At 57.7% G+C, this 47,047-nt stretch carries 47 protein-coding genes, 3 tRNA genes and 2 pseudogenes; 27 read left to right on the top strand and 25 right to left on the bottom strand.

Features of this window, described 5'->3' with window-relative positions; all coding sequences use genetic code 11:
* The coding region (locus BN1128_RS25940; protein ID WP_042870848.1) for a hypothetical protein at window positions 1–346 on the top strand (346 nt) is incomplete at its 5' end.
* 79 nt (window positions 347–425) lie between these two features.
* Entirely contained in the window at window positions 426–1,496 is a 1,071-nt protein-coding gene (locus BN1128_RS16860; RefSeq protein WP_042870846.1) for a Wzz/FepE/Etk N-terminal domain-containing protein, read from the top strand.
* Window positions 1,497–1,590: 94 nt separating this feature from the next.
* Here the strand turns inward: BN1128_RS16860 and BN1128_RS25555 are convergent.
* A pseudogene (locus BN1128_RS25555) lies at window positions 1,591–1,736 on the bottom strand (IS481 family transposase); the annotation flags it as partial.
* A gap of 68 nt (window positions 1,737–1,804) precedes the next feature.
* Here BN1128_RS25555 and BN1128_RS16850 point away from each other — a divergent pair.
* From BN1128_RS16850 to BN1128_RS16755, 21 genes and pseudogenes are all read left to right on the top strand, one after another.
* Window positions 1,805–2,916, top strand: a protein-coding gene (locus BN1128_RS16850; RefSeq protein WP_156140442.1) for an IS3 family transposase whose coding sequence is annotated in 2 segments (ribosomal slippage) — window positions 1,805–2,054 and window positions 2,054–2,916 — 1,113 coding nt in all. Because the reading frame shifts where the segments join, the coding sequence is not laid out codon by codon here.
* Window positions 2,917–3,118: 202 nt separating this feature from the next.
* On the top strand, window positions 3,119–3,538 hold the full coding sequence (locus BN1128_RS16845) for a BRO-N domain-containing protein (protein ID WP_244464611.1): 420 nt from the start codon (window positions 3,119–3,121) through the stop codon (window positions 3,536–3,538).
* Window positions 3,516–3,674: pseudogene (lysC, locus tag BN1128_RS26305) on the top strand (Rz1-like lysis system protein LysC); the annotation flags it as partial. The gene BN1128_RS16845 and the pseudogene lysC, both read left to right, overlap by 23 nt.
* Window positions 3,649–4,119 (top strand): phage tail protein, encoded by a 471-nt coding sequence (locus BN1128_RS16840; RefSeq protein WP_042870840.1) that lies wholly within the window; start codon window positions 3,649–3,651, stop codon window positions 4,117–4,119. The pseudogene lysC and the gene BN1128_RS16840, both read left to right, overlap by 26 nt.
* A complete protein-coding gene (locus tag BN1128_RS16835) occupies window positions 4,101–4,553 on the top strand; it encodes a phage virion morphogenesis protein (RefSeq protein WP_042870838.1) in 453 nt (150 codons plus the stop codon). The genes BN1128_RS16840 and BN1128_RS16835 overlap by 19 nt, the downstream gene beginning before the upstream one ends.
* Window positions 4,554–4,625: 72 nt before the next feature.
* Entirely contained in the window at window positions 4,626–5,408 is a 783-nt protein-coding gene (locus BN1128_RS25550) for a hypothetical protein (RefSeq protein WP_156140440.1), read from the top strand.
* A gap of 407 nt (window positions 5,409–5,815) precedes the next feature.
* A complete protein-coding gene (locus BN1128_RS26300; protein WP_042870836.1) occupies window positions 5,816–6,463 on the top strand; it encodes a Rha family transcriptional regulator in 648 nt (215 codons plus the stop codon).
* 98 nt (window positions 6,464–6,561) lie between these two features.
* Complete coding sequence (locus BN1128_RS16825; RefSeq protein WP_156140438.1) at window positions 6,562–7,731, top strand: hypothetical protein; 1,170 nt, start codon at window positions 6,562–6,564, stop codon at window positions 7,729–7,731.
* An 86-nt stretch (window positions 7,732–7,817) separates the two neighbouring features.
* Window positions 7,818–8,369, top strand: a complete 552-nt coding sequence (locus tag BN1128_RS16820; RefSeq protein ID WP_042870832.1) for a phage baseplate assembly protein V — start codon at window positions 7,818–7,820, stop codon at window positions 8,367–8,369.
* Window positions 8,366–8,725, top strand: coding sequence for a GPW/gp25 family protein (locus BN1128_RS16815; RefSeq protein ID WP_042870830.1), 360 nt, complete (start codon window positions 8,366–8,368; stop codon window positions 8,723–8,725). Before BN1128_RS16820 ends, BN1128_RS16815 begins: the two co-directional genes overlap by 4 nt.
* Complete coding sequence (locus BN1128_RS16810) at window positions 8,722–9,621, top strand: baseplate J/gp47 family protein (RefSeq protein WP_042870828.1); 900 nt, start codon at window positions 8,722–8,724, stop codon at window positions 9,619–9,621. The genes BN1128_RS16815 and BN1128_RS16810 overlap by 4 nt, the downstream gene beginning before the upstream one ends.
* The gene (locus BN1128_RS16805; protein ID WP_042870827.1) at window positions 9,618–10,250 is read left to right on the top strand and encodes a phage tail protein I; all 633 of its coding nucleotides are present in this window, start codon (window positions 9,618–9,620) and stop codon (window positions 10,248–10,250) included. Before BN1128_RS16810 ends, BN1128_RS16805 begins: the two co-directional genes overlap by 4 nt.
* On the top strand, window positions 10,247–11,293 hold the full coding sequence (locus BN1128_RS16800) for a phage tail protein (protein ID WP_042870825.1): 1,047 nt from the start codon (window positions 10,247–10,249) through the stop codon (window positions 11,291–11,293). The genes BN1128_RS16805 and BN1128_RS16800 overlap by 4 nt, the downstream gene beginning before the upstream one ends.
* Window positions 11,290–11,916 (top strand): tail fiber assembly protein, encoded by a 627-nt coding sequence (locus tag BN1128_RS24845; protein ID WP_244464610.1) that lies wholly within the window; start codon window positions 11,290–11,292, stop codon window positions 11,914–11,916. The genes BN1128_RS16800 and BN1128_RS24845 overlap by 4 nt, the downstream gene beginning before the upstream one ends.
* Window positions 11,917–12,100: 184 nt before the next feature.
* Window positions 12,101–13,279 carry a phage tail sheath protein gene (locus BN1128_RS16785; RefSeq protein ID WP_042870823.1) on the top strand — a complete coding sequence of 393 codons (1,179 nt, stop codon included), beginning with the start codon at window positions 12,101–12,103 and terminating at the stop codon, window positions 13,277–13,279.
* A 9-nt stretch (window positions 13,280–13,288) separates the two neighbouring features.
* Complete coding sequence (locus tag BN1128_RS16780) at window positions 13,289–13,807, top strand: phage major tail tube protein (RefSeq protein ID WP_039214152.1); 519 nt, start codon at window positions 13,289–13,291, stop codon at window positions 13,805–13,807.
* Between the two features lie 80 nt (window positions 13,808–13,887).
* On the top strand, window positions 13,888–14,172 hold the full coding sequence (locus BN1128_RS16775; RefSeq protein ID WP_039214151.1) for a phage tail assembly protein: 285 nt from the start codon (window positions 13,888–13,890) through the stop codon (window positions 14,170–14,172).
* A gap of 8 nt (window positions 14,173–14,180) precedes the next feature.
* Window positions 14,181–14,312 carry a GpE family phage tail protein gene (locus tag BN1128_RS24840; RefSeq protein ID WP_042870821.1) on the top strand — a complete coding sequence of 44 codons (132 nt, stop codon included), beginning with the start codon at window positions 14,181–14,183 and terminating at the stop codon, window positions 14,310–14,312.
* Window positions 14,309–16,768: a phage tail tape measure protein gene (locus tag BN1128_RS16765; protein WP_042870818.1), complete on the top strand. Its 2,460-nt coding sequence runs from the start codon at window positions 14,309–14,311 to the stop codon at window positions 16,766–16,768. Before BN1128_RS24840 ends, BN1128_RS16765 begins: the two co-directional genes overlap by 4 nt.
* Window positions 16,769–16,780: 12 nt before the next feature.
* Window positions 16,781–17,272 (top strand): phage tail protein, encoded by a 492-nt coding sequence (locus tag BN1128_RS16760; RefSeq protein ID WP_042870817.1) that lies wholly within the window; start codon window positions 16,781–16,783, stop codon window positions 17,270–17,272.
* Window positions 17,272–18,432 carry a phage late control D family protein gene (locus BN1128_RS16755; protein WP_042870815.1) on the top strand — a complete coding sequence of 387 codons (1,161 nt, stop codon included), beginning with the start codon at window positions 17,272–17,274 and terminating at the stop codon, window positions 18,430–18,432. The genes BN1128_RS16760 and BN1128_RS16755 overlap by 1 nt, the downstream gene beginning before the upstream one ends.
* A 669-nt stretch (window positions 18,433–19,101) precedes the next feature.
* On the opposite strand, the gene BN1128_RS16750 is transcribed toward BN1128_RS16755, so the two are convergent.
* From BN1128_RS16750 to BN1128_RS16735, 4 genes are all read right to left on the bottom strand, one after another.
* On the bottom strand, window positions 19,102–19,929 hold the full coding sequence (locus BN1128_RS16750; RefSeq protein ID WP_042870813.1) for a hypothetical protein: 828 nt from the start codon (window positions 19,927–19,929) through the stop codon (window positions 19,102–19,104).
* 27 nt (window positions 19,930–19,956) lie between these two features.
* Window positions 19,957–20,271, bottom strand: a complete 315-nt coding sequence (locus BN1128_RS16745; protein ID WP_042870811.1) for a hypothetical protein — start codon at window positions 20,269–20,271, stop codon at window positions 19,957–19,959.
* A 48-nt stretch (window positions 20,272–20,319) separates the two neighbouring features.
* Window positions 20,320–20,547: a helix-turn-helix transcriptional regulator gene (locus BN1128_RS16740; protein WP_244464609.1), complete on the bottom strand. Its 228-nt coding sequence runs from the start codon at window positions 20,545–20,547 to the stop codon at window positions 20,320–20,322.
* Between the two features lie 245 nt (window positions 20,548–20,792).
* A complete protein-coding gene (locus BN1128_RS16735; RefSeq protein WP_244464608.1) occupies window positions 20,793–21,788 on the bottom strand; it encodes a hypothetical protein in 996 nt (331 codons plus the stop codon).
* 537 nt (window positions 21,789–22,325) lie between these two features.
* Between BN1128_RS16735 and BN1128_RS16730 the strand changes: the two genes are divergently transcribed.
* Window positions 22,326–23,030 (top strand): hypothetical protein, encoded by a 705-nt coding sequence (locus tag BN1128_RS16730; RefSeq protein ID WP_042467312.1) that lies wholly within the window; start codon window positions 22,326–22,328, stop codon window positions 23,028–23,030.
* A gap of 464 nt (window positions 23,031–23,494) precedes the next feature.
* Here BN1128_RS16730 and BN1128_RS16725 read toward each other — a convergent pair whose 3' ends face one another.
* From BN1128_RS16725 to BN1128_RS16645, 18 genes are all read right to left on the bottom strand, one after another.
* Entirely contained in the window at window positions 23,495–26,299 is a 2,805-nt protein-coding gene (locus BN1128_RS16725) for a DUF927 domain-containing protein (protein WP_042870806.1), read from the bottom strand.
* On the bottom strand, window positions 26,296–26,550 hold the full coding sequence (locus BN1128_RS16720; RefSeq protein WP_042870804.1) for a hypothetical protein: 255 nt from the start codon (window positions 26,548–26,550) through the stop codon (window positions 26,296–26,298). The genes BN1128_RS16725 and BN1128_RS16720 overlap by 4 nt, the downstream gene beginning before the upstream one ends.
* Window positions 26,547–26,906: a hypothetical protein gene (locus tag BN1128_RS16715; RefSeq protein ID WP_042870801.1), complete on the bottom strand. Its 360-nt coding sequence runs from the start codon at window positions 26,904–26,906 to the stop codon at window positions 26,547–26,549. Before BN1128_RS16715 ends, BN1128_RS16720 begins: the two co-directional genes overlap by 4 nt.
* 487 nt (window positions 26,907–27,393) lie before the next feature.
* Window positions 27,394–28,260, bottom strand: coding sequence for an antA/AntB antirepressor family protein (locus BN1128_RS16710; RefSeq protein WP_042870799.1), 867 nt, complete (start codon window positions 28,258–28,260; stop codon window positions 27,394–27,396).
* Window positions 28,261–28,400: 140 nt separating this feature from the next.
* A complete protein-coding gene (locus BN1128_RS24830; RefSeq protein ID WP_227534454.1) occupies window positions 28,401–28,610 on the bottom strand; it encodes a helix-turn-helix transcriptional regulator in 210 nt (69 codons plus the stop codon).
* Between the two features lie 109 nt (window positions 28,611–28,719).
* The gene (locus BN1128_RS25545; RefSeq protein WP_156140436.1) at window positions 28,720–29,691 is read right to left on the bottom strand and encodes a hypothetical protein; all 972 of its coding nucleotides are present in this window, start codon (window positions 29,689–29,691) and stop codon (window positions 28,720–28,722) included.
* Window positions 29,692–29,787: 96 nt separating this feature from the next.
* Complete coding sequence (locus BN1128_RS16700; protein WP_042870796.1) at window positions 29,788–30,996, bottom strand: tyrosine-type recombinase/integrase; 1,209 nt, start codon at window positions 30,994–30,996, stop codon at window positions 29,788–29,790.
* A gap of 262 nt (window positions 30,997–31,258) precedes the next feature.
* Window positions 31,259–31,345, bottom strand: a tRNA-Leu gene (locus BN1128_RS16695).
* A gap of 41 nt (window positions 31,346–31,386) precedes the next feature.
* Window positions 31,387–31,460 (bottom strand) — tRNA-Cys (locus tag BN1128_RS16690).
* Window positions 31,461–31,495: 35 nt separating this feature from the next.
* Window positions 31,496–31,571: transfer RNA gene (locus BN1128_RS16685), tRNA-Gly, on the bottom strand.
* Window positions 31,572–31,754: 183 nt separating this feature from the next.
* Window positions 31,755–32,309 carry a CDP-diacylglycerol--glycerol-3-phosphate 3-phosphatidyltransferase gene (gene pgsA / locus BN1128_RS16680; protein WP_042036538.1) on the bottom strand — a complete coding sequence of 185 codons (555 nt, stop codon included), beginning with the start codon at window positions 32,307–32,309 and terminating at the stop codon, window positions 31,755–31,757.
* 327 nt (window positions 32,310–32,636) lie between these two features.
* Window positions 32,637–34,490, bottom strand: coding sequence for an excinuclease ABC subunit UvrC (gene uvrC / locus BN1128_RS16675; RefSeq protein WP_042870793.1), 1,854 nt, complete (start codon window positions 34,488–34,490; stop codon window positions 32,637–32,639).
* 129 nt (window positions 34,491–34,619) lie between these two features.
* Window positions 34,620–35,264, bottom strand: coding sequence for a UvrY/SirA/GacA family response regulator transcription factor (uvrY, locus tag BN1128_RS16670; protein ID WP_011706579.1), 645 nt, complete (start codon window positions 35,262–35,264; stop codon window positions 34,620–34,622).
* A 212-nt stretch (window positions 35,265–35,476) separates the two neighbouring features.
* Window positions 35,477–36,256, bottom strand: coding sequence for a 3-deoxy-manno-octulosonate cytidylyltransferase (kdsB, locus tag BN1128_RS16665; protein ID WP_042870791.1), 780 nt, complete (start codon window positions 36,254–36,256; stop codon window positions 35,477–35,479).
* Window positions 36,253–36,441, bottom strand: coding sequence for a Trm112 family protein (locus BN1128_RS16660; protein WP_042036532.1), 189 nt, complete (start codon window positions 36,439–36,441; stop codon window positions 36,253–36,255). Before BN1128_RS16660 ends, kdsB begins: the two co-directional genes overlap by 4 nt.
* Before the next feature lie 167 nt (window positions 36,442–36,608).
* A complete protein-coding gene (gene lpxK, locus BN1128_RS16655; RefSeq protein WP_042870789.1) occupies window positions 36,609–37,604 on the bottom strand; it encodes a tetraacyldisaccharide 4'-kinase in 996 nt (331 codons plus the stop codon).
* Window positions 37,604–39,373 (bottom strand): lipid A ABC transporter ATP-binding protein/permease MsbA, encoded by a 1,770-nt coding sequence (gene msbA, locus BN1128_RS16650; RefSeq protein WP_042870787.1) that lies wholly within the window; start codon window positions 39,371–39,373, stop codon window positions 37,604–37,606. Before msbA ends, lpxK begins: the two co-directional genes overlap by 1 nt.
* Before the next feature lie 191 nt (window positions 39,374–39,564).
* Window positions 39,565–41,832, bottom strand: a complete 2,268-nt coding sequence (locus BN1128_RS16645) for a DNA internalization-related competence protein ComEC/Rec2 (protein ID WP_082030451.1) — start codon at window positions 41,830–41,832, stop codon at window positions 39,565–39,567.
* Between the two features lie 27 nt (window positions 41,833–41,859).
* Here BN1128_RS16645 and BN1128_RS16640 point away from each other — a divergent pair, with 27 nt between their 5' ends.
* The 3 genes from BN1128_RS16640 to BN1128_RS16630 all read left to right on the top strand — a co-directional run bounded on the left by BN1128_RS16640 (window position 41,860) and on the right by BN1128_RS16630 (window position 44,495).
* A complete protein-coding gene (locus BN1128_RS16640; RefSeq protein WP_042870785.1) occupies window positions 41,860–42,378 on the top strand; it encodes a DUF2062 domain-containing protein in 519 nt (172 codons plus the stop codon).
* Entirely contained in the window at window positions 42,372–42,866 is a 495-nt protein-coding gene (locus tag BN1128_RS16635) for a DUF2062 domain-containing protein (protein ID WP_042870784.1), read from the top strand. Before BN1128_RS16640 ends, BN1128_RS16635 begins: the two co-directional genes overlap by 7 nt.
* A gap of 129 nt (window positions 42,867–42,995) precedes the next feature.
* Entirely contained in the window at window positions 42,996–44,495 is a 1,500-nt protein-coding gene (locus BN1128_RS16630; protein WP_042870781.1) for a helicase HerA-like domain-containing protein, read from the top strand.
* Between the two features lie 109 nt (window positions 44,496–44,604).
* On the opposite strand, the gene BN1128_RS16625 is transcribed toward BN1128_RS16630, so the two are convergent.
* Both BN1128_RS16625 and BN1128_RS16620 read right to left on the bottom strand, forming a co-directional pair.
* Window positions 44,605–45,795, bottom strand: coding sequence for an amino acid aminotransferase (locus BN1128_RS16625; RefSeq protein WP_042870778.1), 1,191 nt, complete (start codon window positions 45,793–45,795; stop codon window positions 44,605–44,607).
* Between the two features lie 159 nt (window positions 45,796–45,954).
* Window positions 45,955–46,896, bottom strand: coding sequence for a hypothetical protein (locus BN1128_RS16620; protein ID WP_042870776.1), 942 nt, complete (start codon window positions 46,894–46,896; stop codon window positions 45,955–45,957).
* Between the last annotated feature and the right edge of the window lie 151 nt (window positions 46,897–47,047).

The raw sequence follows: 47,047 nt of genomic DNA, 5'->3' as shown, positions 1-47,047 counted from the left end.
CCCGCCGGGATCGGCGGGTCGTACTGCCATCACCCCCGAGCTAAGTGGCCTGCTGGCCGACGACCGCCACATCTGCGATCAGTTGCTCGATCGGATGGAACGGGTCATCCGGTTCGAGGATGCCTGGTTCCCCTTCTACCTGGACGAGGTCAACACCATCACTCCACCGAAGAAAGCAAAGCGAGCGATGCCAGTCGGCCAGACACCAAAGCAGGTATCGAAGGCCACCAGGGCAAGACAGGGTGAATTTGCCTATCGGCAGCGAACTCCATCCGACGCTTGTCTCCTCAACAGCACAGAGACTGAAAAGTATACATATCCGTCAAAAACAGCAAAAACGGAATGATTTTTTTTCGTTTCTACAGTATAACGCTCATGATACGACACAGCTTGTCGTGACTTGTTGTCAGCATGGACATTGATAAATGAGCGGTTACGGAATGCAATATAGCCAATCTGGTGAGATTGATCTACATGACTTACTAGTGATGCTATGGAAAAATAAATTAACAATTGTTTTTACAATGGCATTGTTTTTTATTTTAGGTATTAGTAATGCGTTGTTAACACCAGAAAAATGGACGGCTAAAAGCACCATCTCCAGCCCAAAAAACCAAGATACTTACATATTGGACCAGTTCAGAGAAAATATTAAGTTATATGGTTTGCACGGTGTTCCTAGTGCACAAGAATTGTATGCTAAGTTCATACTTGACTTTAATTCAAATGAAAACATCAAAAATTATCTCAGAAATACAGAACAGTTCAGGGAATACGTAAAGACCAATAACCTAGGCGGCATAGAACAACAAAAAACGTTGCGTAAGTGGTCTTCATGGATTTCAGCCACTCCAGGAGATGTTGGCGCAGTTTTATCAGTATCTTCACTAACTCCAGATATGGCAACGCAGCTGCTTGATGGTTACATAGAGTATGTCATTCAGCTACAGCATAAAGAGATAATTTCAGTATTAAAAAACAATAGAAACATGAACTTGGCTAACCTTAGAACTAGTATAAGGTTACGGACCGATGATGCAAAAAGAAACCTCAAAAATGAGATAGATAACCTTAGTAATAGCTTGGAAATTGCAAAAGCGGCGGCTATCAATAAACCTTTAGAAAATTATAATCAGAATGGACGATTCCCCATTGCGCTGGGAGTTGATGGCCTTTCTAAAACATTAGTAGTACTCAAGTCAATAGCAATTGAAAAATATATGCCTGAGTTAATAGAGTTAAAAGTTTCAGCTGATAGACTTAAAGATGTTGCACTAAAAGATATCACTTACCGTCCTTTTTCTTATTTGGATTCGGATAGCAAGCCGTTTAGCAGGGATGAGCCTAAGCGGGCGTTGATTGCAGTGTTATCGACATTGTTTGGTGGAGCTATAGGCATCGCAATAGTTTTTATTAGAAGTTATTTCATTGTACCTAAGAGACATCAACTGAAGAGCATTGAAAATAGTATTCACATTGCATCAGCTGCTGGTTAAAATCGATAGTTCGTGCTGTATAGCACCTACGATAATTTCTATGACTGTACAGATCTAGTTATCACCTGACACTGGCCTCAAACCGGTGTCTTGTTTACGCTACTTTAATGCGCACTTCCTTTGGTATCAATTTCAGACCCTTCTTGAACATTCTGTAGGGGGTCTGCCCCTCCATCATCCTGCCCTGATGTGGCCGCTTTCCAGATAGCGGTCCTGGTCTGTCTGCATCTGCTCCACGGTAATCCCCCCGAAAATCCGAGGTACTCATAAGTAGAATTTTCTCGTATCTTGAACGCAGGAGGTTCTACATGAAAACATCACGCTTTAGCGATGCCCAAATCATCGCCATCCTCAAACCGGCCGAGTCTAGCTCACCCGTCCCTGAACTTTGCCGCGAGCATGGCATCAGCTCCGCGACCTTTTACAAGTGGCGCGCCAAATTCGGTGGCATGGGTGCCTCTCTCATGGCTCGCCTCAAAGAGCTGGAGGAGGAAAACCGCCGTCTCAAGAAGATGTATGCCGAGGAGCGCCTCAAAGCCGAGATCATCGCCGAGGCCATAGCAAAAAAGTGGTGACGCCATCTGCCCGCAGGGAGATGGCTACCAAAGCCGTGTCACTCTTTGCCATTTCTATCCGGCTAGCCTGCAACATCTTCAAGGTCAGCGAAGGCTGTTATCGCTATCAACCCATGCTAGCCGATGAAAACCAGCTTATTGCGGATTGGTTGCTGCGTATCACCAACAGCCAGCGGAACTGGGGCTTTGGCCTCTGCTTCCTCTACCTGCGTAACATCAAAGGGTTTGCTTGGAACCACAAGCGGGTCTACCGGATCTATCAGGAGCTTGAACTGAACTTGCGCATCAAGCCCAAGAAGCGACTGGTACGTGAAAAGCCACAGGCTCTGGCCGTACCTGCGCAACCTAACCACTGCTGGTCGATGGATTTTATGCACGATCAACTGAGCGAGGGCCGGTCAGTGCGACTGTTTAATGTGATCGATGATTTTAACCGCGAGGCGCTGTGCATTGAGGTCGATTTTTCATTGCCCGCTTCACGGGTCAAGCGCGCACTGGAACAGGTGATTGAGTGGCGTGGCAAACCGGCGATGATCCTGTGCGATCATGGACCAGAATATATCAGCAAAGTGCTCAAGGCGTGGGCGGCGAAACAGGAGATCACCTTGGGGTATATCCAACCAGGCAATCCTCAGCAGAACGCGTACATAGAGCGGTTTAACAGAACGGTACGTTACGATTGGTTGGCTCATCATCTGTTTGGCACGCTGGAGGAGCTCCAAGAGTTTGCAACACAATGGCTGTGGGTTTATAACCATGAGCGGCCCAATATGGCGCTGGATGGTTATACCCCCAAAGCAGCATCTGGCAAAGGCTGTATGACCTCTACTTTTGAATGCCCCTAAAAATGGGGGGATTACCAAGCGACGCGTGTTTTTTTGTGTGCAGCCCAGTTATACCTGTCAGTTATGACGGGCTGGGCAGGGCAGCCTCACGGCTGGCCGGTTTCTTAGGTGCCCGGTAGTTCCAACCCTGTTCAGCTCGTCACCAGGCAGAGATTGGAACCTCTACGGTGGCGTTAACCAACTTCGATTGGTGTACGCACCTATGAACAGCATCAGCTTCCATGATACCCATTTCAGTGTTATCCCCCACCACGGCCAACCTTGGCTGACTGCCGCCCAGATCGCCCAAGCCCTTGGCTATGCCCGTGAAGATGCCGTGAGCCGCATCTACACCCTCAATGCGGGCGAATTTACCCCTTGCATGACCTTGACCGTCAATTTAACGGTCAAGGAGTTCGGCAACGGCAGCAGCGAGAAAGAGGTTCGGATTTTCTCCCTGCGCGGCGCACATCTGATCGCCATGTTCTCCCGCACCGCGCTCGCCAAAGAGTTCCGCCGCTGGGTGCTCGATGTGTTGGATCGGGAGACCGCAGCCCATCCGCAGCCCCTCACCGTGCTGACCGACGACGAGCTGTATTCGCTGGCGTGGCTCTGGCGCGCCGCCGGCCAACCCAGCCAATAACGGTGATCTGCTCGACCAACTGACCCAGACCGAGGCTGCCTGGGCCACCTGCGCCGCCCAGGTCGACAGCCTTATCGCCTGCCAGCAACGCCACCAGAACGGGAGGGAGCATGGAAAAACCAAAACAGATCCGTGAGGTACTGACCCGCTGCGTGCCCCACCTCAAGACCAACCCGGACAAGCTGCACATCTTTATCGCCCCGGGCAATATCGAAAGCACCGGCGCCCGCTCGCTCTCGTTCGAGTGGCAATACCCCCTCACCATCGGCATCGAGGACTTTGCCGGCCACCCGGACCAAATCATGGTGCCGCTGCTGGCCTGGCTGCGCCAACACCAGCCCGAGCTGATGACCAACGACGAGCAGCGCAAGGAAGGCATCACCTTCGAGGCGGAATACCTCGCGAGCGACCTGATGGACCTCATCATCACCGTCAAGCTGACCGAGCGGGTCAGGGTGTGGCAAAACGAACAGGGGATTGGCTGGGAGCACCTGCCAGAGCCGCCGGAAGACCCCTATGACGGCATCACCTGGGAACTCTTTATCAACGGGGAGCATCAGCCATGGCCGCCGATGACCTGAACCGCCTGACCCATTGGGCCGATGGCCTGCTTGCCAGCATGGAACCCGCCGCCCGCCGTCAGTTGGCGAGCGAGATGGCCCGTACCTTGCGCGCCAGCCAGGCCCAGCGCATCCGCACCAACCGCCAGCCCGATGGCAGCCCCATGGCACCGCGCAAGCCACAGCCCAAGCTGAAGCAAGGCCGGGGGCGCCTTCGCCGCAAGATGTTCTTCAAGATAAGCAACCCCACCTGGCTCAAGGCCCGCGCCAGTGAACAGCAGGCCGTGGTGGAGTTTGTCGGCACCGCCAACCGGCTCGCCACCATTCACCATAACGGGCTCAAAGACCGCATCAAGGGCCGCGAGATCCACTATCCGACGCGAGAGCTGCTGGGCATCACCAACCAGGAGGTGGAAAAGTTGGAGGAGTTGTTGTTGGCCCATTTAAGCACATGACATCACTTCAGCATGGCCTGTAGAATCAGGGACTTATACGACCCCACTAACAAATCAACTTAGGACGGTGGAATGAACAGGCAAGCTGCTTTGAGTCTACGGGAACAACGAAACCAACAACGCCTTAATCGTATGGAGCCAAAATTAATAGATAGTGACAATCCAAATCCAGCCATTCCGTTTTGGCAAAAAACACTGTTGTTTTTACCTGTTATTTACGCAGCCATTTATTTTATTGGTTTAACGTATCACATCGGTTACCTAAGTGAATTCAATCTGAACCCGTATGAGTTTCAACAGCCTGCAGACCTTCTCTTAGTTAGGGGTGGATATTCATTATTTAGTTCTTCAGCGGTTAGCAACCCTATTATCCCTGCATTTTTCTTGGTATTTTCACTGCTAACGATCATTTTCTATTCTACTCTCTCGCCCAGAAGTGTGAAGACGACCAGCATAGATCTACCCCCCAAATACCGTCGAAACAAAAACATTCGGATGTTACTCGAGTTAACAGAGGAAAAGATAAATAAAACCAGATCGCGACTTAGTAAGTTTTCACCAATCATCGAGCAGCTTATTGTTTTAAGTGTTTCAGTTTTCTGCTTTCTATTTATATTATCACTATCATTACAAAGTGGAATTACCGATGCCGCGCGACAAAAAAAGGAGCTTTACTTACCTAACTCTGCCAATATTATGGTCGTATCTTCATTGTTGAATGATGGCCCATATTTACGCGTTACTTGTAACTCGAGTCATTGTGCCTTTTGGAACAAAACCGGGACCCATCTCCTACGCCATGACCAAGTAAACCAGACTCTGCTACTCCCCCCTAAAAAGGCCAAGAAGTCCTGACAGCCCGGCACAGGGCCGCACCGCTGTGGCCCTGTGTTTGCCCCCTGCCGAAACAGACATCCCCTGCCCTGACGGAAATCGCTACCCTGCTGCTGGTGTTGTGTGCTGTCGGGCGGGTTTGTGTCGATTGGTGGTTGATTGGTTGCGGTTGGTTGCGCGATACTGCGCAGGCAACGGCAAAATCCGTTGCCGGGATTGGCGTCCCGACTTGAACTAAAGCGCACAACACGCGCCTGCGTGTTTTTTTGTGCGGCCCAGTAGTACCCGCAATCTCAGTTATGGCGGGCTGGGCAGGGGCCCTTCGGGGCGCCGGTTTCCTTTGGTTCGCCGGTACGCCAACCTTGTCCAGTTCGTCACCAGAGATTGGCGTCGATGGTGGCGATTGACCAGAACCGGAGAATCACACCATGGGCAACATCACCAGCCTTACCCCTGCCGAGATTATCAGCCTGCAACAAGGCCAACCTGTCACCACCTCCCTGAAAGTGGCCGAGCTCTTTGGCAAGCGTCATGACGACGTGTTGAAGAAGATCCGTAACCTCGAATGCAGCTCAGATTTTCGTCTCCGCAATTTTGCGGAGACGTTCCAAACCGTCACCATGCCTAAAGGTGCATCGAAGCAAACGCTGGTATGGGAGATGACCAAAGACGGCTTTATCTTTGTGGTGATGGGCTTCACCGGTGCCAAAGCTGCGGCGACCAAAGAGGCCTATATCAACGCCTTCAACTGGATGGCTGAGCAGCTCGCCGCCCAGCGCCCGCAACCGGCCATCAGCCTGACCGATGACGAACTCTGCACCCTGACCTGGTGCTGGCGTGCCGCCGACCGGATGATAGATGCCGCCCGCAGCATCTATCCCTTGCTCGAGGTCGCCGAACACCGCGACGCCGGCCGCTACTACTCAATCATCCACGAGTACCCCTACACCCTGAACCAGGCCCGCAAGATCCTGGCTGACCGTTCCCGCCATATCCAACCCAACACTCACGGCGACAGCGACTGGCCCAAGCTGATCCCCCACCTGCGCCGCGAACCCAAGGCGATCGGCTGGTAACTTGTTGATACAACAGTCACAATACCAAAGGCCCGTATGGGCCTTTTACGGAGATTGTGATAGTTTAATCCGATTCATATAGCAACCGAGTACAGACTGTGAATGACAATCATTTTTTCTCAAAAAAAGAAAATGAGCAATTAATAAAGCATGTCATTATGATCATTAAAAGAGCTCAAGAAATAACTAAAGATAACTTTGAACGCGGCCTAAATCACCACTCCGCACGTATCTTGGGTCATATTATATCCAACCCTAAAGACTGGGACGACACTTGTAAATATAGTATTAAGACCCAGGTGAGCGGAATACATGATGAGCTATCTAACATAGTAAAAAACGATGCAGTTGATAAATCCTCATTAGAGTTTCTTTTTAGCTATCTCATTGTTTTTGTACAGGAAAGGAATCTGTTAACTGGTGATTTTATATCTCCAGAACTGACTGACGCACTCGAATTTACAGAGTCTAATCTTGAACGTTTCGTCGGAATACCAAAAAGTAAAATAGAGTTTTCTTTCAAAGGATTATCAATAACATTGTTTAAAGAAATATTTAACAATGAAAACACCAGTGGATTAATAAACTTAAATAAAACATTGGAAAGCGCAAAAACACTCACCAAAAAATGGGATGACTCTTTAAAAGAAAGAGAAAACAATATAGCAAGACTTGAGCAATCCTTAAAAAAATTCGAGAATGCTTTTAATTTTGTTGGATTACATGAAGGTTTTCAGTCTCTGCACAAGAAAAAGAAAATTGAAAGGAATTGCTTGATTTTCATGATGCTCATATGCGCTGCATTAGCACTCTCTCCACTTGTTTACAAATTGAAGTCCTTATATTTTAAAGAGGATGAGAAAGTCAACTACATTTACAAGCACATACATAACTTTGGTCTGTCTACTGTCACAAGCAATGATACCGCCCAGGACACCCCTCCAACATTAACACATGAAATAATATCATTACTCCCTGTAGCATCTTTTATTGCAATTATGCTTTATCTCTTCAGGGTTCTGCTTTTTAATTACAAGTCAATTTGTGCTCAAATATTACAAGTTGAGTTAAGAATGACTCTCTGTAGATTTATCACAAGCTACTCTGATTATGCTAAAGATATAAAAAATAATAGTGGTGTGACATTAGATCGTTTTGAAAGTATTATTTTTTCAGGGATTGTTAACAATGATAGTGATCTACCAGCAACATATGATGGTGTAGAACAGTTGGCCTCACTCTTCAAATCCATGAAAACCTCTAGTTAAGTTATCTTATTCATCAGCCAGTGTATCCGCCGTGGATACACTGGCTTCCCCTCGCCTTACCGGCCATTGCCCAAAACAATGGCCCCATGCAACTGACCCCGACTGAACTCCAACGCCTGATCGACAACCTGATCCGAATCGGCACCGTCACCGCCGTGCGCTCAGGGGAATGTCGCGTTAAAACCGGCGACCTCATCACCAACTGGCGGCCCTACATCACCGAACGGGCCGGGAATAACCGCACCCGTCATCGCCTCTCCATCGGCGAACAGGTCATGTTGTTGTCAGTCAGTGGCGATCTGCGCAACGCCTACATTGTCGGCCCCATCCACTGCGCTGCCTTCCCAGAGCCACTAAGCGATGATGACAACCCGGACCTCGACCGCACTGAATACAGCGACGGCGCCATCATCGAATACAACCCACAAACCGGCGAGCTCAATGCCACCGGCATCATGGCGGCAAAAATCAAAGCCAGCGTCAGCGTGACGTTCGACGCCCCCAAGGTCATCTGCACCAACCTGCTGCAGGGCAAGCGCGTGATCAGTGAAACCGCCAAAGTCGGCGCCGTCGAAGTCGGTACCCACGGCCACACAGACGTGCAGCGAGGCAGCGACACATCAGGGGGGCCAGTATGAACTGGCTCGGCATGAATGCAGCCACCGGCCGCGCCATCAGCGCCACCGACCACATCATCCAGTCGGTGCGCGACATCCTCATCACCCCGGTGGGCTCGCGGGTCATGCGCCGCGACTACGGCAGCGAACTGTTCTACCTCATCGACCAGCCCCTGCACCAGGTCACCCGCCTGCGCCTGATGGCCGCCACCGTGCAAGCCCTCATCAACTGGGAACCGCGCATCACCATCACCCGGGTTGACGTGCTGACTGGCGCCACTGCCAGCGCCTTGACCATCGAGCTGACCTGGCAACGCAAAGATGGCGGCGCTCAGGAGTCTGCCAGCATCACCATCCCAACCGGAGCCGCCCAGTGAGCACCATCACCCTCTCCCAACTGCCACAGCCTGATGTGGTCGAGCTGCTGGATTTCGAGACCATCCTGGCCGAACGAAAAGCCTATTTCGTCAGCCTCCACCCGGCAGATCAACAAGCCAGCGTCGAGGCCACCCTGGCACTCGAATCAGAGCCCATCACCAAGCTGCTGCAAGAGAATGCCTATCGAGAGCTGATCTTGCGCCAACGCATCAACGATGCCGCTGTCGCCAACATGCTGGCGTGGGCCAAGGGGAGCGATCTCGATAACCTGGTGGCAAACTGGAATGTGCAGCGGCTAATCATCCAGCCGGGTGACCCCACCGCCACCCCGCCGGTACCCGAAATCAAGGAAGATGACGAAGCCCTGATCCTGCGCGCCCTGATGGCATGGGATGGCCTCAGCGTCGCCGGCCCGACCGGGGCCTATGAGTATTTCGCCCTCTCTGCTGATGGCAAGGTGGCAGACGCCAAAGGCTCCAGCCCATCGGGCGCCGTGGCCATTGTCACCATCCTCAGCACCGAAGGGGACGGCACCGCCGACGCCGCGCTGATTGCCAAGGTCGACAAAGCCCTGAGCCACGAAGACCGCCGCCCGGTGGCCGACCGACTCACCGTGCAGAGCGCGGGCATCATCCGTTACAGCATCACCGCCAAGCTGCATATCAGCAGCCAGGGGGCAGAGGGCGACGTGGTCCTGCAGGCCGCCCGCGACAAGCTAGCCGCCTTCATCAACCCGCGCCGGCGCATCGGCATCGAGGTGCCGCGCTCTGCCATTGATGCCGCCCTGCACGTGCAAGGGGTCAGCAAGGTCGACCTGATCGGCTGGGCAGACATCACCCCCAGCCCGACCCAGGCGGCCTACTGCACCGGCTTCACCGTGGAGCGGGCATCATGACAACCCTGCTGCCGCCCAGCACCAGCCGCACCGAGCGCAACCTGGCCACCGCTGGGGAGCAGGCCATGCAGTTGCCGCTCCCGTTTCGCTCACTCTGGTCACCCTGGACCTGCCCAACCCACCTGCTGCCCTATCTGGCCGCCAGTTGGAGCGTCGATCGATGGGATGACAAATGGCCAGAGGCCACCAAACGCCAGGTCATCGCCAACAGCTACTTTGTGCACAGCCACAAAGGCACCATCGGCGCCATCCGCCGGGTGGTCGAGCCGCTGGGCTACCTGATCCGGGTACTGGAATGGTGGCAAGAAACCCCGAATGCCGCCCCTGGCACCTTCAAGCTCGACATCGGCGTGCTCGACACCGGCATCACCGAAACCATGTACCAGGAGCTGGAACGGCTGATCGCCGACGCCAAGCCCATGACCCGCCACCTGACCGGCCTTGCCATCAGCATGGAGACACGTGGCCCGCTCTATCTGGGGGCCGCCTGCTATCTGGGCGACGAGCTCACCATCTACCCATACAGCCCAGACGTGATTGAAGTCAGCGGCCCGCAGTGGCACGGCGGCATCACCCACACCATCGACACCTTGACCATTCAACCGCAACAAACAGGAGGTGCCGCTTGAGCGCCATCTATTTCGCCATCCTCACGGCTGCCGGCCAGGCCAAGCTCGCCAACGCCATCGCGCTGGGCGTGCCGCTTAAAATCACCCATATGGCCGTCGGCGATGGCAACGGTCAACCCGTCACGCCTAACGCGGCCCAGACTGCGCTGGTCAGGGAGAGACGGCGCGCGCCCATCAATACCCTGTTTCAAGACCCAACCAACCAGTCGCAGTTGGTCGCCGAGCAGATCATCCCGGAAAACGTCGGCGACTGGTGGATCCGTGAAGCCGGCATCTTCTCCGAAGACGGCACCCTGATCGCCATTGCCAACACGCCGGACACCTACAAGCCGTTGCTCAGCAGCGGCGCAGGCCGAACTCAGGTCATCCGCATGGTGCTGATCGTCAGCGACACCAGCGCGGTGGAGCTCAAGATTGACCCGTCTGTGGTGCTGGCCACCCGCAAATACGTCGACGATCTGCTGACTGCGCACAAGCAGAGCCGAGACCACCCTGCAGGGAGTCAGACAGAAAAAGGGATGCTGAGGCTGGCCACACCTGCCGAAGCGCTGGCCGGTTGGCTGAACGATGTGGCGGTAGCCCCCCACGAACTGCATGCAGTTATCGACTCCTTGCTGGATAGTGTCGCCCCTGTTGGCATCCCTATTCCGTGGGTCGCAGCCACCCCACCGAATAATCGGTTTCTACTAGCCCAGGGACAGACCTTCGACAAGACTGCGTACCCTAAGCTGGCCCAGCTCTGGCCATCAGGACGGATCCCGTTCGATATGCGCGGTGAATTCCCTCGAGGGTGGGATAACGGCCGAGGTGTCGACATTGGCCGCACAATCCTGTCAGCCCAGGGGGACAGCCTGAAATCACACAACCACGGTTTCGGTTTATACGATTTCACTGCTCCACCGAATCCTGGCTACCCGCTGCCACAAGTCACGACCACGCATAGCGGCGCAACAAAATATATACAGATTGAGAATACCTACGCCGGTGGGGCAGAAACTCGCCCCCGCAACATCGCGTTTAACTACATAATCAGGGCCGCATGATGAATCACAACGAACAACGAGTGGTATGGGGGGATAACGGTTGGGCTGATAGCAGCGGCTGGGCGTGTGCTCACTGCACGGATACCATCACCGGTGAGTACACCGGCCAACACGATGTCTGGGTTTCTGCAGGCACCAGCCTTCCTGCCGGAGCCTATCTTGATCAGCCACCTGAAAAAGAACTCGGTAAGGCAATCGTGCGTAACGGGGATAACTGGATTTTCACGGTCGATAATCGTGGGAAAAAGGCCTATGAAAAGCAGACTGGCATTGCTTCCATTATCGTCAACCTCGGAGAGTTGCCTTCTGATCTGACCCTTCTTCCACCATCGTCACAGTTTGATGTGTGGGATGAGCATTCTGGCACTTGGGTCAGGGATGATAAGGCAGAACAGCAGGCTGCTCTCGCCATCGCTCAGCAAGAGCAGACCCTCCGCCTGACCAATGCTTCACAGCAAATAGCCATCCTGAAACCAGCCGTGGACGGCAACTATGCCAAACCGGAACACACGCAACTGCTGGCAGACTGGCAGCGCTGCCGCTACGAGCTGACGCTGGTGCCAGAAAAACCAGGCTGGCCTGAAAAGCCGCAATGGCCAACCGAACCGGATAAGGTCATCTAGCCAACCACCACCCCGCCCAGTGCGGGGTATTTCGTTACTGCCGCTCATCAACCCCTTGTCACCGCTGCTCCAGTGTATCCACGCCGGATACACTGGCCGCCGCTCGCTCGCCATCCCCTGCCCCTGCATCCTGACCATGCTCGCATTTCCTTGCAAAAGCTCCGTCCGGACAACAGGAGAACCTATGGCACTGGACCAATTTCACCACGGCGTGCGCGTCGTGGAAGTCAACGAGGGCACCCGCACCATCCGCACCGTCGCCACGGCGGTGATCGGAATGGTCTGCACCAGCGCCGATGCGGATGCCGCCTACTTCCCCCTCGACAAGCCCGTGCTGATCGCCAACCTGCCGGCGGCCATCGCCAAGGCTGGTACCCAGGGCAACCTCAAGCGCTCGCTGCAAACCATCTATGACACCGTCAACACCATCGTCATCGCCGTGCGCGTGGCAGATGGCGCCGACGCGGCCGCCATGACCAGCAACATCATCGGCACCATCAAGCCGGATGGCAGCTACACCGGCCTCAAGGCACTGGAACGGGCCGCCCCGATGACCCGCGTCAAGCCGCGCATCCTCTGCGTGCCGGACAACTGCACCTTGCCGGTGGCCACCGCGCTGGGTGGCGTGGCCAAAAAGCTGCGCGCCTTTGCCTACGTGCCGACTATCGCTGAGACCGTCGAGGCTGCGCTGGCCTACCGTGAAAACTTCTCCAGCCGCGAACTGATGCCGATCCACGGCGACTGGACCGCCTGGGATGTAGCAGCCAATGCCAGCGTAAAACTGGATGCCTGCCTCAAGGCCGCCGCCATGCGCGCCCTCATCGATAAAGAGATCGGCTGGCACAAGACCCTGTCGAACGTAGGCGTGACCGGGGTCGACGGCATGACCAAGGCCCTGTTCTGGGATCTGCAAGACCCCGACACCGAGGTCGGCCTGCTCAACGCCAACGAGATCACCGCCCTGATCCGGGCCGATGGCTTCCGCTACTGGGGCAACCGCACCTGTTCCGATGACCCGCAGTTCGCCTTCGAGAACTACACCCGCACCGCCCAGATCCTGGCCGACACCATGGCCGAGGCGCACATGTGGGCCAACGACAAGCCGCTCACCCCCACCCTGGTGAAAGACATCATCGAAGGCATCAAAGCCAAGGGCCGCGAACTGGTGGCGGGCGGTTATCTGCTCGGCTTTGACTGCTGGTTCAACGAAGAGCTCAACGACAAAGACACCCTCAAGGCCGGCAAGCTGCGCATCGATTACAACTACACCCCGGTGCCGCCGCTCGAAGACCTCGGCCTTATCCAGCGCATCACCGACCACTACCTCATCGACTTCGGCGCCCGCGTCGCGGCCGCCGCATAAGGAGCCACCATGGCACTGCCACGTAAACTCAAACGACTCAACCTTTTCCTCAACGGCGATAACTGGGTCGGTGAAGCGGAAGACATCACCCCGGCCAAGCTGTCCCGCAAGTTTGAAGCCTATCGCGGTGGCGGCATGGGGGGTGCCGTCAACATCGACATGGGCCTGGATGACAGCGCCCTCGATGTCTCGTTCACCTTCGGTGGCTACGGCGAACCCCTGCTGAGTTGCATGGGTGAGCCCAAAGCAGACGGCACCAGCCTGCGCTTTGCAGGTTCAGTCCAGCGTGATGACACCGGCGAAGTGGTCGCCGTCGAGATCGTCTGTCGTGGTCGCTTCAAAGAGCTCGACCGCGGCACCCTCAAGGCAGGCGACAACACCCAGGCCAAGGTCAGCATGGTCAACACCTACTACAAAGAGACCATCAACGGCCGGGTGATGCACGAGATTGACCTGATCAACATGGTCGAAATCGGCCCCGACGGCGTCGACCGCATGGCCGAGCACCGCAAAGCCATCGGCCTCTAACCCATTCACCCATCCAACGGGCGGCCCTTATCCCAACAGAAAGCGCCGCCCTCACCACATCCACAACAGGAACAAACACCATGGACCAGAAAGAAATCACCCTCGACACCCCGATCCAGCGCGGCGAAAGCACCCTCAACAGCCTGATCATCCGCAGCCCCAAAAAGGCGGGCCACCTGCGCGGCCTCAACACCATGGACATCGTCCAGATGAACGTGGATACCCTCATCAAACTGCTGCCCCGCATCACCGACCTGACCGAAAAAGAAGTGAACGACATGGACCCGGCTGACCTGCTCAAAGCCGGGGTGGTGGTGGTCGGTTTTTTGATGGGCTCGCAGCAGGAGGCCTACCTCACTGCATAGACGACCTGATGGCCGAGATAGCCATCATCGCCCACTGGCCGCCGTCCGAGATGGCGGCCATGGAAATCAGCGAGCTGATGGGCTGGCACCAACGCCTCGTTGAGATTCACAACCGCATCAACGGGGCAGAAGAACGATGAACCCTCTCAAACTTCAAATCCTGCTCGGGGCGGTCGACAAGCTCACCGCCCCCCTCAAAGCCGTCAGCGGCCAGAGCCGCCTGACCGCCAAAGACTTGGTCGACACCAAAAAACGCATCAAAGAGCTGGAAACCCAGAGCAGCCAGATTGAAGGTTACCGCACCCTGGGCCGCCAGATTGGCGCCACCCGTACCCAGCTAACCCAGGCCCAGCGCGACGCCCAACAGATGGCCCAGCAACTCGCCCAGGTAGAGCAGCCCACCAAAGCCATGACCCGTGCCATGGAGCAGGCCAAGCAGAAGGTGCGCGACCTCTCCCAGCAAGAGCGTGAAATGGTTGCCCGCCACGACAGCCTGAAACGCGCCATGAACGAAGCCGGCATCAATACCAGGCAGCTCGGCGAGCATCAGCGCCGCCTCAAGACTGATCTGGCCGCCGCCAACGGTCAGCTTGACCAACAGCGCGCCAAGCTGGGCCAACTGGCTGACCAGCAAAAGCGCCTCAACCAGGTCAAGGCAAGCTACCGCCAGACCCAAGAGCTGCGCGGCCAGATTGCCGGCCACGGCGCCACCGCTATCGCAGCCGGTACCGCCATCGGCATGCCGGTTTACAGCGCCATCAAGGAATACTCCAGCTTTGAAGACGCCATGAAGGGGGTGGCAAAACAGGTCGATGGCGCCAGGGATGACTCTGGCAAGCTGACCCAGATCTACTTCGACATGGCCAAAGAGATACAGGCCATAGCCGAAGAGATCCCCCAACTCAACGGCGCGATCGACATCGCAGCCCTGGTTGAAGGCGCCGCCCGCATGGGGGTGCAAGGCCAAGAAAACCTGCTCAAGTTCGCCAGAACCTCTGCCAAGGCAGCCACCGCCTTTGAACTGCCGGCCGGTCAGCTCGCCGAAGACATGGGCAAAATTGCCAACCTCTACAAAATCCCCATCGGCAATATCGAAGAGCTTGGCGACGCCATCAACTACCTCGACGACAACGCCCAATCCAAGGGCGCCGACATCATCGACGTGCTGCAACGCCTGGGCGGGGTTGCCGACAAGCTAGACTTCCGCAAAGCCGCCGCACTGGGTTCTACCTTCCTCAGCCTGGGGGCTGCGCCGGAGATTGCAGCCAGCGCCTCCAACGCCATGGTGCGCGAGCTATCCATCGCGACCATGCAAAGCAAGCGCTTCCAGGCCGGGATGAAAGCGATCGGCATGAAGTCAACCGCTGTAGAAAAGGACATGGCCACCGATGCCATGGGCACCATCACCAAGGTGCTGGAGAAGATTAAGAAGCTCAACGTCGAAGACCAGCTCAGGGTCACCACCCAGATATTCGGCAAGGAATACGGCAAAGACGCGGCCAAGCTCTCCAACAACCTGGATGAACTATATCGCCAGTTGAAACTGGTGAACGCCGAGAAGTCGAAGGGGTCGATGCAGCGAGAGTCAGACATCGACAAAGACTCGCTCTCATCGCAGTGGCTGATCCTGCAGGCCGGGATAAGAAACGTGAAAGCCGACCTTGGCGAGAAGCTGCGCGGCTCACTGATGGACATCATCAAGTACATCAAGCAGGTCGTGGTGGGTGTTCGTCACTGGGTTGAAGAAAACCCGGAGCTGGCCAACACCTTGGTGCGTGTCGCAGCAGTAACATCGGTCATCGCCATCGCCATGGGCGGGCTATCGCTGGCAGTCGCTACCCTGCTGGGGCCTCTGGCCATCATGAAACTCATCTTCGGGGTGCTGGGGGTCACCTTTGGCGGCCTGCTGGGTGCGATAGGGGCACTCCTTGCCCCATTGGCTGTCTTTTCCGCGCTGGGGATTGCCATCATCAAGTTTTGGCAGCCCATCAGCGCATTTTTCAGCGGTCTATGGCAGGGCATCATGGCCGGACTCGCTCCCGTCTTTGAAGCCTTCAAGCCGTTCGCCCCGCTGATTGATGGCATCGGTACCGGGGTTAAAGCGCTATCAGGCTGGTTTGGTGACCTGCTAGAACCAATCAAGTTTTCCAAGGAAACGCTGGAAGGGTTCGGCAGCGCCGGCCAGTTCGTCGGCAGAATCCTGGGCGAGGCCTTCAATCTGGCCCTCACCCCGCTCAAGGCCTTTCTGAAAGGGATCGAATGGCTGCTCGAATCGCTTGGCATTCTGGAAACCAAGAAGTTGCCGAGCTTCCAGATGACTGCGCCGACCGCATCCACACCGGGTTACCTGAATGGAAACTTCGGCTCGCCAGCACTCTCCAACGGGTACAGCTACGGACCTCGCATCGTGCAGACTTCCAAGCCAGTTCCAACCAGAGGGGCATCGTCAACCACAGAGATCAACGCCCCAATCCACATCGTTCAGCAGCCAGGGCAATCAGCCGTCGATGTGGCGCAAGAGGTACGCCGCGAATTGGACAAGCGCGAGCGGCAGGCCGCCGCCCGTGGCCGCGCCACGCTGGGCGATCGAAACTAAGGAGCAACCACCATGATGATGACCCTGGGCTGGTTCGTGTTTATGCGCTCGACCGTTGCCCCACAATCCCAGCAAGACGAATGGGCATGGCGCCACCCGGGCAATAACCGGGTCGGCGCTCGCCCGGCTTACCAATTCCTCGGCCCTGACGATGAAACCAGCACCCTGAGCGGGGTGCTCTACCCAGAGTTGACCGGCGGGCCGGTGTCACTCGACATGCTGCGCCAGATGGGCGACAGCGGTGAAGCCTTCCCCCTGATCCAGGGCGATGGCGTGATGCGTGGCTCGTTCGTCATAGAGGGCATCAGCACCACCCGCACCGAGTTTTTCAGCGATGGTGCAGCCCGCAAGATAGAGTTCAGCATCAAGCTCAAGCGGGTCGACGACAACGACAGCACGCTGGGCAACACTCTGTTGGGGCGCACCGCGGGCAACCTGTTCGGCCGCTTGGGGGTGGGCAAACTCATGGGTAGCATCGGCGGCAAGCTGGGGGGGATCCTCTGATGGGGGCGCTCGATCAGTTCGGCAGCCGCCTGGCCAAGAATCTCGGCATCACCAGCTCGCTCGATGCCCTGCGCCAAGGCCATCCGGTGCCGGCCTACCAGGTGCTGGTCGATGGCAAAGACATTTCGGCCGCCATCCGCCCACGCCTGATGTCGATGACCATCACCGACAACCGGGGTTTCACCGCCGACACCATCGAGATCACCCTCGATGACAGCGACGGTCAGCTCGACATGCCGCGCCGGGGGGCTACCCTGCGTGCCCTCATCGGCTGGCAAGGCAGCGCCCTGGTCGACAAGGGCACCTACAAGATTGACGAAGTGGAACACGGCGGCGCCCCGGATGTACTAACCATCCGGGGCAAATCGGCAGACCTGCGCGGCAGCATGAACAAGCTGCGCGAGCGCAGCTGGCACCAATCCACCGTAGGCAGCATCGTCGAGCAGGTGGCCGCCACCTACCAGCTCACCCCTTGCGTGGGTGACTCGCTCAAGGGCCAACTGATCGACCACATCGACCAGGCCAACGAAAGCGATCTGGCCTTCCTCACCCGCCTAGCCGGCCAGTGCGATGCCATCTCTACCGTCAAATCTGGCCGCCTGATGTTCATCAAGGCAGGCCAGGGCACCACCGCAAAGGGCCAGCCGCTGCCAGCCATCACCATCACCCGCCAAGATGGCGATCAGCACCGCTTCTTAGTGGCAGACCGCGACGCCTACACCGGCGTGACGGCCTACTGGCAAGACAACAAGGCCGCAGAGAAAAAGAAAGTCGAGGTGAAGCGCAAGAGAAAGACCAAGTCGAAACCAGAGCGGCCATTACCGCCGGGCGTCGTGGTCAACAAGAAAGAGAACGAGCTGCTGGTCGGCAGCAGCGAGAACGTCAAGGAGCTGCGCCACGTCTACGCCAACCAGGCCAATGCCATGCGGGCAGCCAGGGCAGAGTGGGAACGGATCCAACGCGGGGTGGCCGAGTTCGACATCACCCTGGCCAGGGGCCGGCCAGAACTCTACCCAGAACAACCCACCACCGTCAGGGGGTTCAAGCCCCAGATAGACGAGGCCGACTGGCTACTCACCCAGGTGGTGCACGACCTCACCAACCAGGGCTACACCAACCGCCTGCAGCTCGAGGTGAAACTCGACGAGCTACCGGAATAAATCTGTGTGGATCAAATGTGGACACTGGGAGAAAACAAAAAGGCCGCTATTGCTAGCGGCCTTTGTAAGTCTTTGATTTTAATGGTGCCGAGGCCTCCATCGAATTTCAACCACAAGCAGCTGATTTACAATGAATTATTGTAAATAATAAAGCATTGATACCCCCAAAAGTACCCCCACAGATGAGATACTTGTGGACACCGCAATGCCAAGCACAAACATGACGTAACCCTCAAAACAGATAAAACCACGTTCAAATTCGTGGTTTTTACCTCTCTTGGCGCACCCCATCCCCAACCACCTGATCAGAGCGACGGAAAGTGAAAGATTTTGAAGGATTCTGAAGGATTTCTTCGAGAGTGTTTTCGCTATCCCGCCCCAGATATGACGCTGCGTGAACCCAATCTGTCATGTGAACGATTTTCCACACATAAAGCGGGCAGGCGAGGCGGGGTCCCGATTGCGCGCCAGGGGGGCTGGCACTCTTAGCCGCTGGTTGCACCAACCAACGCAGGTGCTCTCGTGGCCACCGATGAGTATCAAAGCGAGGGGGAGGCCGGCGGTTGCATAGCGGGTCACTCGTGCGCTTATACGAGGGCAGCAAAAAGCCCGCATAGGGCGGGCTTGCTATGGGGTCAATAGATACTGGATTTGAAGGCTAAACCAGACTCATGCCTCTCGCAAATTCTTGCTGCGGGCCAACATTGCATCCGGTGACCAGTTATCACGTTTTGCCTGCAATGCAGATTTGGGTTCTTCCGTTTGCTCCATTCGTAAAGCCTGTTTTGCACGAGCACTTCTTTTGGCTGACGGGCTGCCTACCAAATCAAGACGGATCAGATTGCTCGGAGGAATACGCTTAATCTCTTCCATGACCACCGGGTCCAGTTCCGGGTCAGTATCTCTCCAGATTGGTTCAAGCAACTCAGCCACCAATGACTTCACCATATCGAGCGGGAGGATTTCTGCTGGCTCTATATCGCTCAAGCCGGGGGGAACGACTAAAGAGTTGGTGTCATCTTTCAAGAATGAACCGATGGCCGCCTTCTGTCTGCCTCTGGACACTAATCTGGCCAGCATTGGCAAAAGTGGAGTCAGGGCCCCGCGGGCTTCATCCAAGTCGCTGGTGATCAATTCATCCAGATAGGTTCCAGCAAGGCCGGAACGCTGCTTAAGGTGCTGGCGCCACAGTTCCTGCCCTGAACAGGAACGCACAAATTCACCTTCCTCCAACTCTTCGGCAACGACCTCCATGTCTGCCAACTCACTCTCAAGTGACGAGATATGGACAGACAGTTGGCGATACTCTTTTCCAGCTGTTTTTCCCTCGGCAATCGCTGCTCGCCGCAGTTCACGCCCTCGCTGGATCTCCTGTTTGATTTCATCGATACGTGTGGTGCTGATGGAGGTCAGCAATCGATGCTCGCCCTCATGCCACCCCATATATTCGCGGTGCGCTTGTTGGGCTGCCTGCACTAAATCTGTGATGTTATGCATTTCCGGTCTCCAAATCGGGTTGAATGATCAGCAATCTGTTTCGGTAAGGTGCTTCAGGTCCGCAGTTAGGCTATCCATGCTTTCGGCAGTGAAGTTCATCACCCCCGGCTGGCTCGTGGATAACCGCTCGAGTTGCTGCGAGAGGCGCAGCAGGAGCTTTTCATCGCGTGGCTGCAACGGTACCTTGGCCAATGTCTTGGCATTGGCGGCGTATTGGCGCAGTTCGCTTTGTGTCAGGCCATCCAGGTTATCCAGCAAGATCGCCTCCTGCTGGGGGGTCAGCGTGGGTACGGCGGCGTAGATGCGCCCACAGATAGCGCCAAAGTCATGCAGCTTGGTCATTGTGATTTCTCCATTGGGTGAAGGGTGCAACGGGGGACATGGCCATGGTCAAAGGCCACTGTTGGCATGAGCTGCTTCCAGCTTGGCCAGATCGATCCCGTGCTGTTTCAAGGCGGGCTCAACCTCGGCCCGAATGAAGCGATAACGGCCATTTCGGCCCAGACGGATCGGGCGTGGTAACTCGCCCCGTTCGACCATGCGGTCAATCGTGTCGTAGCGACAGCCGATCAACACGGTCAGGCGCTTACGCTCAATGAACACTTGATTGGTCATCATGCTCTCCTGCTGTTGGTTACTTTATGGAGGTTGCAACGGTTTACGTAGGGAGACGAGCCACCGCCATTGTGTAATGGCGTTACACAATGGCGGTTATGACTGTCTCCGCTATGAGAGATGATGCGGCGGTTTCAAGCGAAATGTGAGTAACGACCAGTGTATCCAGGGCGGACACACTGGTGGAGTTGGATATTTCAGCTGGATTGAAGGGAATTACCCCTTAATGGTTACTTGTAATCAGGTCGTTACGGATGAAGGTCAAGCCCAAGTGCTTGGCTAACTTTGTGGGTCTTTTGGGCTGCTTTTGCGACGGGATAGAGTGCTTGCTGGATCTCTGTAGCAAGAGGCTGTAACTCCGCCAAAGCTGCAATCGCGGCATCTGCTTCGACCTTGGGTTCTATTGCCTTGGGGTCGCGAAGGATCGCCGCAAATGCGGTGAGGATGGGGGACAAAATCTCTCTCATCCGACCCTCCATGGCGGTGACGGCCTGCTTGGCCCCGCGTTCGGCCCGTATTGCCATTGCCTCCGCCTGCTCGGCCTGCAGCAAAGAAGCGTCTATGCGTGCCTGAGCCTTGCTATTGGCTTCCTTTACTCTCTCATCAGCCTCAGCCAGCCGGTGCGCTATTGCGGCTTCCTGGGTGGCCAGTTCGGCCAGCCGACTCTCTGCGGCCTCAATCTCAGAGGTTCGCAGGATCACCGCCTCCAGTAAGTCCTGACGCTGATCGGCCATGTGTCGAGCACCATACAGCGCAGCAGCCTTCGTCGCGGCCAGTAGCTGCCCCTCTGTGTAGAGCGGAGCGCCCCGCCTCAACAACCCGGCTCGGTGCTCAACCTCTTGCATGGAGATGATCTGGTTGATTTTCCCCATGGTCGGCCCTTTCGGCTTCGTTGCACTAATGAGCGCAGCATGGGCAGACAAAGCACGCTGCTCCGCGTTCCACACCTCCCTCGGCAGTCGCCGCCGGCGCGGGCCTATCCTGGCAAGCCCAAAGTCCGCGGACACAATGTGGATCTCGTCCTGCCAAGCTCTCATGGCCTGATTGAACGCGAGACGTTGCAGACCCTTTCGCTCCCCTCGAGCAGCTGAGGCCCGCGCCGCCGCAACCCCAGGATGTACAGCACCGAATGATTCGCCTGGCTGAGGTACCAGGTAAAAGTGGATGTGCCGATGCGGCTCATCAACATGCTCGACTACCGATTTCAGCCTGTCGCCATGCTTTGTTTTCAGATACCCAATCATGACGTCACGATACCTTGGCCAGAGCTCATCGGGCAGGTTCTCCGGGACACTGACCACGCCAGCCCCTAAACACAGTCCGTCAATCCTCAGCTTACGCCCTCGCGGGTCAACGGCCTGCGCCGCCCATGCCGTGGCCTGCTGTACGGCCTCCGATGGCATAACCCCAAACCGTAGGATCGGCGGATTAGGCTCTTTCACATGTGGATGAGCACCGGGTTTACGCTCAGCCTCATCCGCTATCTGCTGGGCTGACAGTACCCGCCCCGTCTTTGTCTTCCCGCCTTGTCGTGCATATCCGTCAATGTGTGCAAACTGATATCCCGCCATACATGTTTTCCCCGCTTGATCTCAGTCCACGCTACTTCAAAAGAGAAATTTTGTGGGGGAAAATATACGCTAAGTGACCGACTTGGCTTATGCGCTTGAGTCCTTCGTCCTCTTCGGCATAAGCGTCGGCCCTGCGGGGCTAGGGCACAGCTCCCAAGCACCGGAATGTGTATATATTATCGCCATCGATTCCATGGCTTAAGGACTGATATGAGTGAGATTAAGATTCCTCGCGATGAGTGTGATGCCCTCAAAGCGGTTGACGCTGACTTGTTGGATAAGCTCATCGAGCAGTGCCTTTACGATGAACGACTGGATGCATTGAGAGATCTCCAACTCGAATACTGTGGACCGTATGTATCTTCACATTTCCGCCAGTATGCAAATGCCCTTGCCGAGTACCGCAATGCTAAAGCAGCAAAGAAGCGTGCGGATACAGAATCTCGTGCGCGTCGTGCCGGTAATTATTTGGCCAGTGCCGTTCAGCAGATGAAACACCAAGTGGAAATACAAGAATGCGAGCAACAGTTCTTCGATATTGACGACCTGATCAGGGAGCCCTATCGATTCAGTGAACGCATGACTGTTCAAGTCAATTACCGCTGGCGCAAGACACTTAAGGATGAATGGGTATCCGGCAGCATCACTTTTTCCCACCACGCAAATTTGCAACCTGACTACACAATGCCACGTCAAAACCGGAAACCTAGCGCCGCCAGGTTGGCGCAAGATCGACAGGATAAGTTGTTTAGCGAATGGGAACATCTCAAAAAGCTTGGGCTCCAGTCAGTAAAGCAATATTTCAAAGAGGGTGGTGATGGCTCTGCAATCCCGCAAGAATTCCAAGTGATAACTGACTCTTACTCTCGGGTATTGAATAACTACAGTACCGACTTCTGGCGTGTGCAATCTTGAATGGAGTTACTCCCCCAACAATCGACAACCCCAAACAGGCCAGCCAGAGAAAGGAGTTGACGAACAACCACACGTTTTGTTATTCGCGCACGCACACATGTGTGTGTGATGTAAAAACGATGGGAACAGTGGGAACATGGGAACATTGCCCGCTAACCCTTGCCACGACTGTGTTTCTCTGTTCCCACAATTGCAGGAAGGTGTGGGAACAAAGGGAACAGGGGTTGGGAACATTTCCGACTTGTTCCCACTGTTCCCAATCTGTTCCCACAAAACTCTGTGAGCGTGGGAACATTAGTATCACTTGCTGGATAAGGCTTTGAAGGTCATTTATCTATCTTGTTCCCACTGTTCCCATACTTTTATTAAATTCACACCTGCGGGCGCACATGCGCGAATAGCATGAGCAGCCACAAAAAGTAAAGGGCCGCACGATGGCGACCCCCTTGCTTTCTTCTGGCCGGCTACTCGTCTTCCGGCCCATCGGCCTCATCGGCTAGCACTCGCTCGGTCAGCATGTAGATCCAGACCGTTGCGCCGCCATCCCGCAGGCGGATCTTGCGCTGGGCTCGTTTGCCATCATTCGAGGGCAACAAATAGCCCGCCTCCAAACAAAGCTGGGCCACCCGCTTGGGATCCCGACCTCGGGTGATCTCATTCCAACCGGGAGGCAGCACAATAAAGCTCACGCCATCGGCTTCCTTCTTGCGATAGCCGACCATATTGGCCGGGCGGTGGTTGGGGTCGAACCAGTCGGCAAAGCGGCTGTGCTGATGCGCCACAACAAAACCGCGCACCTGATCCAGGGTGGCCTTGTCTTCCTTGTTGCCCAGGTGCCCCCGTTCATCCAGCCACGCCTTGAGGCATACCCGCACGGCGCGGGTCGCTTCACCCTGGGGCCAACCGGTGATCCCCAGTTCAGTGGCCAGCTCACCCGCTGCGGCCACTATGGCAAAGCGATTGATAGCCCGCCCAACCTGATTACCGGCCCCCGTTGGGGTCAGCTCGACCGCCAGACGCTTGATCTCCGCCTTCAGGCACTCCTTGTGTGCGTCCAGACCTGTTGCCAAGGTCTCGATGTAGGCACGAAATGCGGTGCCGTATTCGCGCTTACAAGCCTCGTTGAGGGCATCGGCAAAGGCGCGCCCATCCGGTTGGTTGTGCAGCACCTCAAACGCACCGTGCTTGCCGGTGCTGCTCGGGATCTGGATGGTACGTACCTCCATCCCGGCTTGGGTACGCTTACCCGCTTCGGCGGCGTGATCTTCTAGGGATAGTTCACCCGTGGAGAGGAACAACAACCGCCATGCCTTGCGCTCTTTCAGCTCACCATCCTGCTTGCTGCGGCCCTTGCCTTGGCCGTTTGCAAGCATGTAGGCCACCTGTCCGGCCTCACGCCCATCCAGTTCGCCCAGTTCGTCCAGACACAGCAAGGCATCGTTACGCCGACTCGCGATCCCCTCGATAGCGTTGCCAGTCGCCCGCCAGGTGTGGCAGTAGCGATCGGGCTGGCCATAGATGCTGGCGGCGGCCTTCATGATGGTGGACTTGCCATCGGTACTCTCGCCCTTGAGGTGGAAGCCACCCCCTTCCTGTCCCACCAGTGACAACAGGGGCGCGGCGAAGGCCAGCGACAGGGCGAAGCACAGGCGGGAGTTACCCACAGCCACCGCGGCGATCTGGCGCTGCCAGTCGGCCAGCTCCCCAGCGCAGGTAAAGTCGCTGCTCAGGTAGCCGGCTGATTGCAGGATCACCTGCTCGGCATCCGGCCCGATGCCCCCACCCGGCAGCACATAGGCTTTGCCATGCCAGCCGGTACGCTCGACACAGGTCACCCGCCGCTCGGGTTGGCTCATCATCAGATAGACCGCCAACTTGTCGAGCTTCTTGAGGTTCACAAAGGGCAAGCCGCCATTGAGCAAAGATGCCAGCGCCTCCTGCCCACCACGATGAACCAGCATGCTGACCGGCATCGCCCATTGCCGAGTACGGCCAGCCCGATCCTGCCATTCCAATAAGCGCCCTTGGCCATACCCCGCCTCGTCGGAAGTTTCAGCAACCACCCGAAGTTCAGGGGAAATCAGGGTTTCCTCCTGCCTGCCGTTCTGTCCCGAGCCCACCCATTCGTGCACGTAGAGCATACCTTCCCTGATTTCATAGCCCTCGGGCAGTTCCTCACCATCAATTGGTTGATCCTGCTCGCCTTGCACATCTGACACAGAATGCAATGGGATCACCTCGGCTCGCGGCCCTTCCTTCTGGCAGGCGTCTTGCTGCTGGGTCTGTTCAATCTGGCTCATGATGGCTCTCTTGGTCTCTTCAAGCCCATGGGCCTGGTGGTAGTCGTTCCAGTCGCCTGCAGTGGGCGGTAGTGCGACCACAGCCCCCACCGCAACGGCGGCTTGCTCGGCCTTGGTCTTGCCCGGGTTGCCCGTCGTGGTGGCATCGTTGTCGGCGGCAAGCCATAACCGGCATGGTTGCAAGGGGTCATCCATCCCCCTCACCACCTGAGCGATGGCCAGCAAGTTACCCGCATCCATGGCACAGTAGACAGTTGCCCCAGTCGCCAGATGCACTGATAGCCCGGTGGCATAGCCCTCGCAAACCGCCACCAGGGTACTGCCTGGGATCCGGTGGCAGGCAGCCTGCTTCTGACCACCGGCAAGGTAGTGCCTCACCCCGTCATGGCGGATCAGCTGTACGTTCACCAGTTCGCCGGTCTCGTTGTAGAGCGGCACCACCAAAGAGCCAGCGGGGAACGCCTCTTCCCCCACCCGGATCAGGGAGCTATTCAACAGCCCACCGGGCCAGCTCAAGCGCTTGTGTGACAGATAAGGGGATTGGCCAGGCTTGCAGTCGCGCAGGATATCTGCAGCGCGTCTGGCGGCTTTCTGGCGCTTAATCTGCTGCTGTTGTTGCTCTACATCAGCCTGCGCGCGCTGTTGCTGCTGCAATTGCTCTCGATCTGCTTCTGATATGGCAACATGGGAAATGCCAAGCACCCCCGCAACCAGTTCCGCAGCATCCTTCGGCAACTTACCCGTTACACGGCGGATCAGGTCCAGCCCGTCACCCGCGCCACACTGGCTACAAATCCAGGTACCGCGCCCGCCCTTGTCATCGAGCCGAAAGCGGTCTTTCCCACCACAAGCCGGACAAGGCCCATGCTGCTTACGTGGCGGTACCGTCACCCCCAGATTTGCCAGCAGTTCCGGCCAGTGGCCACAAGCCGCGGCGGTGACATCAGAAACAAACGTTGCCCCGTTCATGCCTCACCCCCAACCAAAACGGTCACCAGCTCGTTGAAAGCCCGCTCGTCTAAACCAGCCTTTAGCTGGCGGGCCTGTTTGGCAGTAACAGCCCCCGCCATACCGTCGGTGCTGGCAATAAAGTCATCGCGCTGCCGACGGCAGGCAAATGCGCTCAGGCTACCCGCTTGTGAACGCTTGCCAGTCTTGGGGTTGGCCGGGCCAACGAATGTGGGTTGTTGAACCGCTGGAGCCCATGCGTAATAGGTCATACACCCTCCCTGCGCTTGGCCAGTTCGACGGTCTCAAACTCGGCAAGGACCGGGGCGAGCAGCACACTGATCACACACGGCTCGATATGGGACTGATTGCCATTGAGAACCTTGAGCAGGACGGAGGCATAACGATTGATCCGTTCAGCAGGGTCCTCCAGCGGTGTCCCGGCACAGCACGCCTCCAATTCATCAAGCTGGGTCTGCAATGGATGCAGCAGATCGGAGAGCTCCAAATAGAGCATTCTTTCGGTATTGGACTCACAGATGCAGCTCAAAGCAGAAGCGAGCAGTGCAGACTGCTCAAACAGAGCCTCAGCCTGAATCACCTGGCGAGTTCGAATGGTGCGTTTCATGCTGCAACCCCCTTGCTCGGGGTGCGGGACAAAAACACTAGGGGTAGACCGGCCAGCGCAGACCGGGCTTGTGTTTCGCTGTTGGCAAAGGCGGAAATGGTGCGGATACGGCGTAGGTCTGCCAAGCGGCAGGTACGGGAATGCTGGATCAAGAAGGTGTAGATCATGGCCTGTACTCTCTCGTGGTTTAGTGAGTCGGCCATGCTGCAAATGAGGATGCGGCATGGCGTCAACTACCTCCACGAGAAGGCGGGCCTTATTCACCCTTGCGGGCTTATTGGGGCCTCTCAACCATACCGCAAAAGCGGATACACTCCCGCCGTGATCGGCGTGAATGTGAAGTTCATCTGTGCGACAGCCTGGGGTAGTAGCCCAAATGGCAGGCACAAAAAAACCGCTAATTGTCGGTTGCGGGTAACCGCTCGTGGAAGTAGTACTGTTAGGGTTAGTAGCCCCAACAGATAAGATCGTACCGTGTCGGATCGTGTCATGCAATATCATTTTCGCCGCCCTCACGTTCAATCCGGGTAGCCAGCATGGCTGTTAGCCTCATCTTGCGTTCAGCGAAAGGCATGTCTGCGTCCAGGAAGGTGGCATTACTGCGCTCAAGAAAGGCGACCAACGCCAGTTGATATGCGCTCAGGTGTTTCCGTACCTCGCCTTTCAGACCGTGTTGGGCCAGCCATGCTTTGCCATCCATCCCAAGAACCAGCCGATTGATCATGCCCAGCTCATTGCTGTAATGGTGACCAGCAGTCTCCTTACCCAGCCTGGTACGGTGTTGCTGCAGAGCGCGACACATTAGCCCGTGGTAGTCCTTGCTGGCTTCCCGTTCAGCTTGCCAATGGGCTTGTGCCGACACTTGCTGTTGCGGGGCAACCTCGGCTAGCCGCCGTTCGCAGTCAATAAAGTAGCGGCGCGCACGGCGGCCCTCGGTGTTTCGCTCGACCATGGCCAACTCCTTGGCCATGTCCAAAGTAAGGGCGTAACCCTTGACTCTCCGATCCCGCGCTTTGGCGCTATTTCTCTGATAAAGCCGTGCCTCATTTGTATCTGATAAATTTATCGCGCTCAAAATGACTTCATCGAATCTGGCGAAGTCTGCCCCTTCAATAAAATCATATTCGGCAATACGGGCTTTCATCCAATTGGAATATTCTTGCCCAGATTTCAAGAAGGCGTGCAGCTCACGAGCATTAATGGTCTGGACGCGCTCACTACCAACCATATTTTCATGCAGTGGCAACAATTCAGCCATGGCGATCATAATATCATGAGAATAGAGCGTATGAGTGGAGTTGTTTTTTGGCAAAGCTTCGCCCTGAGCTATATGCCCCTGTTGTTTGTTATTCATGGCAATAAAAACCTTACGCGGTTCCGCTGACTGGCTTAGTAATCAGAATACTGATATTATTGATCAGCGGTAATTGGTGAATGATTGGTTTGGGCTGCTCCTGCTACGGGCGGCCCTTTCTTTTGGCTAACACCCGGATATTAAGCAGCCTTACCCTGGGCATTCATCCAACTCCGAACCTCTTCGGCCCGCCAAGCGGTTACTCTTTCTGACAATTTTACTGGTTTTGGGAATGTACCTTTTGCTGACCAGCGCCAGACTGTAACCACAGCAATTCCTAATACCTTGGCAAGGGTGTCCACCCGGACAAACCCCTCTTTCGGCAATGCAAATTCTGATTTCAATGACATGGTTTGTTGCTCCTTTACGTGTCTTGTCGTTGCGGGAGTAATCAAACCATGTTGGTTCCTATCGGAGGGGGAGTTATTGAAAAGTACCGGAAGTTATTGAATAACTATCTTAACGGGCTTCTGCTCTGTCTAGCCAAGCTCTCAACGTTTTAGGGGTTACGCTGCTCAGCTGTTTGCTATGGCCGTTACGGGCTATTTTTTGCTGTAACGCTTCTGTACTGCCCTGAAGATCGGCTGAGGTATAGCCAAGAGCCTTCAGCAAATCAACAATAGCTTTACTCTGGTTCGCAGTAACACGTGGTGATGTGTCTGATGGGTCTATAGGATGGGTTAACAGTTTGCGAGGTTGTTTGCTCAGTGAATTCCCTGAGGCAATCCCATCCCTCAACCTTGATAAGTCATCATAGCGAACTCTAAAAAGGGACACTGCGTGTTCAATATCGGCGCCCATTATACTAATGCAATCAGACCCTATATTTACTTGCATATCAATTGATTCTATTTTTTCTATATTTTCAAACCCGACTCTAAACCCCTCCCTTAGATAAGAAAAATGAATGGAAACCTCATGTAAACCAGAAAGCCAAACTCTATAGGTGATATAATCCAAAATCATTGAACTTTCACACGTAGCGAGTTTTCCTTCTAAGGTATCATCAGATCTATTTATTGGTGGAGCAAATTTATCTAGTTTAATCCATATCTTGGTATAGTCAGCCTGAACATAATCAATATTAGTATCGCTATCATCTTGATATTCATCTTTCTCACTAATAAGGAAGATAACATTTGTACCATGTTTATATAAAGTATCATACCAAATATTGGTATCTTCAGTATCTGTGGTGCCAAAGTCGCCTTGATAACAGATAGTGCCAGGCACTCCCCCTTCAAAATATATTTGCTTACACTCAAATCCACTTCCGCCGCAAGGCTTTTCACCATCTTCATCAAGTTTTATATATATATTTATGGCGCCGATTTCATACCAATGGTAAATATCTTCGAGCTCGCACCCTAGCAATCTTGCTGCTCGTGCAGGGGTACAGTATTCCAGTGGAATCCTTTTTTCGTTGGCCATCGTGTTGCCTCTATACACTTGCCTTGAATAAATTGCCGAGCCAAGTGGGCAAGGTTCCCAACTTTTCTCTCTGTCGAGATAGGCTCAGCAAAGTCGTTAACCCACTCGGTTGAAATTCACTGGTAGCACATTGCTACCCCGTTGCGAGTCATAGAAATCGGCCAGCCACTGCAACAGCTTGCGCCGGTCGTCCAGATACTCAGCCCGGTGATAGGCTGCCCGCACCTTGTTGCGTTCGGCGTGGGCAAGCTGGCGCTCTATCACGTCCGGATCAAAGCCTTCCTCGTTCAAGGTGGTAGAGGCTAATGCCCTGAATCCGTGCGGTGTAGCGATCCCTTTATAACCCATCCGCCCCATTGCATAGCTCAAGGTGTTCTCACTCATGGGATTGGTCAGTTTACGCTCGCTCGGGAACAGCAACTCACAATGGCCTGTCAGCTGGTGCAGTTCATCGAGCACGGCCAACGCCTGGCGAGAAAGGGGGACAAGGTGCTCGGTTCGCATCTTCATCCGTGCAGCAGGGATCCGCCATTCTGCGCGTTCCATATCGAACTCATCCCAACGTGCAAAGCGCACTTCACCAGGGCGGGTCATGGTCAACATCAGCAGATGGAGGGCAAGACGAGTCGCCGGGTTAAGTGGCTCGGCTTCCAAACGTCGGAAGAATTCTGGCAGCTCAGAACGGGGCAAAGCGGGTCTGTGCTCCTGCTTGGTGGCCCTGAGCGCCCCCCTCAGGTCTTGAGCCGGGTTGTAGCTGGCTCGTCCAGTCTGGATGGCATAACGCATGACAGAGCCGATCCGTTGCAGGATCCGCCCTGCTGTTTCAGTAACCCCGCGCTTCTCGACCTTGCGCAAAGCATCCAACATCATGGGCGCGGTCAGCTCGGCAACGGGCACAACCCCAAGATCGGGGAAAACATCCACCTCAAGCGACTTGAGCACCCTGGCAGCATGAACAGGCGTCCAGCGAGCGAGCTGGCTTCGGTGCCACTCTCGCGCCAGTGCCTCAAAGTTGTTCTCGCTGGCCAGCTTGTTGGCGATCTTGCTCTGCTTTTTGACGAGGCCCGGATCCACCCCTTCAGCAAGTTGCCGACGAGCATCATCTCGTTTCACCCTTGCCTCTTTCAGTGACACCTCGGGATAGACACCCAAGGCGAGCGTCTTCTCTTTGCCACCGTGGCGATACTTGAGCCGCCAATACTTGCCAGACTGGTTGACCAACAAGAACAAGCCTTTCTCATCGGATAGCTTCTGCTGCTTGCCGTTGAACTTAGCCTGCCGGGCGGTGATATCAGATAGCGGCATATGGGGGTATCTCCCGTGTTTGCGTGGGGGTACTTGCACACACTGGGGGTATCTCTCACCACACCGCAGCCCAAAGATGGCGTGGGTTAGGCACGATTGGGGGTACTTTTCTCCCCTATCAGAACCGATACCCCCAGATGTACCCCCAAAGCTGGGGGTATGCTATGACTCGATATGATACGACAAGACATAACAAAAAACCCGCAAAGCCTTACGCTATGCGGGTTTCAGATATGAGGTGATACGATGTGATATTCATTAATGGTGCCCGAGGCCGGAATCGAACCGGCACGACGCGAACGTCGAGGGATTTTAAATCCCTTGTGTCTACCGATTTCACCACTCGGGCACCGCAATCGGTATCAAGTCCGCGCGGCGGGCTTGTCAATATGGAGGCACGTTCCGGAGTCGAACCGGACTAAACGGATTTGCAATCCGCTGCATAACCGCTTTGCTAACGCGCCATGCAAAAGAGAGTTGGCTCTCTATTGTCTGAATTTGGAGCGGGAAACGAGACTCGAACTCGCGACCCCGACCTTGGCAAGGTCGTGCTCTACCAACTGAGCTATTCCCGCATTGGTCTGGCTGACTGCCTGACTACGAGGACGCATTCTAGCGATGTTCCTCGCCCAGTCAACCAAAAATGTTTAATACCCTGATCGTTCGGGTGTTTTTTACCCTTTTCCTGCACTTTTACCACTCATGATCGTTTCCCTGCCCCAACGGTGGGTAAACGATGCTTTATGCCAGGGCAGGCACTAGAAGCGGGAGTGGTAGGTCAGATCGCCCCAGGCCGCCTTCATGTACTGGAACATGGACCAGAAGGTGAGCACGGTCGCCACATAGAGCAGCACGTAGGCGAGCCATACCATCCAGATGTCGTACTGCCAGATAAGGCCGGTGAGTGACACCATCTGGATCATGGTCTTCCACTTGCCAATCCAGCTGACCGCCACCGAGGAGCGTTTACCGAGCTCGGCCATCCATTCACGCAGGGCGGAGATGATGATCTCGCGGCCAATCATGGTCATGGCGGGGATGGTGACCCAGATGGTGTTGTAGTGTTCGACTATGACCACCAGCGCCGCCGCCACCATGATCTTGTCGGCGACCGGATCGAGGAAGGCGCCGAAGGCGGTGGACTGGTTCAGCTTGCGGGCGAGGTAGCCATCAAACCAGTCGGTCGCAGCCGCCAGAATGAAGACAAGCGCAGCCGCCAGATAGGACCACTGATAGGGTACATAGAACAGGATGACGAAGACGGGGATGAGCAAGATCCGAAAAAACGTCAGCAGGTTAGGAATATTTGTCATTATTTTCAGCCACTTCTTGTATGCCGCTACATGGTAGCCCCAAGCCGATCACGGATGCAACCGGACAGGCGCCCGCCTTGGTCCATTAATCCATCAACAACCTCAGGATGCGGGCCATTATGGCATTTACGGGCCCCCTGCGTCACGGCTCTTGTGTACCCCGAGGCAGGATTGCGGCCACGATTCAGAGCGAATGCAACACATCGTTGATGGACTGGGTTGAATGCCGAGCGCAATGAGCCCAGCCCACGGCTTAAAGCGAGTGCAGGGCATCGTGAATGGCGTGGGGCAGACCAGCGTCTGGCTGATGCCCAGTACCCTGCTGGCTCAAAGCGAGTGCAACGCATCGTGGATGGACTGGGCCAGCTCCTGGCTGATGCCGGGCACCTTGGCCAGTTCATCCACCCCGGCTTTTTTCACCTCCTGCAGCCCGCCCAAGTACTTAAGCAGGGCCTGACGCCGCTTGGGCCCCACCCCCGGAATGTCCTCCAGGGTACTGGTGGTGCGGGCCTTGGCGCGGCGGGCCCGGTGGCCCGTGATGGCAAAACGGTGAGATTCGTCACGAATATGCTGAATAAGGTGCAAAGCTGGCATATCTGCCGGCAAGTGCAGTTCTTCGTGGCTCTCCCCCATGATCAGGGTCTCCAGCCCCGCCTTGCGGGTTACCCCCTTGGCGATGCCCACCAGCAGCGGGTATTTGCCGCCAAGGAACTCCAACTGACGGGCCAGGATCTCCTCAGCGCGGCGCAGCTGACCCAGGCCGCCGTCGATAAACAACACATCCGGCACCTTGTCCGGCTCCTGCAGCTTGCCAAAGCGCCGCTCCAGCACCTGCTCCATGGCGGCGTAGTCATCCCCCCCCGTAATGCCGTCGATATTGAAACGGCGGTATTCCGAGGAGAGCGGCCCCTCCCGGTTGAACACCACGCAGGACGCCACTGTGCGCTCCCCCATGGTGTGGGAGATGTCGTAACACTCCATGCGGGCGATGGGCTGCTCCAGCTCCAGCAGCTCCTCCAGCTGACTGAAGCGGGCCGTGGTAGTGCTCTTGTGAGCGAGGCGCGAGCGCAGCGCCGTCTGTGCATTGATGGAGGCGAGCTTGATGAAGCGGGCCCGCTCGGCGCGGGTACGGCTCACCACCCGCACCTTGTAACCTGCGGTCTGGCTCAGGGTCTCGGCAATCACGCTCTCGTCCTCGAGGGCCACATCCAGCAGCACCTCGCTCGGGATCTGCCTGCCCCCCTGCCCCGACAGATAGAACTGCAGCAGGAAGGATTGCACCACCTCCTCCAGCGGCGTATCGCTCGGCACCTTGGGGAAGTAGCTGCGCGAACCGAGCACCTTGCCCTGACGAATGAAGAGCACATGGATGCAGGCCGCGCCTTGCTCGAATGCCACCCCCACCACATCCAGTTCATCGAGCACGTTGCCACTCACCGACTGCTGCTCGGTCACCCGGCGCAGGGCCTGGATCTGATCCCGGTAGCGGGCCGCATCCTCGAAGCGCAGATCGCCGCTGGCGGACTCCATCTTGCCCACCAGCTCGCCTATCACCTGCTGGTTTTTGCCCGCCAGAAACAGCTTGGCCAGCTCCACCTGCTGGGCATATTCCGCCTCGCTCACCAGCCCCGCCACGCACGGGCCGGCGCAGCGTTTGAGCTGATAGAGCAAGCAGGGACGGGTACGGTTGGCATAGACGGCATCCTCACACTGGCGCACCGGGAAGATCTTCTGCATCAGATGCAGGCTCTCGCGCACGGCGCCGCCGGAGGGGTAAGGGCCGAAGTACTCCCCCTTCACCTTGCGTGCGCCGCGATGGACGCCGATGCGGGGATGCCGGTGCCCTGTGATGATGATCCAGGGGTAGGATTTGTCGTCCCGCAGCAGCACGTTATAGCGCGGCTGGTACTGCTTGATGAGATTGTGCTCGAGGATCAGCGCCTCTGTCTCCGTATGGGTCACCATAACCTGAATATCGGCGATCTGGCGCACCAGGGTACGGGTCTTGATGCTGTCGACCTTGGTACGAAAATAGGAGGCGAGCCGCTTTTTCAGATCCTTGGCCTTGCCCACATAGATGACTGTGCCGCCGCTGTCGTACATACGGTAGACGCCGCTCTGGTGAGTCACGGCGCTCAGAAAGGCCTTGCTGTCAAAAAGGGGCTCGGGAGAAAGGGTCATCGGCTACTCGGCTCAACACAAAGGGGCGAAAACGATAGAAGTCAGCATCAACGGGGAGAGCATACTGCGCCAGGCCGGCGAAATGCAAAAAGGCGGCACCTGCCGCCTTTTTGACTCCACGCCACCCGCTTACAGGGTGTCGGCGTCCAGCATGCCATAGCGAATGGCCAGATGGGTCAGCTCCACATCGCCGTTGATGTTGAGCTTGCTGAACAGGCGGTAACGGTAGCTGTTGACTGTCTTCGGGCTCAGGTTCAACTGCTCGGAGATGTCGGTCACCTTCTGCCCCTTGGTGATCATCATCATGATCTGCAGCTCGCGCTCGGAGAGGGACTTGAAGGGATTTTCATCCGCCGACGCAAACTGGCTGAGCGCCATCTGCTGGGCGATCTCGGGGGAGATGTAACGCTGGCCCGAGTGCACCAGGCGAATGGCGTGGATCATCTCGTCCGGGGCGGCGCCCTTGGTGAGATAACCGGCTGCGCCCGCCTGCATCACCTTGGTGGGGAACGGATTTTCTGAATGAATGGTCAGCACTATGATGCGTACATCGGGCCGGATCCGCAGTATCTTGCGGGTCGCCTCCAGGCCGCCGATGCCCGGCATGTTCATGTCCATCAGGATCACGTCTGGATGGTGCTGACGACAGAAAGTGACTGCGGTTTCCCCGCTCTGCGCCTCGCCCACCACCTTGATCCCGCGGACATCTTCCAAAATGCGTCTTATCCCTGTACGCACCAACTCATGATCATCGACCAGGAATACATTAATCACCCAAACACCCCGTTTTTTTATCTCGTTATATGCCAGTTAGGGTTAACACGGCGTCTTGCATCATAACCAAACTCGCTGGTTTGGCAAACCATGGGCGGGAAAAGTTTGAAAGTGCTCATAAATGACGTTTGCAATCAAATAATTATGCAAGGATTCAACACAAAAAACGGCGCCTGCAGGCACCGTTCAGCGTCATATCGGTGGTGCTGGCATCAGTTCGCCAGCAGCGCACGCACCTTGTCCAGATCGGCCTGAGTATCCACCCCGACCGGCGGCGCTTGCAGCGCCTGGGCCACGTGGATCTTCTCCCCGTACCAGAGCACCCGCAGCTGCTCCAGCGCCTCGACCTGCTCCAGCGCGCTCGGCGCCCAGTCCACGTAACGCTGGATGAAACCAGCGCGATAGGCGTAGATGCCGATGTGGCGCTGGTAGTGATCGCCAATCTGCTCGTGGCGCCCTGCAGCGAGATCACTGGCAGCAAAGCGATCCCTGTCCCAGGGAATGCAAGCGCGACTGAAGTAGAGGGCGTAGCCATCCTTGTCGGTCACGACCTTGACCGCGTTGGGATTGAACGCCTCTTCCGCATCCACAATGGGCACAGAGAGGGTAGCCATGGGCGCCGTCGCCGCGGCCAGATTGTCGGCCACCTGACGTATGATGGCGGGCGGAATGAGCGGCTCATCCCCCTGCACATTGACGATGATGGTATCGCTGGCAAAGCCGTAGTGACGGCACACTTCCGCCAGACGCTCGGTGCCGGACTGGTGATCCTGCGAGGTCATGCACACCTCAAAACCGGCAAGTGCGGCACAGGAAGCCAGCGCGCTGCGTACCCGCTCGTCATCGGTGGCGACGATCACCCGATCCGCGCCGGATTGCAGGGCCTTTTCCACCACGTGCTGCACCATGGGCTTGCCATGGATGTCCGCCAGCGGCTTGCCCGGCAAGCGGCTGGAGGCGTAGCGGGCAGGAATGATCACCACGAAACTCATGACGGCATCTCGTCGCTATTGAGATGACGGGCACGGTTTTCCAGCAGTACAGGGATCCCCTCCTCCAGCGGATAGGCCAGCTTGTCGAAACGGCAGACCAGCTCGTGTACGGCCTTGTTGTAGTGCAGCTTCCCCTTGCAAACCGGGCAGGCGATGATGTCGAGCAATTTGATATCCAGTGCCAAAACGAAACTCCTTCAACGATGTCGAGCAAGCGACTATCTCGAGCGGGCCAGGATGCCGGGCACGCCATGATGTCGAGCCATTGATATTCTAAAACCCGGAGCCAAATCGCGGCTCCTTTCACTTTATCGAGCGGGCCAGGATGCCGGACCAGCCGGCATGCCACCCTTCAGTGTTCAGAGCCGGCAGCGGGTGCCTTTGCCGGATGCAATTTCTGCAACAGGCTGTCGAGCAAGGAGGCAGGCAACTCGGCACTGACCGGCAGATACCACCAGTTATCCGGCGCAAACCCCCGACACTTGACCGCGTCTTTTTCGGTCATCAGCAACGGCCGCTCGCCGAAGCGGGCGAGCAGTTCATCCCGCTCAAACGCCTGATGATCCGCATAACCGACGCTCTGCTGAAGCTCATAACCGAGGCTGGTCAGGGTGGCGAAGAAACGGGGGGGATGGCCTATGCCGGCCAGGGCATCCACGGCACGGGGCAAGGGCTCGCCGGCGGGCACGTCATCGCGCACCCGGCGCGGCGCATCGGCCACCAGCGCCATGGGGTACTCCCCTCGGGCTGGCGTGCCGCCGTTGCAGATGATGGCATCCACCCGCTTGAGCCGGGTCACGGGCTCGCGCAGCGGTCCCATGGGCAGCAGGCAGGCGTTGCCAAAACGGCGTACTCCATCCACTACCACCAGCTCGATGTCGCGGGCCAACCCATAGTGCTGCAGACCGTCGTCTGTGATGATGATGTCCACCTCGCCACCTTGCTCCAACAGCCGCACCGCATCGGCCCGTTTGGGGGCGACCACCACGGGGCAGCCGCAGCGACGGGCGATGAGCACGGGCTCGTCACCTGCCTGCGCCGTGCTGCTATTGGCATCGAGTCGATAGGGATAATGGGGCGCCTTGCCGCCATAGCCACGGCTCACCACCCCGGGCCTGAACCCGCGGGCTTGCAGCTGTTCCACCAGCCAGACCACGACCGGGGTCTTGCCGTTGCCACCCACCGAGATATTGCCCACCACTATCACCGGCAGGCTGGCCCGATAGGCCCTGAACCAGCCACGCCGATAGGCGAAGCGACGGGCGCCGCTGATGATGGCAAACAGCAGGGCAAAGGGCGCCAGCCACCAGCGCCAGCGGCTCTGCCCATACCAGAGCTGCTGCAGCATTAGCCCTTGTGACCCGCTGCAACGTTGCCGAACTGGATGGCGCGCAGCTGGGCATAGGTGCCCTGATTGGCCATCAAGGCTTCATGGTTGCCGCGTTCGACGATATGACCCTCGTCGATCACCAGGATCTCGTCCGCCTTCTCTATGGTGGAGAGGCGGTGGGCGATCACCAGCGAGGTGCGCGCCTTGCACAGTTCGTCGATGGCAGCCTGGATGTGACGCTCGGACTCGGTATCGAGCGCCGAGGTCGCCTCATCCAGCAGCAACACGGGGGCATCGCGCAGCAGGGCGCGGGCGATGGCGATACGCTGACGCTGACCGCCGGACAGTGAGGCCCCGTTCTCGCCGACCACGGTATCGTACCCCTGAGTCATCTTGCTGACGAACTCGTCGGCATGGGCAATGCGGGCCGCCTGCTGGATCTCTTCCCGGCTGTATTTCTCTTCCGCCGCATAGGCGATGTTGCTGGCGACCGTGTCGTTGAACAGGTGCACGTGCTGGGAAACCAGGGCGTACTGCTTGCGCAGCTCGCTCAGGCGGTACTCGCGAATATTGACGCCATCCAGCAGGATCTCGCCCTGCTCCACGTCGTAGAAACGGGTCAGCAGGCTGGCGATGGTGCTCTTGCCGGAGCCGGAGCGCCCCACCAGGGCCACGGATTTGCCCGCTTCCACCTTGAAGCTGACGTTGTGCAGCGCAGGGGTGTCCTTGGTCGGGTAGGTGAAGGTGACGTTGCGAAACTCGATCTCGCCACGGGCACGATCCAGAGTGCGGGTACCTGCGTCCTCTTCCGGGGTGGAATCGAGCAGACCGAACAGGCTCTGACAGGCGGTGATGCCGCGCTGGAACTGGTTATTCACGTCGGTCAGGCTTTTGAGCGGCTTGAGCAGCATCATCATAGAGGTGACCATGACGGTGAAGGTACCGGCGGTCAGGGTCGCTTTGACCGAGTCTATGGTCGCCACGTAGAGGAACACGGCCAGCGCGACCGAGGCCACCATCTGCACTATGGGGCTGCCGATGGCATCGGCGGCGACCATCTTCATGGTCTGCTGACGCATGTGGTTGCTGACGCGGAAGAAGCGTTTCTCTTCGACCTGCTGGCCACCGAACATCAGCACCTCTTTATGACCCTTGAGCATCTGCTCGGTCGAGGTGGTGATGTCGCCCACCGCCTGCTGGATGTGGCGGCTGATCTTGCGAAAACGACGGCTGATGAGGCCAATCAGTATGCCCACCACAGGGCCCACCACCAGGAAGATCACCGACAACTGCCAGGAGTGCCAGAACATCAGGCCGAGCAGACCGACCACGGTCGCCCCTTCCCGTACCAGCGAGACCAGAGTGGAGCTGGCGGCAGAGGAGACCTGACCTGCGTCATAGGTCACCTTGGCCAGCAGGTTGCCGGTGTTCTGGCGGTCGAAGAAGCTCATGGGCATGGCCATCAGGTGGCTGAACACCTGCTGTTGCAGCCGCATCACCACATGGTTGCCGACCCAGGCCATGCAATAGTTGGAGAGGAAGGTGGCGCAGCCACGCAGGGCAACGATGCCGAGTACGAAGAAAGGCATCCATTTCAGCACGCCGCTGTCATTACCATTGAGGCCCTGATCGATCAGTGGCTTGATGGAGTAGACGAAGGTGGTATCCACGGCGGCATAGCCCAGCATCCCTATGATGCCGCCGACCAGACCCAGCTTGCGATCCCGGACATAACCGAGCAGACGCTTGAAGACGGGCCAGCTGTCTTGTGAGGTTTCTTGTTGCATGAATAGCCGTTAATAAGGGAAATGACGGGGTATTCTAGCCAAAGCTTGCGCATCCACCAAGCGCCGCCATCTTGATAGCCAGAGTCCGCACCGGAAATGACGAATTAATACCCTGGCCAACGCCTGCGCATCCACTAGGCAGCACCATCTTGATAGCCAAAACCCGGCACTCGACAGAAGGAGATGATGGATTATTTCCTGGCCGGCTCCGGGCCGGCGGCCCCTCGCCACAGCGGATCCTGGCGGGAAATGGCAGAAGGTAAGCTGGGCCAGCCCGCGGGACGCCACCAGGCGCCGCCCCGGCGATACCAGGGGCCATGGTCGCGCTCGGCACGGATGCCGAACCCGTCAGCCTGGGGTTCAATCAGGATGGCGCCATCCAGCCCGGTGACCCACTGACTGGCCTGCCGATACCGGGCCACCACCTCGGGACGAGGAAAGCCCCACTGATTAATAAATCCCGCGCTGTGCACTACATAACGGGCATTCACGGCCGCGACGAAAGCCGGGGTGGACGAGGTGCGACTGCCATGATGAGGGCTCACCAGCAGGGTGCTGGCCAGCTCGCCCCGATCCAACGCCAGCAGGCGGCGTTCCGTCTCCTGCTCTATGTCCGCACTGAGCAGGATGCGCCGGTTGCCGTCGCTAATCTGCAGCACGCAGCCGTCGTTGTTGTGGCCGCGCCCTGGCTGCTCGGGCCAGAGCACGGCAAAGTCGAGCCCCTGCCAGCGCCAGCGCTGGCCACGCCGGCACAGGGTGGTAAGCTTGCCAAACTCGAACGAGGAGAGCTCATGACGCACCGGCAGCGCCCGCAATATGGCCCGGCGGTTGCCAGCATGATCCCTGTCCTTGTGGCTGATGACGAGATAATCCAGCACCTGCACATCGAGCCGGTTGAGCAGTGGCAGGATGACGGCGTCCGCCATGTTGTAGCCGCCGGGATAACGATCCCCTGTGTCGTAGAGGATGCCACGCTCCCCTCGGGTGATAAGCACAGACAAGCCCTGTCCCACATCCAGCACCCGCATTTGCCAGCGGGTTGGCGTGGGCCAGGCGGCAAGTGCGAGGGCCGCAACCGCGGGAATAAATAGCGGGCGAGCCCCCGGCACAAGCCAGGCGCACCAGAGCAGGGTCAGCACGGCGCTTACCGGCACCACCCAGCCCGGCACGGGCCACCAGAGCTGCCACTGGCTGGCCAGCTGCGCCAGCCCCCACAACACCCATTGCAACCCCAGATCCGCCAGCCAGAACAAGCCGTGGGCCAGCCACCCCCAGAGCGGCGCAAGCAGGACGCCGATCAGCGCCAGCGGAATGATCCCGATGCAAAACAGCGGCAACGCCAGCAGATTGAGCAGCAGCGCCAGTGGCGCTATCCCCTCGAACAACGCCAGTTGCAGCGGCAGCAAGCCGAGCAGCAGCAAGCCCTGCAGCCGCATCAGACCGGGTTTGGCCTCCAGATAACCCGCCGCCAGCAGCAGGGCCACCGCCAGAAATGAGAGCCAGAAACCGGCTGAGTAGAGGGCGAAGGGATCCCACAACACCAGTACCACAAAGGCCCACAGCCAGATGCGATAACTGGGCCACTCGCGCCGGCGCCAGCGCAGCAGGCTCCACACCAGCACCATGATGAGCGCCCGCTCCGTGGCCACCGCAAAACCTGCCAACCAGCTGTAGACGGCGGCAAACAACAGGGCGACCAGTATGGCCCCGCGCAGCCCGAACAGCCGCCCGAGCCACCAGCCCAGCACGGCCACCAGCGCTATGTGCTGACCCGAGATGGCGATGATATGGGTCAGTCCGCTGCCGCGAAACAGCGTCCACTGCTCATCCGTGATGCCGCTCTGTTCGCCAAAGGTGAGTGCCGACAACAGGGGAGCATGGGTCAGCCCCTGCCAGCTGGCGGCGGCCTCAGCCAGCCAGCGATCCCGCCAGCCCGGCACGGCGGCCTGCGTATTCATGATGCGGCGCAGATTGCCGGTGGCTGTGATGCCCTTGCCCAATAACAGGCGCCGTCCATCCATGCCCGCCTCGTTGGCCAGCCCATGGGCCGGTTTGAGAGAGACCACCAGCGTCACCTGGCTGCCCGCCGGCAGAGCTGGCAGGGTCTGGTAGGCATTGATCCGCACCAGCGGCTCCGGGATCAGCGCCTGGCCATCGAGGGACGCCACCCGCAGCAGCAGCCGGACAAATTTATCGCCCTCAGGCTCTGCACTTTGCAAGCGTGCGGTTATGATGTGGCTCGCCTGCGCCTCCAGCTTATCCAGCCAGGCGAGCCGGTACTGCAGACTGGCCTGCATCCAGAGGATGCCGAGCAACAGAAACAGCAGACGCCAGCAGCGATAACAGGCGAGGGGGAGCGCGATCAGCAGCATCAGGCCCCCCCATTCCCATGAAGGTAACCATGGCCAGAGTAGCGAGGAGCTTGCCCCCAGGGCAAACGACAACAAGCGCAGATCCATGGTGCAAGTATTTAGCAAGGTTTCAATATGCCCAAACGACTCATAAAACGCTGGATGCCTGATCAAGAGAGACTCAAGGAACACAAGCACTTGCGGCTGTTTGGCAAGCTGTTGCTCGATGCCAATTTGTGGCATCTCAACCGGCGATCCGCCGCCGGCGCATTCGCGGTCGGCCTCTTCATGGCCTGGATCCCCCTCCCATGCCAGATGCTGCTGGCGGCCGGTGGCGCCATCGCCTGTCGGGTCAATCTGCCCCTCTCGGTCGCCCTGGTCTGGCTCTCCAACCCCTTTACCATGCCGCCCCTGTTTTACGGCGCCTACCTGACCGGCTGCCAGCTGCTGGGGCAACCTTCCCAGCACATCGACATCGAGTTCAGCTGGGCCTGGCTGGTGTCGGTATTCGAGACGGTGGCCCCTCCCCTGCTGCTGGGCTCCCTGGTGCTCGCCCTGCTGAGCTCGCTGATCGGCTATGCCCTGATCCGCACCTTCTGGCGTATCAGCACGGTACGCCAATGGCAAAAGCGCAAGGAGGCCCGGGCATGCTGAGCCGCTGGTTTACCCGTTTCAAGATAGATCCAGACACCTTGCGCCAACAGAAGTGGTTTGCCCTGTTTGGTGAACGCCTGCTGGCACCCGCACTCTGGCAGGGAGGGACGCGAGCCCTGAGTGGCGCCGTGGCAGCCGGCCTCTTTGCCTGCTGGATCCCGGTCCCCATGCATTCGCTGATCGCCGTCGCTCTGGCGCTGGCGTTTAGCCTCAACCTGCCGCTGGCCCTGCTGGCGGTCTGGTTCAACAACCCGGTGACGCTCCCCTTCATGTATCTCTATGCCTACCGAACCGGCTGTCTGGTGCTGCACAAGACGCCGGAGCCGTTTCATCTCACCTGGTCCCTGCACTGGCTGGAACACGAGGCAGCCACCCTGGTGCCGCCCTTCCTGCTCGGCAGCCTCTTGCTGGCGGTGCTGACCGCCGCCAGCGGCGCCGCCCTCACCCTGCTGCTGTTGCAACTGGCCAAGCTGGCACGCGCACGCTGATCGGCACCTTGTCAGAACAGCCCTTGTTCTGGCAAGGTGATTTCCCCCTCTCTTGCCATCATTTGGCTCTGCCGCCACACTCCTTGTAGATATCTGCTGCATGCCACCTGCCAGGACAAGGAGCGCACCATGACAGAACCGCTGACGCTGGCCTATGCCAATGGCCAACCCCTCTCCCTGCTGCCCGCCATGGCCAATCGCCACGGCCTCATTACGGGCGCCACCGGCACGGGCAAAACCGTCACCCTGCAGGTGCTGGCAGAGGGCTTCTCCCGCCTCGGGGTGCCGGTCTTTCTGGCGGATGTGAAGGGGGATTTGAGTGGACTGGGTGCCGCCGGCACCCCATCCAGCAAGCTGGACGCCCGTCTGGCCCAGCTCGCCATACCAGCCCCCACCTTTACCGCCAGCCCGACCCTCTTCTGGGATCTGTTCGCCGAGCATGGGCACCCGGTGCGAGCAACTGTCTCCGATATGGGTCCCTTGCTGCTGGCCCGATTGCTCGGCCTCAACGATACCCAGAGCGGGGTGCTGGAGCTGGTGTTCAGGGTGGCGGACGAGGAGGGCCTGCTGCTCGATCTGAAAGATCTGCGCGCCATGGTGCAATTTGCCGGGGAGAACGCCAAATCCCTGACCACCCGCTATGGCAATGTGTCGACCGCCTCTATCGGCGCCATCCTGCGCAACCTGCTCACCCTGGAGAGCGCGGGGGGCGATCACTTCTTCGGCGAGCCCATGCTGGATATCCAGGATCTGTTGCAGACTGACGAAGCCGGTCACGGCCACATCAATGTGCTGGCGGCGAGCAAACTGACCCAGTCCAGCCGGCTCTATGCCTGCTTCCTGCTCTGGCTGTTGTCGGAGCTGTTCGAGCAACTGCCCGAGGTAGGCGACCCGGACAAGCCTGTGCTGGTGTTCTTCTTCGACGAGGCCCATCTGTTGTTCAACGATGCACCCAGGGCGCTGCTGGAAAAAATTGAACTGGTGGTGCGCCTCATCCGCTCGAAAGGGGTCGGTGTCTATTTCGTGACCCAGAGCCCGGCCGATATTCCCGACAGCGTGCTGGGGCAGCTCGGCAACCGGGTACAACACGCGCTGCGCGCCTTCACCCCGAGCGATCAGAAGGCGGTACGGATCGCCGCCAATACATTGCGCGCCAACCCGGCCTTCGATGCGGCCGGCGTCATTACCGAGCTCGGGGTGGGCGAGGCCCTGGTGTCACTGCTCGATGAGAAGGGACGCCCGAACGTGGTGGAGCGCGCCTTCATAGCACCACCCGCCAGCCGTATCGGGCCCTTGAGCGAGGCCGAGCGGCTGGCACTGATCCGGGGATCCCTGCTCTACGGCAGATACGAGACCCGCGAGGATCGCGAATCGGCCTTCGAGCGACTCAATGATGGCAAGGCTGCCGCCACACCGGCTGGCGAAGCCAAGACCTACGCCGAAGGTGGTCTGCTCGATACTCTCAATGGCATCTTGTTTGGCCGTACAGGCCCGCGCGGTGGCCAGCACGATGGGATAGTGCAGACCGCCGCCAAGAGCGTGGCTCGTACCATTGGCAACGAGGTGGGGCGCCAGCTGGTACGCGGCGTACTCGGCTCCCTGCTGGGCGGCAACAAGCGACGCCGTTGACGCAGCCGTAATACAGGGATACAAAAAAGCCCGCCGGGTCTCCCCGGCGGGCTTTTTACTGCTCTGGCAACATCACCTACGCAAACACTCAGCCATCACGGCTGGAGCATCACAATACCTTGGCGATGGCGTCACACAGGGGATCTATGTTGGTACGGGTGATCCCGGCCACGCTGATCCGGCCTGAACCGACGATGTAGATGGCAAACTCGCTCTTGAGGCGCTCCACCTGATCCTTGGAGAGACCGGAGAAGGAGAACATGCCGTTCTGCTCGCGGATGAAGCTGAAATCCTGGCTCACACCGAGGGCAGCCAGCTTCTCCACCAGCAGCTCGCGCATCTCGCGAATGCGCACCCGCATGGCCGCCACTTCTTCAACCCACTCGGCATAGAGGGCCGGGTCACTGACGATGGTGGTCACCACGGCAGCGCCGTGTGACGGCGGGTTGGAGTAGTTGGCACGGATGACGGTCTTGACCTGGGTGAAGGCCACGTCGGCGATTGCCTTGGTAGCGCTCACCAAGGTAAAAGCACCGACCCGCTCGTTGTAGAGGCCGAAGTTTTTGGAGAAAGAGCTCGCCACCAGCAGCTCGTCGTGGCACTCGGCGAAGATGCGAAGGCCCTCGGCATCCTCTTCGATACCACGGGCAAAACCCTGATAGGCAAAGTCAAACAGCGGCAGCCAGCCAGTGGCGGCACTCTGTTTGGCCAGGGCGCGCCACTGCTCAGCGCTGGGGTCGATACCGGTCGGGTTGTGGCAGCAGCCGTGCAGCAGCACCAGCTCACCAGCCTGTACGTCACTGAGCGACGCCTGCATGGCGGCAAAGTCGAGCCCCTTGGTGGCGGCGTCGTAGTACTTGTACCACTTGACGGTCAGGCCCGCGGCCTGGAACACGCTGACGTGGTTGGCCCAGGTGGGATCGGAGATCCAGATGGTCTTGGCCAGCCCGTTGCGCACCACGAACTCGGCGGCGATGCGCAGGGCACCGGTACCGCCCGGCGCCTGGGCTGTCTTGGCACGGCCGCTGGTGATCAAGGCGGAGTCCTGCCCGAACAGCAGTTGCTGCACTATGCGGCCGTATTCGATATTGCCTTCAATACCGAGATAGTTCTTGGTCTTCTCGTCGGTGAGCAGCTTCTGCTCGGCTTTCTTGACGCAGTGAAGGATAGGGGTGGCACCGGTCTCATCCTTGTAGATCCCGACCCCCAGATTGATCTTGTGGCTGCGAGAGTCAGCGCGGAAGGCTTCGGTCAGGCCCAGGATCGGATCCGCTGGGGCGGCAACAACCTTTTCAAACATGGTATTCCCTGTATTCCGTTGAGTTCGTTGGGTGGCAAAGCGTGTCGGCAAACCGTCTGTGACACACGAACGCGCCCATTTGGCGAGCGCTTCGTCAACTCTTTATATCATCGTGCTCAATGGGGGAAAACCGCTTTCTCAACGACATCTGCGGCAATATCAACCGACCGCATGCCACTCTGGCGCCAGCGCGCACACCTCGGCGGACAAGCCACCATTGGACTCAACCAAACCGCTACAAACTGCTAACAATGACTTGGGGATCCGGCTCGGTTCCCAGGGGCGGCCATCACCCAACGGCTGGGCATAGGCCGACACTATGGGGGAGAAGGCGGTTGGCAGCCACCAGCTGGCCGGACGGCCCAGCCGCTGGGCCAGCGCCAGTGTCCGATCCACACCGGCGGGATCGAGTGAGGTGAGGTGGCTCCACTGTACATTGGGCGGCAGGGCGGCCACGACCTGTTGCAAGGCGACTTGCGCCGTCGTGGGCGCCCATACCAGCAGGGAGCCGGCACAGAGCGCCAGCTCGGCAAAGGCACCGACGCTGTCGGTGGTGATCACCCGCTCGATATTCCCCTCTCCCCACAGGATCTTGCCAAGCCCGGCCAGGGTACGCTCAGGCAAGGCCAGCTCCCCCAGCGCCTGCAACCAGGGGGCCGCATCGAGCAGGGTGCCACCGCTGAAAAACAGGCTGAAGGGTTGTGGCGCACGCAAGCGCAGCAGCTGATCGGTGCAGAGTCGAATGCCCTTGTCCTCGAAATCGATCTGCTCGTTGGGGCTGAAGGTTGCCTCCGGTTTGCGATAGAGCGCCGCCAGTACCCGCTCGTTGACCCGCTCACCAAGCTGCCAGCCATGGGCCTGCAGCCACTCTTCCGGCGCCGGCGGGGCCGTTGCTATCTCGGCCAGCATCAGCTCGCGGGTCAGATAGCGCCGGCCGGCCGGGGTCAGCTCATAGCTGTGATTGCCAAGGGCGAGCAGCAACTGGTTGTCCTTGAGCAGACCCACCAGCGGCAGATACTGGCGAGCCCGGATCACCAGGGGGGAGTGATCCAGTAGCTGGCGGGCCAGTTCCCGCCATTGCGGGTGACTGAAGTCAATCAAGCGTCATCCTTCCCTGTTTGTCGAACATCCTTCAACGAGTTGAATAATCTAGCGATTCACTGACGAAGAGCCAAGGATAAAAAAGAGACAACGTGAGCTGGCGCAGGCCAAAGAGGTCAAAGGGAAGTGATTAACGCGGGCGAAAGCGGGC

It is taken from the genome of Aeromonas piscicola (assembly GCF_000820005.1).
Classification (GTDB): Bacteria; Pseudomonadota; Gammaproteobacteria; order Enterobacterales; family Aeromonadaceae; genus Aeromonas; species Aeromonas piscicola.
Note: the sequence above shows the minus strand (reverse complement) of the source record. Positions and strands in the feature narration are given on the sequence as shown.

What these genes read in the sequence shown, in the direction of transcription:
- BN1128_RS16860 (WP_042870846.1), top strand. Translation starts at nt 426, where the DNA reads ATGAGCGGTTACGGAATGCAATATAGCCAATCTGGTGAGATTGATCTA.
- BN1128_RS16845 (WP_244464611.1), top strand. Translation starts at nt 3,119, where the DNA reads ATGAACAGCATCAGCTTCCATGATACCCATTTCAGTGTTATCCCCCAC.
- BN1128_RS16840 (WP_042870840.1), top strand. Translation starts at nt 3,649, where the DNA reads ATGGAAAAACCAAAACAGATCCGTGAGGTACTGACCCGCTGCGTGCCC.
- BN1128_RS16835 (WP_042870838.1), top strand. Translation starts at nt 4,101, where the DNA reads ATGGCCGCCGATGACCTGAACCGCCTGACCCATTGGGCCGATGGCCTG.
- BN1128_RS25550 (WP_156140440.1), top strand. Translation starts at nt 4,626, where the DNA reads ATGAACAGGCAAGCTGCTTTGAGTCTACGGGAACAACGAAACCAACAA.
- BN1128_RS26300 (WP_042870836.1), top strand. Translation starts at nt 5,816, where the DNA reads ATGGGCAACATCACCAGCCTTACCCCTGCCGAGATTATCAGCCTGCAA.
- BN1128_RS16820 (WP_042870832.1), top strand. Translation starts at nt 7,818, where the DNA reads ATGCAACTGACCCCGACTGAACTCCAACGCCTGATCGACAACCTGATC.
- BN1128_RS16815 (WP_042870830.1), top strand. Translation starts at nt 8,366, where the DNA reads ATGAACTGGCTCGGCATGAATGCAGCCACCGGCCGCGCCATCAGCGCC.
- BN1128_RS16805 (WP_042870827.1), top strand. Translation starts at nt 9,618, where the DNA reads ATGACAACCCTGCTGCCGCCCAGCACCAGCCGCACCGAGCGCAACCTG.
- BN1128_RS24845 (WP_244464610.1), top strand. Translation starts at nt 11,290, where the DNA reads ATGATGAATCACAACGAACAACGAGTGGTATGGGGGGATAACGGTTGG.
- BN1128_RS16785 (WP_042870823.1), top strand. Translation starts at nt 12,101, where the DNA reads ATGGCACTGGACCAATTTCACCACGGCGTGCGCGTCGTGGAAGTCAAC.
- BN1128_RS16780 (WP_039214152.1), top strand. Translation starts at nt 13,289, where the DNA reads ATGGCACTGCCACGTAAACTCAAACGACTCAACCTTTTCCTCAACGGC.
- BN1128_RS16775 (WP_039214151.1), top strand. Translation starts at nt 13,888, where the DNA reads ATGGACCAGAAAGAAATCACCCTCGACACCCCGATCCAGCGCGGCGAA.
- BN1128_RS24840 (WP_042870821.1), top strand. Translation starts at nt 14,181, where the DNA reads ATGGCCGAGATAGCCATCATCGCCCACTGGCCGCCGTCCGAGATGGCG.
- BN1128_RS16765 (WP_042870818.1), top strand. Translation starts at nt 14,309, where the DNA reads ATGAACCCTCTCAAACTTCAAATCCTGCTCGGGGCGGTCGACAAGCTC.
- BN1128_RS16760 (WP_042870817.1), top strand. Translation starts at nt 16,781, where the DNA reads ATGATGATGACCCTGGGCTGGTTCGTGTTTATGCGCTCGACCGTTGCC.
- BN1128_RS16755 (WP_042870815.1), top strand. Translation starts at nt 17,272, where the DNA reads ATGGGGGCGCTCGATCAGTTCGGCAGCCGCCTGGCCAAGAATCTCGGC.
- BN1128_RS16750 (WP_042870813.1), bottom strand. Translation starts at nt 19,929, where the DNA reads ATGCATAACATCACAGATTTAGTGCAGGCAGCCCAACAAGCGCACCGC.
- BN1128_RS16745 (WP_042870811.1), bottom strand. Translation starts at nt 20,271, where the DNA reads ATGACCAAGCTGCATGACTTTGGCGCTATCTGTGGGCGCATCTACGCC.
- BN1128_RS16740 (WP_244464609.1), bottom strand. Translation starts at nt 20,547, where the DNA reads ATGATGACCAATCAAGTGTTCATTGAGCGTAAGCGCCTGACCGTGTTG.
- BN1128_RS16735 (WP_244464608.1), bottom strand. Translation starts at nt 21,788, where the DNA reads ATGATTGGGTATCTGAAAACAAAGCATGGCGACAGGCTGAAATCGGTA.
- BN1128_RS16730 (WP_042467312.1), top strand. Translation starts at nt 22,326, where the DNA reads ATGAGTGAGATTAAGATTCCTCGCGATGAGTGTGATGCCCTCAAAGCG.
- BN1128_RS16725 (WP_042870806.1), bottom strand. Translation starts at nt 26,299, where the DNA reads ATGAACGGGGCAACGTTTGTTTCTGATGTCACCGCCGCGGCTTGTGGC.
- BN1128_RS16720 (WP_042870804.1), bottom strand. Translation starts at nt 26,550, where the DNA reads ATGACCTATTACGCATGGGCTCCAGCGGTTCAACAACCCACATTCGTT.
- BN1128_RS16715 (WP_042870801.1), bottom strand. Translation starts at nt 26,906, where the DNA reads ATGAAACGCACCATTCGAACTCGCCAGGTGATTCAGGCTGAGGCTCTG.
- BN1128_RS16710 (WP_042870799.1), bottom strand. Translation starts at nt 28,260, where the DNA reads ATGAATAACAAACAACAGGGGCATATAGCTCAGGGCGAAGCTTTGCCA.
- BN1128_RS24830 (WP_227534454.1), bottom strand. Translation starts at nt 28,610, where the DNA reads ATGTCATTGAAATCAGAATTTGCATTGCCGAAAGAGGGGTTTGTCCGG.
- BN1128_RS25545 (WP_156140436.1), bottom strand. Translation starts at nt 29,691, where the DNA reads ATGGCCAACGAAAAAAGGATTCCACTGGAATACTGTACCCCTGCACGA.
- BN1128_RS16700 (WP_042870796.1), bottom strand. Translation starts at nt 30,996, where the DNA reads ATGCCGCTATCTGATATCACCGCCCGGCAGGCTAAGTTCAACGGCAAG.
- pgsA (WP_042036538.1), bottom strand. Translation starts at nt 32,309, where the DNA reads ATGACAAATATTCCTAACCTGCTGACGTTTTTTCGGATCTTGCTCATC.
- uvrC (WP_042870793.1), bottom strand. Translation starts at nt 34,490, where the DNA reads ATGACCCTTTCTCCCGAGCCCCTTTTTGACAGCAAGGCCTTTCTGAGC.
- kdsB (WP_042870791.1), bottom strand. Translation starts at nt 36,256, where the DNA reads ATGAGTTTCGTGGTGATCATTCCTGCCCGCTACGCCTCCAGCCGCTTG.
- lpxK (WP_042870789.1), bottom strand. Translation starts at nt 37,604, where the DNA reads ATGCTGCAGCAGCTCTGGTATGGGCAGAGCCGCTGGCGCTGGTGGCTG.
- msbA (WP_042870787.1), bottom strand. Translation starts at nt 39,373, where the DNA reads ATGCAACAAGAAACCTCACAAGACAGCTGGCCCGTCTTCAAGCGTCTG.
- BN1128_RS16645 (WP_082030451.1), bottom strand. Translation starts at nt 41,832, where the DNA reads ATGGATCTGCGCTTGTTGTCGTTTGCCCTGGGGGCAAGCTCCTCGCTA.
- BN1128_RS16640 (WP_042870785.1), top strand. Translation starts at nt 41,860, where the DNA reads ATGCCCAAACGACTCATAAAACGCTGGATGCCTGATCAAGAGAGACTC.
- BN1128_RS16635 (WP_042870784.1), top strand. Translation starts at nt 42,372, where the DNA reads ATGCTGAGCCGCTGGTTTACCCGTTTCAAGATAGATCCAGACACCTTG.
- BN1128_RS16630 (WP_042870781.1), top strand. Translation starts at nt 42,996, where the DNA reads ATGACAGAACCGCTGACGCTGGCCTATGCCAATGGCCAACCCCTCTCC.
- BN1128_RS16625 (WP_042870778.1), bottom strand. Translation starts at nt 45,795, where the DNA reads ATGTTTGAAAAGGTTGTTGCCGCCCCAGCGGATCCGATCCTGGGCCTG.